General features: G+C 73.3%; 48 protein-coding genes (1 of these 48 running past the window's edge). 16 read left to right on the top strand and 32 right to left on the bottom strand.

Going from position 1 to position 57,335, the window contains the following annotated elements; genetic code table 11:
• Together ABZ562_RS22935 and ABZ562_RS22940 are read right to left on the bottom strand one after the other, a co-directional pair.
• The coding region (locus tag ABZ562_RS22935) for a serine/threonine-protein kinase (RefSeq protein ID WP_361482731.1) at positions 1-1,044 on the bottom strand (1,044 nt) is incomplete at its 3' end.
• Positions 1,045-1,241: 197 nt separating this feature from the next.
• A complete protein-coding gene (locus ABZ562_RS22940) occupies positions 1,242-2,075 on the bottom strand; it encodes a VOC family protein (protein ID WP_361482734.1) in 834 nt (277 codons plus the stop codon).
• A gap of 355 nt (positions 2,076-2,430) precedes the next feature.
• On the opposite strand from ABZ562_RS22940, the gene ABZ562_RS22945 reads away from it, so the two are divergent.
• Positions 2,431-3,078, top strand: coding sequence for a TetR family transcriptional regulator (locus tag ABZ562_RS22945; RefSeq protein WP_055557345.1), 648 nt, complete (start codon positions 2,431-2,433; stop codon positions 3,076-3,078).
• A gap of 190 nt (positions 3,079-3,268) precedes the next feature.
• Here the strand turns inward: ABZ562_RS22945 and ABZ562_RS22950 are convergent, their stop codons facing one another.
• A complete protein-coding gene (locus tag ABZ562_RS22950) occupies positions 3,269-3,754 on the bottom strand; it encodes a nitroreductase family deazaflavin-dependent oxidoreductase (protein ID WP_361482737.1) in 486 nt (161 codons plus the stop codon).
• A gap of 17 nt (positions 3,755-3,771) precedes the next feature.
• Positions 3,772-4,983, bottom strand: coding sequence for an acyl-CoA dehydrogenase family protein (locus ABZ562_RS22955; RefSeq protein WP_361482740.1), 1,212 nt, complete (start codon positions 4,981-4,983; stop codon positions 3,772-3,774).
• Positions 4,984-5,052: 69 nt separating this feature from the next.
• On the opposite strand from ABZ562_RS22955, the gene ABZ562_RS22960 reads away from it, so the two are divergent.
• Both ABZ562_RS22960 and ABZ562_RS22965 read left to right on the top strand, forming a co-directional pair.
• A complete protein-coding gene (locus ABZ562_RS22960; protein ID WP_361482743.1) occupies positions 5,053-6,222 on the top strand; it encodes an acetyl-CoA acetyltransferase in 1,170 nt (389 codons plus the stop codon).
• A 55-nt stretch (positions 6,223-6,277) separates the two neighbouring features.
• Positions 6,278-6,991, top strand: coding sequence for a pyridoxal 5'-phosphate synthase (locus tag ABZ562_RS22965; protein ID WP_361482746.1), 714 nt, complete (start codon positions 6,278-6,280; stop codon positions 6,989-6,991).
• Positions 6,992-7,053: 62 nt separating this feature from the next.
• On the opposite strand, the gene ABZ562_RS22970 is transcribed toward ABZ562_RS22965, so the two are convergent.
• The 7 genes from ABZ562_RS22970 to ABZ562_RS23000 form a co-directional block, all read right to left on the bottom strand.
• Positions 7,054-8,262 (bottom strand): cytochrome P450, encoded by a 1,209-nt coding sequence (locus ABZ562_RS22970; RefSeq protein WP_361482749.1) that lies wholly within the window; start codon positions 8,260-8,262, stop codon positions 7,054-7,056.
• 38 nt (positions 8,263-8,300) lie between these two features.
• The gene (locus tag ABZ562_RS22975; RefSeq protein ID WP_361483081.1) at positions 8,301-9,548 is read right to left on the bottom strand and encodes a cytochrome P450; all 1,248 of its coding nucleotides are present in this window, start codon (positions 9,546-9,548) and stop codon (positions 8,301-8,303) included.
• Positions 9,549-9,673: 125 nt separating this feature from the next.
• Positions 9,674-10,300 (bottom strand): ATP/GTP-binding protein, encoded by a 627-nt coding sequence (locus ABZ562_RS22980; protein WP_361482752.1) that lies wholly within the window; start codon positions 10,298-10,300, stop codon positions 9,674-9,676.
• Positions 10,281-10,682 carry a DUF742 domain-containing protein gene (locus ABZ562_RS22985; RefSeq protein WP_361482755.1) on the bottom strand — a complete coding sequence of 134 codons (402 nt, stop codon included), beginning with the start codon at positions 10,680-10,682 and terminating at the stop codon, positions 10,281-10,283. The genes ABZ562_RS22980 and ABZ562_RS22985 overlap by 20 nt, the downstream gene beginning before the upstream one ends.
• Entirely contained in the window at positions 10,679-11,095 is a 417-nt protein-coding gene (locus tag ABZ562_RS22990) for a roadblock/LC7 domain-containing protein (RefSeq protein WP_361482758.1), read from the bottom strand. The genes ABZ562_RS22985 and ABZ562_RS22990 overlap by 4 nt, the downstream gene beginning before the upstream one ends.
• Complete coding sequence (locus tag ABZ562_RS22995) at positions 11,092-12,780, bottom strand: ATP-binding protein (protein ID WP_361482761.1); 1,689 nt, start codon at positions 12,778-12,780, stop codon at positions 11,092-11,094. Before ABZ562_RS22995 ends, ABZ562_RS22990 begins: the two co-directional genes overlap by 4 nt.
• A gap of 179 nt (positions 12,781-12,959) precedes the next feature.
• Entirely contained in the window at positions 12,960-13,394 is a 435-nt protein-coding gene (locus ABZ562_RS23000; protein WP_361482763.1) for a Zn-ribbon domain-containing OB-fold protein, read from the bottom strand.
• Between the two features lie 199 nt (positions 13,395-13,593).
• Here ABZ562_RS23000 and ABZ562_RS23005 point away from each other — a divergent pair, with 199 nt between their 5' ends.
• The 4 genes from ABZ562_RS23005 (at position 13,594) to ABZ562_RS23020 (ending at position 18,793) form a co-directional block, all read left to right on the top strand.
• A complete protein-coding gene (locus ABZ562_RS23005) occupies positions 13,594-14,751 on the top strand; it encodes an NAD(P)/FAD-dependent oxidoreductase (protein WP_361482766.1) in 1,158 nt (385 codons plus the stop codon).
• 218 nt (positions 14,752-14,969) lie between these two features.
• Positions 14,970-17,213 (top strand): acetate--CoA ligase family protein, encoded by a 2,244-nt coding sequence (locus tag ABZ562_RS23010; RefSeq protein ID WP_361482769.1) that lies wholly within the window; start codon positions 14,970-14,972, stop codon positions 17,211-17,213.
• 73 nt (positions 17,214-17,286) lie between these two features.
• The gene (locus tag ABZ562_RS23015) at positions 17,287-18,105 is read left to right on the top strand and encodes an enoyl-CoA hydratase-related protein (protein ID WP_361482771.1); all 819 of its coding nucleotides are present in this window, start codon (positions 17,287-17,289) and stop codon (positions 18,103-18,105) included.
• A 64-nt stretch (positions 18,106-18,169) separates the two neighbouring features.
• The gene (locus ABZ562_RS23020; protein ID WP_361483084.1) at positions 18,170-18,793 is read left to right on the top strand and encodes a flavin reductase family protein; all 624 of its coding nucleotides are present in this window, start codon (positions 18,170-18,172) and stop codon (positions 18,791-18,793) included.
• Here ABZ562_RS23020 and ABZ562_RS23025 read toward each other — a convergent pair.
• Complete coding sequence (locus ABZ562_RS23025; RefSeq protein ID WP_361482773.1) at positions 18,768-20,090, bottom strand: MFS transporter; 1,323 nt, start codon at positions 20,088-20,090, stop codon at positions 18,768-18,770. The genes ABZ562_RS23020 and ABZ562_RS23025 overlap by 26 nt on opposite strands.
• Positions 20,091-20,187: 97 nt before the next feature.
• Here ABZ562_RS23025 and ABZ562_RS23030 point away from each other — a divergent pair, with 97 nt between their 5' ends.
• A complete protein-coding gene (locus ABZ562_RS23030) occupies positions 20,188-21,270 on the top strand; it encodes a helix-turn-helix domain-containing protein (protein ID WP_361482775.1) in 1,083 nt (360 codons plus the stop codon).
• Here the strand turns inward: ABZ562_RS23030 and ABZ562_RS23035 are convergent.
• The 4 genes from ABZ562_RS23035 to ABZ562_RS23050 are packed head-to-tail and all read right to left on the bottom strand — an operon-like array spanning position 21,192 to position 25,968.
• Positions 21,192-22,244: a Zn-dependent alcohol dehydrogenase gene (locus ABZ562_RS23035; protein WP_361482778.1), complete on the bottom strand. Its 1,053-nt coding sequence runs from the start codon at positions 22,242-22,244 to the stop codon at positions 21,192-21,194. The genes ABZ562_RS23030 and ABZ562_RS23035 overlap by 79 nt on opposite strands.
• 28 nt (positions 22,245-22,272) lie before the next feature.
• The gene (locus ABZ562_RS23040) at positions 22,273-23,736 is read right to left on the bottom strand and encodes an aldehyde dehydrogenase family protein (protein WP_361482781.1); all 1,464 of its coding nucleotides are present in this window, start codon (positions 23,734-23,736) and stop codon (positions 22,273-22,275) included.
• Positions 23,733-25,016 carry an acyl-CoA dehydrogenase family protein gene (locus ABZ562_RS23045; protein ID WP_361482784.1) on the bottom strand — a complete coding sequence of 428 codons (1,284 nt, stop codon included), beginning with the start codon at positions 25,014-25,016 and terminating at the stop codon, positions 23,733-23,735. The genes ABZ562_RS23040 and ABZ562_RS23045 overlap by 4 nt, the downstream gene beginning before the upstream one ends.
• A gap of 40 nt (positions 25,017-25,056) precedes the next feature.
• Positions 25,057-25,968, bottom strand: coding sequence for an SDR family oxidoreductase (locus tag ABZ562_RS23050; RefSeq protein WP_361482787.1), 912 nt, complete (start codon positions 25,966-25,968; stop codon positions 25,057-25,059).
• A gap of 98 nt (positions 25,969-26,066) precedes the next feature.
• Here ABZ562_RS23050 and ABZ562_RS23055 point away from each other — a divergent pair, with 98 nt between their 5' ends.
• Positions 26,067-26,993, top strand: coding sequence for a cyclase family protein (locus ABZ562_RS23055; RefSeq protein WP_361482790.1), 927 nt, complete (start codon positions 26,067-26,069; stop codon positions 26,991-26,993).
• A 284-nt stretch (positions 26,994-27,277) separates the two neighbouring features.
• Here the strand turns inward: ABZ562_RS23055 and ABZ562_RS23060 are convergent, their stop codons facing one another.
• The 3 genes from ABZ562_RS23060 to ABZ562_RS23070 form a co-directional block, all read right to left on the bottom strand.
• Complete coding sequence (locus ABZ562_RS23060; RefSeq protein ID WP_361482793.1) at positions 27,278-27,886, bottom strand: ATP-binding protein; 609 nt, start codon at positions 27,884-27,886, stop codon at positions 27,278-27,280.
• Positions 27,887-28,357: 471 nt separating this feature from the next.
• Positions 28,358-29,371, bottom strand: coding sequence for an acyl-CoA dehydrogenase family protein (locus tag ABZ562_RS23065; protein ID WP_361482796.1), 1,014 nt, complete (start codon positions 29,369-29,371; stop codon positions 28,358-28,360).
• A 9-nt stretch (positions 29,372-29,380) separates the two neighbouring features.
• Entirely contained in the window at positions 29,381-30,544 is a 1,164-nt protein-coding gene (locus tag ABZ562_RS23070) for an acyl-CoA dehydrogenase family protein (protein ID WP_361482799.1), read from the bottom strand.
• Positions 30,545-30,697: 153 nt separating this feature from the next.
• Between ABZ562_RS23070 and ABZ562_RS23075 the strand changes: the two genes are divergently transcribed.
• The gene (locus ABZ562_RS23075) at positions 30,698-32,266 is read left to right on the top strand and encodes an AMP-binding protein (RefSeq protein ID WP_361482802.1); all 1,569 of its coding nucleotides are present in this window, start codon (positions 30,698-30,700) and stop codon (positions 32,264-32,266) included.
• Position 32,267: 1 nt separating this feature from the next.
• On the opposite strand, the gene ABZ562_RS23080 is transcribed toward ABZ562_RS23075, so the two are convergent.
• Both ABZ562_RS23080 and ABZ562_RS23085 read right to left on the bottom strand, forming a co-directional pair.
• Positions 32,268-34,940, bottom strand: coding sequence for a protein kinase (locus tag ABZ562_RS23080; protein WP_361482805.1), 2,673 nt, complete (start codon positions 34,938-34,940; stop codon positions 32,268-32,270).
• 163 nt (positions 34,941-35,103) lie between these two features.
• Complete coding sequence (locus ABZ562_RS23085; RefSeq protein WP_361482808.1) at positions 35,104-37,170, bottom strand: serine/threonine-protein kinase; 2,067 nt, start codon at positions 37,168-37,170, stop codon at positions 35,104-35,106.
• Positions 37,171-37,383: 213 nt separating this feature from the next.
• Here ABZ562_RS23085 and ABZ562_RS23090 point away from each other — a divergent pair, with 213 nt between their 5' ends.
• Entirely contained in the window at positions 37,384-38,568 is a 1,185-nt protein-coding gene (locus tag ABZ562_RS23090; RefSeq protein WP_361482811.1) for a serine hydrolase domain-containing protein, read from the top strand.
• An 18-nt stretch (positions 38,569-38,586) separates the two neighbouring features.
• On the opposite strand, the gene ABZ562_RS23095 is transcribed toward ABZ562_RS23090, so the two are convergent.
• Positions 38,587-40,293: a glycerol-3-phosphate dehydrogenase/oxidase gene (locus ABZ562_RS23095; protein WP_361482814.1), complete on the bottom strand. Its 1,707-nt coding sequence runs from the start codon at positions 40,291-40,293 to the stop codon at positions 38,587-38,589.
• 233 nt (positions 40,294-40,526) lie between these two features.
• On the opposite strand from ABZ562_RS23095, the gene ABZ562_RS23100 reads away from it, so the two are divergent.
• On the top strand, positions 40,527-41,798 hold the full coding sequence (locus ABZ562_RS23100; protein WP_361482817.1) for a nucleotide sugar dehydrogenase: 1,272 nt from the start codon (positions 40,527-40,529) through the stop codon (positions 41,796-41,798).
• An 8-nt stretch (positions 41,799-41,806) separates the two neighbouring features.
• On the opposite strand, the gene ABZ562_RS23105 is transcribed toward ABZ562_RS23100, so the two are convergent.
• The gene (locus ABZ562_RS23105; RefSeq protein WP_361482820.1) at positions 41,807-43,975 is read right to left on the bottom strand and encodes a DUF6049 family protein; all 2,169 of its coding nucleotides are present in this window, start codon (positions 43,973-43,975) and stop codon (positions 41,807-41,809) included.
• A 112-nt stretch (positions 43,976-44,087) separates the two neighbouring features.
• Entirely contained in the window at positions 44,088-45,236 is a 1,149-nt protein-coding gene (locus ABZ562_RS23110) for a rod shape-determining protein (protein WP_361482823.1), read from the bottom strand.
• A gap of 322 nt (positions 45,237-45,558) precedes the next feature.
• Here ABZ562_RS23110 and ABZ562_RS23115 point away from each other — a divergent pair, with 322 nt between their 5' ends.
• Entirely contained in the window at positions 45,559-46,230 is a 672-nt protein-coding gene (locus tag ABZ562_RS23115) for a hypothetical protein (RefSeq protein WP_361482826.1), read from the top strand.
• Positions 46,231-46,294: 64 nt separating this feature from the next.
• Here ABZ562_RS23115 and ABZ562_RS23120 read toward each other — a convergent pair whose 3' ends face one another.
• The 4 genes from ABZ562_RS23120 to ABZ562_RS23135 all read right to left on the bottom strand — a co-directional run bounded on the left by ABZ562_RS23120 (position 46,295) and on the right by ABZ562_RS23135 (position 50,650).
• Positions 46,295-47,419, bottom strand: a complete 1,125-nt coding sequence (locus ABZ562_RS23120) for a GuaB3 family IMP dehydrogenase-related protein (protein ID WP_063736842.1) — start codon at positions 47,417-47,419, stop codon at positions 46,295-46,297.
• A gap of 83 nt (positions 47,420-47,502) precedes the next feature.
• A complete protein-coding gene (gene guaB, locus ABZ562_RS23125) occupies positions 47,503-49,005 on the bottom strand; it encodes an IMP dehydrogenase (protein ID WP_361482829.1) in 1,503 nt (500 codons plus the stop codon).
• A gap of 127 nt (positions 49,006-49,132) precedes the next feature.
• Positions 49,133-49,744 (bottom strand): sigma-70 family RNA polymerase sigma factor, encoded by a 612-nt coding sequence (locus tag ABZ562_RS23130; protein WP_361482831.1) that lies wholly within the window; start codon positions 49,742-49,744, stop codon positions 49,133-49,135.
• A 294-nt stretch (positions 49,745-50,038) separates the two neighbouring features.
• A complete protein-coding gene (locus ABZ562_RS23135; RefSeq protein WP_003948568.1) occupies positions 50,039-50,650 on the bottom strand; it encodes a response regulator transcription factor in 612 nt (203 codons plus the stop codon).
• Positions 50,651-51,047: 397 nt separating this feature from the next.
• Here ABZ562_RS23135 and ABZ562_RS23140 point away from each other — a divergent pair, with 397 nt between their 5' ends.
• The gene (locus ABZ562_RS23140) at positions 51,048-51,362 is read left to right on the top strand and encodes a WhiB family transcriptional regulator (RefSeq protein ID WP_055557379.1); all 315 of its coding nucleotides are present in this window, start codon (positions 51,048-51,050) and stop codon (positions 51,360-51,362) included.
• Between the two features lie 167 nt (positions 51,363-51,529).
• On the opposite strand, the gene ABZ562_RS23145 is transcribed toward ABZ562_RS23140, so the two are convergent.
• Positions 51,530-52,450 (bottom strand): LysR family transcriptional regulator, encoded by a 921-nt coding sequence (locus tag ABZ562_RS23145; protein ID WP_361482834.1) that lies wholly within the window; start codon positions 52,448-52,450, stop codon positions 51,530-51,532.
• Between the two features lie 135 nt (positions 52,451-52,585).
• Between ABZ562_RS23145 and ABZ562_RS23150 the strand changes: the two genes are divergently transcribed.
• Positions 52,586-53,359 (top strand): SDR family oxidoreductase, encoded by a 774-nt coding sequence (locus ABZ562_RS23150; protein ID WP_361482837.1) that lies wholly within the window; start codon positions 52,586-52,588, stop codon positions 53,357-53,359.
• Positions 53,360-53,444: 85 nt separating this feature from the next.
• On the opposite strand, the gene groL is transcribed toward ABZ562_RS23150, so the two are convergent.
• From groL to ABZ562_RS23165, 3 genes are all read right to left on the bottom strand, one after another.
• Positions 53,445-55,070, bottom strand: a complete 1,626-nt coding sequence (groL, locus tag ABZ562_RS23155; RefSeq protein WP_361482840.1) for a chaperonin GroEL — start codon at positions 55,068-55,070, stop codon at positions 53,445-53,447.
• 140 nt (positions 55,071-55,210) lie between these two features.
• Positions 55,211-55,519, bottom strand: coding sequence for a co-chaperone GroES (groES, locus tag ABZ562_RS23160; RefSeq protein ID WP_009715799.1), 309 nt, complete (start codon positions 55,517-55,519; stop codon positions 55,211-55,213).
• A 252-nt stretch (positions 55,520-55,771) separates the two neighbouring features.
• On the bottom strand, positions 55,772-56,671 hold the full coding sequence (locus ABZ562_RS23165) for a polysaccharide deacetylase family protein (protein WP_361482844.1): 900 nt from the start codon (positions 56,669-56,671) through the stop codon (positions 55,772-55,774).
• Positions 56,672-56,748: 77 nt separating this feature from the next.
• Here ABZ562_RS23165 and ABZ562_RS23170 point away from each other — a divergent pair, with 77 nt between their 5' ends.
• On the top strand, positions 56,749-57,335 hold the start of the coding sequence (locus tag ABZ562_RS23170) for a methyltransferase domain-containing protein (RefSeq protein ID WP_361482847.1). It continues 595 nt past the right edge of the window; the window shows 587 of its 1,182 coding nt (coding positions 1-587); the start codon lies at positions 56,749-56,751; its stop codon lies off the right edge, out of view.

Here is a 57,335-nt window from a genome sequence, read left to right on the forward strand (position 1 = left end):
GCGCCCGTCGGCCCCGGCCGGGGCGTACGACGGCGGTGCGGGCGGCCGCTCGGGCGGCAGCGGCGCGGAGGCCGGGCTTCCGCTCCCGCCGCTCCCGGAGGGGCGGGAGGAGCCGGACGCGGGCCGCGAGGAGCGGGCCACCTGGTTGCGCCCGCTGCGCTTGCGCTCGATGAGGGCGACCGCGCCGCCCGGCAGCCACGCCGAGGCCGTACCGCTGTCGTCGGCGTTGGAGGCGAACAGATGCGGGGCGAGCTGCGACTGCAGATCGGCCGGGGACGGCCGCCGGTCGGCCTCCATCTGCATGCACGACTCGATGAGCGGGCGCAGCTCGTCCGGCAGCCCGGTCAGGTCCGGCCCCTCGCGCAGCAGCATGAACACGGTCTCGACCGGGTTCGCGCCGTGGAAGGGGGCGTGCCCGGTGGCCGCGAAGGTCAGGGTGGAGCCGAGCGAGAAGATGTCGCTGGCGCCCGTCACGCTGCGCGAGTCACGCGCCTGCTCGGGCGACATGTAGGCGGGCGTGCCCACGGCGACGTTGGTCATCGTCAGCCGGGTGTTGGAGACGCCCGAGGCGATACCGAAGTCGATCACGCGCGGGCCGTCCTCGACGACCAGCACGTTCGACGGCTTCAGGTCCCGGTGCACCAGGCCCGCGCCGTGGATGGACTGCAGCGCCTCGGCGACCCCGGCCGCCAGCCAGCGCACCGCCTGGGCCGGCATCGGCCCGCACTCATTGACTATTTCCTCGAGCGACGGCGCGGGGACGTAGGCCGTGGCGAGCCAGGGCACCGCGGCGCGCGGATCGGCGTCCACGACCGCGGCCGTGTAGAAACCGCTGACCGCGCGGGCCGCCTCCACCTCGCGGGTGAAGCGGACGCGGAACAACTGGTCCTCGGCCAGCTCGGTCCGGACCGTCTTGATCGCGACCCGTCGGCCGGACGCCGAACGTGCCAGATAGACGAGCCCCATGCCGCCCGCGCCAAGCCGGCCCAGCACCTCGAAGGGACCGATCCGCCTCGGATCGTGCTGCGTCAGCTGCTCCACCACTTGCCTGCCACCTCCCCGTGGGGGCTTGAAAAAATACAGCCCCGTGCAGCGTCTCACCGACAAACCAACCGGCGGCACGCATCCTGCATTCTCTCTGGCGAAGGCGGCGGTTGCGAACCCGGGGGCAATTCGTCGTGTCATCGGGCGATACGGAGCCGGAGCCCGTCCGGTTCGACCGCCCGGCCGCCGGACCGCCCTCAGTCCCGCCCCGCCCTGTTCTCCCTTGCTCCTTCGGTCCCCCGCGAGGTGTCGATGACCGCGAATTGCGCGCCCTGATTGTCCGCAAGGACCGCGAAACGCCCGTACGGCGTATCTTCGGGCTCATTGAGAACCCGCCCGCCCAGCCGCTGGGCCGTACGCGACGCATGATCGCAGTCCGCCACCACAAAGTACGTCAGGAAGTGCGCGGGCAGTTCGGCCGGGTGCGGCTCGCCGAGCACGACCCGTCCGGCGACGGCGTGGCCGGGTCCGGCGGGCTCGCCGCGCGGTGACCACAGCAGGACGTCGGCGGGGCGCTTCGGCCCGGGTCCGGCGGATTCAGCGGGCCGCGCCTGGTATCCGAAGACCGTCCGGTAGAAGGCGTCCACCACCCGCGGCTCCCGGGTGTGGACCTCGGTCCAGCCGTAGCTGCCGGGTTCGCCCCGGCGGGCGAAGCCGCGGTGGGTGCCCGTCTGCCAGAGCCCGAAGACCGCGCCACCCGGGTCGGCGGCGGTCGCCATGACGCCGAGGTCGTCGATCCACCGGGGCGCGACGATCACCCGGCCGCCCGCCTCGCGGATCCGGGCGGTGGCCGCGGCGGCGTCCTCGGTGGCCAGGTAGACGTTCCAGACGGTGGGCATCCGGCCGTCGGACTTGGGCACCAGGGCCGCGACGTCCTCACCCCCGAGCCGGGCCCAGGTGTACGGGCGGTAGCCCGCGCCGCCCTCGGCGAAGGTCCAGCCGAACAGCTCGCCGTAGAAGCGGCGGCCCGCCGCGACGTCGGGCAGCATCGCGTCCGCCCAGCAGGGCACGCCTTCCACGCACTGGACCATGACCCGAGTCCTCCCGCGTCCTCCTGTTCGCGGCCTTTACCGCGTTTGCCACGCTAACGGGGGATCGTCCCGGATGCCCGCTCCGGAAGTCGAAATATTTGGCCAATCCTTGGTCCGCGGCGCCGGGCCCCGGGCCGGTCATCCACGCTTCTTATCCACAGCCTGTTGATAACACGGTTCACCCGCATGGCGGAGCGGCGAGAAGCGGCTTGACGGCGTACGAGAGGTCATCGGATGGGGCCGGAATCAGCCATTCCAGGCTGCCGAGGAGGACTCACAAACCCTCTCAACCCGCACGAACCCCATTTGCACGCAGTCGAATCGCGCTTCGATCACCCCTCGGTAAGCTGACGGCATGACAGGACAAGTACGCACCGTCGACGGTCGGGTGGCCGGTCGTCGCGGGCAGGCGACGCGGCAGAAGCTGCTCGACTGCCTCGGCGAGATGCTCAGCACATCCCCGTACCGAGACGTCAAAGTCATCGATGTCGCCCGTAAGGCAGGCACCTCACCGGCGACGTTCTACCAGTACTTCCCCGATGTGGAGGGCGCCGTCCTCGAGATCGCCGAGGAGATGGCGAAGGAGGGCGCGGGCCTGACCGAACTGGTCGCCGGGCGCTCCTGGGCCGGCAAGTCCGGCGCCACCGCGGCCGACGAGCTGGTCGACGGCTTCCTCTCGTTTTGGCGCAAACACGACGCCATTCTGCGCGTGGTCGACCTCGGCGCGGCCGAGGGGGACAAGCGGTTCTACAAGATCCGCATGAAGATCCTCAACTCCGTCACCAACTCCCTGACGGACGCGATCAAGGAGCTTCAGTCCAAGGGCCGGTACGACAAGGACGTCCAGCCCGCCGCCGTGGCGGGCTCGCTCGTCGCGATGCTGGCGGCCGTCTCCGCCCACCAGAAGGGGTTCCAGAGCTGGGGCGTCAAGCAGGGCGACCTGAAGCCGAGCCTGGCGCTGCTCGTGCATCTGGGGATCACCGGCCGCAAGCCGCCGAAATAGCGCCGCGGCGCTCACCACGGCGCCCGCGCGCCCGTACGCGCCCCCGCGCACATCCGCGCGCCGACGCCGGGCCGGGCCCGGTCGGCGGGCCAGCACGTCCTGTCATGTCACGGCGGGCCACTCGACACGAGTGGCCCGCCGCGGCCGTTTCGGGCGCGGGGCCCCGGTGGCTCCGCCCCCCTTGGCCGCCTCACGATTCCGGCCCGGACCACGGCTCCACCGGCTCCAGGCGGAACAGCCGGATCCGGCGCTCCACCCGCGCCTGATAGCTCGCGTACGGCGGCCAGAAGGCCACCACCGCCGACCAGGTCCGCTCCCGCTCCGGGCCCTCCAGCAGACGGGCCCGGACCCGGATGTCGCGGCCCCGCCAGCTGATCTCCGCGTCCGGGTGGCGCAGCAGATTGGCCGTCCAGGCGGGGTGGCCGGGGCGGCCGAAGTTGCTGCCGATCAGGATCCAGCCGCCGTCCTCCTCCGGCATGCAGGCCAGCGGCGTACGGCGGGGCAGCCCGGACTTCGCGCCGCGCGCCGTGAGGATCACGCTGGGCAGCATCCGCGCGCTCGGCAGCACCCGGCCGCGGGTCAGCCGGTGGACGGCCCGGTCGAGGGCCGGGACGACGCGCGGGGCGAGCCGCGCGAAGGCGCGCCCCGACGACACCTTCTGTACCAGCCGCGTCATCCGCGCCCCCGGCGGCATCAGACCGTCACCGCCGCGGCGGTGGCCGGTGCGAACAGCCCGTCCCGGTCGGCCGCCCGCGCCCGCAGCCGGTGGGCGGGGCCGAAAAGCAGCTCGTCGGAGGCGGCCCGCTTCAGGTACAGATGCGCGTCGTGCTCCCAGGTGATGCCGATGCCGCCGTGCAGCTGCACCGCCTCGCCCGCGGCCGCCCGCTGCGCGTCCAGCGCCGACGCGAGCGCCAGCGGGCCCGCGACCGGGGCCTCCGGCCCGTCCGCCGCCCACGCCGCGTAGTACGCCGCCGACCGGGCCGCCCGCACGGCGACGTACACATCGGCCAGCCGGTGCTTGACCGCCTGGAAGGAGCCGATCGGGCGGCCGAACTGCTCCCGCGTCGTGACGTGGTCGACCGTACGGGCCAGGGCCGCGTCCGCCGCGCCCACCGCCTCCGCCGCCAGGACGGCCGCCGCCGGGCCGCCCAGTCCGGCCAGCGCGCCCGCCACGTCCGCGCCGTCCTCGCCCAGCAGCTCGGCCGGGACGTCCCGCAGCTCGACTCGGGCCTGCGGCCGGGTCTCGTCCAGCGCGGTCAGCCGGGTGCGGACCAGCCCGGCCGCCCCCGCCCGCACGGCGAAGACCAGGGTGCGGCCGCGCGTATAGCCCCCGGCGCGGGCGGCGACCAGCAGCAGCTGGGCGCTGTGCCCGTCCAGCACCTGCTCCACCTGCCCGTACAGCCGCCAGCCGCCGTCCCGGACCCGGGCCTGGACACCGCCCGCGCGCCCGCCGCCCGCCCAGTCCGCCTCGTCGCGGCCGCCGGGCTCCCCGTCGAGCCCCAGCGCCCGGGACAGCGCCCGGCCCGGCACCGCGAGCGCCGCCGTCAGCTCGCCGCCCGCGATCCGCGGCAGCAGCCCGGCGCGCTGCGCGCCGGTCCCGAGGGCCGTGATCAGGGGCGCGGCGAGCACGGCGGTGGCCAGCAGCGGCGAGGGCAGCAGCGCCCGCCCGGTCTCCTCGCAGGCGAGCGCCAGCTCGACGGTCCCGCAGCCGACGCCGCCGTACGCCGTGGGCAGGGCGAGCCCCGGGAGGCCCAGCCGCCGCGCGAGTCGCCCCCACAGTGCCTCGTCGTATCCGGCGGCGGTGCGCACCGCCGCCTTGACCTCCACGCCGCCGCACCGCCCCCGCAGCAGCTCCCGCAGGGTGCGCCGGATCTCCTCCTGCTCCTCGCTGAGCGCGGCATCCATCGGACGACCCACCTCCCGTTCCTGACGCCCAGTCATACTAGCGCAGCAATCTGATGTACCGTCAGATTCATGACGCCTGCCCCTCGTAAGGTCGCCGTCGTCGGCGTCGCCCTCGCCGACTGCGGTCGCGTCGACGGCCCCACCCCGTACACCCTGCACGCCCAGGCCGCCCGCCGGGCGCTCGCCGACTCCGGCCTGGACCGCTCGGTGGTGGACGGCTTCGCCTCGGCGGGGCTCGGCACGCTGGCGCCCGTGGAGGTGGCCGAGTACCTGGGGCTGCGGCCCGGCTGGACCGACTCGACCGCCGTCGGCGGAGCCACCTGGGAGGTCATGGCGGCGCACGCGGCGGACGCCATCGCCGCCGGGCACGCCCGCGCCGTCCTCCTCGTCTACGGCTCGACCGCCCGCGCCGACATCCGGGCGGGGCGCCGGACCGCGAACCTCTCCTTCGGGGCGCGCGGCCCGCTGCAATTCGAGGTCGCGTACGGCCACACCCTCGTCGCCAAGTACGCGATGGCCGCGCGCCGCCATATGCACGAGTACGGCACCACCCTCGAACAGCTCGCGGACATCGCCGTGCAGGCGCGCGCCAACGCCGCGCACAATCCGGACGCGATGTTCCGGGAACCGATCACGGTCGAGGACGTGCTGAGCGGGCCGATGATCGCCGATCCCTTCACCAAGCTGCACTGCTGCATCCGCTCGGACGGCGGCTGCGCGGTGCTGCTGGCGGCCGAGGACCTTGTCGCGGACACGGCCAAGACCCCGGTGTGGGTGCTGGGCTCGGGCACCGCCGTCTCGCACTCCGCCCTGTCGGAGTGGGACGACTTCACCGTCTCGCCCGCGGCGGCCTCCGGGCGCGACGCCTTCGCGCGGGCGGGGGTGCGGCCGGAGGAGATCGATGTGGCTCAGCTGTACGACGCGTTCACCTATATGACGCTGGTGACCCTGGAGGACCTGGGTTTCTGCGCCAAGGGCGAGGGGGGCGCGTTCGCCTCCGGGGGGCGGCTGACGCTCGGCGGCGCGCTGCCGGTCAACACCGACGGCGGCGGCCTGTCCGCCTGCCACCCCGGAATGCGCGGGCTGTTCCTGCTGGTCGAGGCGGTACGGCAGCTGCGCGGCGAGGCGGGGACGCGGCAGGTGCGCAAGGCGGGCGGGCGGCTGCCGGAACTGGCCGTGGCCTCGGGGACCGGCGGCTGGTTCTGCTCCTCCGGCACGGTCGTGCTCGGCCGCGGCTGAGCCGGGGGCTCCTCCCCTTGCCCGCACCGGCGGCGGGTGATCGGATGGGGACCCCATGAGCGACGTACCTGATGACGCGGCCGACGACCGGGCCGAGACCCAGGCCTTCCGGGAACTGCTGCGCGGCTTGCGCGTCCCGCACGCGGCCGAGCTGCCCGTGTTCGACCCGGCGCGGGCTCCGGACGCGCCGCTCCCGCTGTTCCGGCGGTGGCTGCGCGAGGCCGCCGAAGCCGGCGAACCGGGCCCGCACACGATGATGCTCGCCACCGCCGGCGCGGACGGCCGCCCGTCCCTGCGCACCGTGATGCTGCACGACGCCGACGCCCGCGGCTGGCACTTCGGCACCCACCGCACCAGCCGCAAGGGCCGCGAGCTGGCCGAGCACCCGTACGCGTCGCTTGGCTTCCACTGGATGCTCCCCGGACGCCAGGTCCGGATCAGCGGGCGCGTCACGGAGGCCGGGCCCGAGGCGAGCGCGGCCGATCTGCGCGGCCGCTCCCCCGCCGCGCTGGCGGCGGCGCTGGCCGGGGCGGGACGGCAGAGCGCGGTGCTCGGTTCGTACGAGGAGCTGGAACGGGCCTTCGCGGACGCGCGACAGCGGGCCGGGCGCGAACCGGACGCCACCGCGCCCACCTGGACGCTGTACGTCCTGGAGCCGGACGAGGTGGAGTTCTACCAGGAGGAGGCGCGGCGCCGGCACGTCCGGCTCCGCTACCGCCGCGCCCCGGAGGAACGCGGCGGCTGGCGGCGCGAGTTGCTGTGGCCCTGAACGTCCCCCGGTCCTGAACGTCCCCCGGCCCTGAACACCCCCCGGCCGTGAACGCCCCCTGATCAGGCCAGCCGCACCGGCAGCGCCCGGTGGCCGTTGACGATGACCGACGGGGAGCGCTCCAGCGGCCCGTCCGGGTCGGCGAGCCGCAGGCAGGGGAAGCGGGCGAAGAGTTCCCGCAGCGCGATGGTGGTCTCCAGCCGGGCGAGCGCGGAGCCCGGGCAGCTGTGCGGGCCGTGGCCGAAGGAGGTGTGCCGGGGGCGGCGGGCGATGTCGAACCGGTCGGCGTCCGCGCCGTGCTGGGCGCGGTCGCGGCCCATGCCGCCGTAGGAGATGACCACGCCCTCCCCCTCGCGGATCAGCGTTCCGGCGACGTCGATGTCCTCGGTGGCGAAGCGGAAGAGGAAGTTCAGCGCCGGGGAGTCCAGCCGCAGGCTCTCCTCGACCACGTCGTCCCAGTCGTAGCGGCCGCTGTGGACGAGTTCGAGCTGTGCGGGGTCGCCCAGCAGCGACCGCACGGCGTTCACGATCACATGGACGCTGGTCTCGTGCCCGGCGGTGATCATGACCTGGATGGTGGCGATCAGCTCCTCGACGGCCTCCTGCGACGGGTCGTCGCCGAGTTCCGACAGCAGCGCGCTGGTGAGGTCGGCGCCGGGTTCGTCGCGCTTGAGGCGGACCAGCCGGGCGATGTAGTCGTACAGCCCCTGGAGGGTGGCGTGGACGGTCTCGGGGGCGGCGTTGTCGTCGAAGAAGCTGTCGTACAGCTTCCGCAGCGGCCGGTGCCACTCGACCGGCATGCCGAACAGCTCGCCGACCACGGTGATGGGCAGCGGGAACGCGAAGGTGTCCTTGAGGTCCACCACCCCGCCGGAGCCCTCCGCCGCGGCGGCCTCCGCCGTCCGGTCGAGCAGCTCGCGGGTGATCTCCTCGACGCGGCCGCGAAGGGCCTCCACCCGCTGCGGGGTGAACTCCCGGGCCACCGGGCGGCGCAGCCGCCGGTGCTCGGCGCCGTCCGTGCTGACCAGCGAGGGTCCCAGGTCGACCAGGCCGATCAGCGGCCAGTCCGCGGGGATCTCACCGCGCGTCCAGGGACCCCACTGGCCGATGTCCTTCACGAAGCGGCTGTCGCGCATCACCTCGCGCGCGGGCGCGTCATGGGTGACGGCCCAGGCGGACACCCCGCCCGGCAGCTCGACCCGGACCACGGGCCCGGCTGCGTAGAGGAGTTCGCTCTCCTCGGCGGAGCTGCGGATCGTCGGATCGAGCACGAGGGGTCGTTCCTCGGTCGGTCCCATCGTTTCCTCGGTCAGTCCCATCCGAAGCCTCCGGTGTATGAGTGGGCGGGCGTATAGGTGACGGGCAGCGAGGTCAGGCCGCGCAGCCAGGGCGAGGGGCGCCATCGCAGCTCGTCCGCGGGCACGGCCAGCTCCACGTCCGGAAGGTGCTCCAGCAGCGTCTCGACGGCGGTGTGGGCGACGACCTCGGCGATCCACTGCCCCGCGTACGGGCACCGGTGTTCGCCGTGGCTGTACGACATATAGGCGTTGTGGCCCTCCGGCCCGGCCGCCCCGGCCGCCTGCGGACGGATATAGGGGTCGGTGTTGGCCCCCGCGAGCCCGAGCAGCACCAGGTCCCCGGCCGGGACGCGGGTCGCGCCCAGCACGGTGTCCTGGGTGGTGAAACGGCCCGCGAAGATCTGCACCGGGGTGTGGTCGCGCAGCACCTGGTGCATGGCCTGGCGGACCGAGCGGCGGCCGCCGCCCATGTCGGCCGCGTAGTCGTGGTCGGTGAGCAGCAGCCACAGGGTCATGCCGATCCAGTCCGTACAGGGCTGGTGTCCGGCGAGGGTGAGGACCATCAGGTCCTCGACCACCTCCTGGTCGGTGAGACCGGCGTGGTCGGCGAGCATCCGGGAGGTGGCGTCCGGCCCGGGGTCCCGGCGTTTGCGGGCCACCAGCCGCTCCATGGTGTCGCGCACCTCGATCTGCCCGCGCAGGGCGTCGGGGCCGCCGTCGACCATGTCGTTGATCGCCTTCACCAGGGTGACGCCCTCGGAGTCGGACAGGCCGAGGACGCGGCTGAGGGCGAGCACCGGCAGCGGATGGGCGTAGTCGGCGATCAGATCGGCCCCGCTGCCCTCGCTCAGCTTCTCGATCAGACCCTGCGCGAACGACTGCGTCGCGTCCTGCATCTGATTGAGATCGACCGCTTCGAGGGCGGATCCGACCGCTCCGGCGCGCCTGCGGTGGTCGTCGCCCTCCCGGTACAGCAGCGATCCGTTGTCCTCGACCATCGGACGCAGCGGCCAGTCCGGCGGGATCTGCGGCCACAGCCGCCAGCGGGCCGAACCGCGCCCGAACACCTTGGTGTTCTCGGTGACGCGCAGCAGTTCGCGGTAGCCGAGGACCAGCCAGGCGGGGACGCCGCCGGGGAGCAGCACGGGGGCGACCGGGCCGTAGGTGTTCCGCAGTTCCCGGTACACCTCGGCGGGCGTGTCCTGGAAGCGCGGGCCGAACAGCTCGACGGCGTCCTCGTGGGACGCGGGCTGCTCGATGGGGGGCTGGGCGGACTCCGGCGGGGCGGGCTCCGGTGGGGCGGGTTCGCCGCGCGGGCCCGGCTCGTCCGGTGCGCCTGGTGCGCCGGGTGCGCCGGGTTCGTCGGATGGTGAGGTCGGCTGGGTCACGAAGCGGCCTCCTGGGCGGCGGACAGGGTGTGGAGATGGTCGAGCAGCGCCACCAGGACGTCCTTGCCCGAGGTGTGGGAGCGGGCGTCACAGGCGACCAGCGGTATCCCGTCCGCGAGGTCGAGCGCGCCGCGTATGGCGTCCAGGGTGTGGTCCGGGCTGTCGTCGAAGCGGTTGTGGGCGACGACGAACGGCATCCCCTTGCGCTCCAGGTGGTCGATGACGGGGAACGAGTCCGCCAGCCGCCGGGTGTCCACCAGGACCACCGCCCCCCAGGCGCCCAGGAACAGGTTGTCCCACAGGAACCGGAAGCGGGTCTGCCCGGGGGCGCCGAACAGATACGTCACGATCCGCTCGGTGACGCTGATCCGGCCGAAGTCGAAGGCGACCGTGGTGGCCGTCTTGCCCTCCACTCCGGCCACCTCGTCGATCCCCACGCCCTTCTCGGTCATCACCGCCTCGGTCGTCAGCGGGTCGATCTCGCTGACGGCCCGGACGAAGGTCGTCTTGCCGACGCCGAAGCCGCCGGAGATCACGATCTTCACCGCGTCGCGGGCCGTATCGCTCAACGGGGCCTCGACATCGGCCGTCTCGTCGACCGTCTCAGAGATTTTTGAGTGCAACGAGCACCTCTCGGACCAGGCCGGTATCGGGCAGCCGGGGCCGTGCCGGGGTGGCGGCCCCGGCGCCCCGCGGGGCCGGCCGCCCGGCGCCACCGGCCCCGCTGCTGGGATGGCGGACCGAGATCCGGCCCTCGGCGAGCAGATCGGACAGCAGGATCGCGACGACGCCCACGGGCATGCGCAACCGCGCGGAGACCTCCACCAGCGCCATCGGATGGCGGCACAGCCGCAGGATCTGAACCGCCTCCGGGGCCATGCCCGCGGCCGGTTCGGACTCGCTGACGACCAGTGACACCAGATCGAATTCCGTGTACGCGCGGCTACGTCCCCCTGTCGCGGCGAACAGCCGGTCCGGCTGCTCATGGACGTCCCAGCGCATCATGCCGTCGCGCCGCCCTCCTCCCCGGGCACGCGCTGCGGCGAGGTGATGTACGAGAGGAGCCCGTCGACCAGGACGGACATGCTGTTGCCGACGATCCCCGGGTCGGCGTCCTCCCGGGCGAGCACCGCGAGATGGGCGCCCTCGCCCGCCTCGACGGTCATCAGCACCGCACCGCCGACCGCGACCAGGGAGTGCTCCACGCTGCCGGTGCCGTCGCCGAACTTGGTCGACACCGTTCTGGCCAGGCTCTGGATCCCGGAGGCGATGGCGGCCAGCGTCTCCGCCTCGGACCGGCTCAGATCGGAGGACTGGGTGATCACCAGTCCGTCGTTGGACACCGCGAGCGCGTGCCGCGCCCCGGGAGTCTTCGCCAGCAGGGCGTCGAGCTTCCAGTCGAGATCGCTTGGGTTCATGAGGTCGTGCCTTCCGAGCGTGGTGTCGTGCGAGTGCGGTCCTGCTTGACGGCGGTGTGGAACGAACCGAACCGGTTCCCCGCCTCCGCGGGCTTCTTGCGTACGGGGGGTGGCGGCGCCGGTGGCTCGGCGCCCCGCTCGGTGCCGGTCTCGACCTGCTTGCGCCGGCGCCTCGGCAGCCCCTCGGGGGTGAGCGGATGGGCACCGGACCGCTCCTCGGACGGCTCTTCGGACCGCTCTCCGGACGGCTCTTCGGGCCGCGACCGTGACGGCGGCCTGCGGGAGGGGAGCGGGGGCGCGGCGGTGTGGTGGCCGACGGCGTCGTGGCCGGACGCCTCGTGGCCGGGCGCCTCGTGGCCCGGGGCGTCGTGGTCGGGGGCGTGGTGATCGGCGCGGGGCTCGGTGAGCAGCTGCTGCGGGATCAGCACGGTGACCGCCGTACCGCCGGTCGCGGACGACTGGTACCGCACGCGCAGCCCGAACTTACGGGCGATCATGCCCACCACCAGCAGACCCTGCCGGGTGCCGGACAGCTTCAGCATGCTCGACGGGTCGTCGGCGACCGCCTGCTGCGCACGGGCGAGCATGTCGGGCCGCATGGCGAGGCCGCTGTCCGCGATCTCGACGGCCAGCCCGCGCGGAACCTCCTGGACGTAGACGTTCACGAGGGTGGAGGGCGGCGAGAAGCTCACCGCGTTGTCGATCAGCTCGGCGAGGAGCGTGATCACCTTCTCGGCGGCGGCACCGACCACGGCCTGTTCGCTGGTGCAACGGATCTCGACCCGCTCCAGCCCCTCGATACGGGAGGTGGCGGCGCGCAGCACCCGCCAGATCACGATGGGCCTGGGCCAGTGCTTGCCGGACAGCGCGCCGGTGAGGACGGCGACGCGGTCGGCCATCCGGCCGGTCTGCGAGGTGGTGCTGTCGAGCTGGAAGAGGTCGTCGAGGGCGTCGGCCTCGTAGCGGTCCTGCATCTCCCGCAGCCGGGCGAGGTTGCCGGCGACCAGCGCCTGGAGACGCCCGGCGATGCTGCGGAACGCGGCCACCATCTCGGTGCGCTTCTGCCGCTCCCGGGACAGTTCCCCGCCCACGGTCCGCAGCAGGTCGCGCAGCGGGCCGGTGGCGGGCTGCCCGATACCGGCCAGCGCCTCCTCCACCGGGACCCGGCCGCGCAGCTGCTCGACGAGGGCGGGCAGCGCGGTGCCGACGGTGTGGCCGAGGTCCCGCTCGGCCGCGGCGGTCCGCTGGGCGGACGCGGCGGCCTGCTGTTCCGCGGCGGCGGCCCGTCGCTCGGAGGCGGCGGCCCGCTCCCTCAGCTCGCGGACCTCGGCTTCGGCGCGCTCGGCGGCCAGCCGGTTCGTTTCCGCGATGGCCCCGGCCTCGGCGGCCCGTGCCTCGGCCTGCGCCGCCCGGAACTCCAGCGCCCGTAAGGCCATCGCGGCGCGCGCGAGGGCCGCGCCGCGGTGGGCCGCCGCCGCGACCGCGGCGCTCACCAGCGCCCCGGCCACGACCGCGCACCCGATCACCGCGGGTCTCGCCGCGCCGGGCGCGGCTGCCGCCGTCGCCCACCCGGCGAGGCCGAGCACGGGGACCGTCACCAGGAGGCCGAGAACGGCCCTCCTGGCGGGTGAGTCCCACCGGTGGACACGCGACCGCTCGCGCTGATCGGGGTGTATCGGAGTCATCGATTCCTCGCGGCCGGGAGGTGAAGCAGGCAACAGCCGCCGGGCGCCTCGGGCATGGCTCGGAAGAGTAAGTCCTCGGTAAAAGGCGGAAGTTAGGCGGTCAGTCTAGGCACCTGGCCGAGTGATTGTTCAAGATTGATCATCAAATTATTTTGCTCGCAGATGAGAATTCGGCCTGATCATTCAGACAGCGGCCGGAAGACGGGGACGGCCGGGGCCCCGTCGGCGAGCGACCGGAAGGCGACGCGCAGCCGCATACCGGCGCGCAGCCCGTCCGCGGGGTGGTCGACGATCCGGGTCATCATCCGCGGCCCCTCGGCGAGATCCACGACGGCGGCGGTGTACGGAACCTGGGCGCCGAACGGCGGGAGGTCGTTGCGGTGCACCTCGGACCAGGCGTAGAGGGTGGCGGCGCCGCTCGCGTCCTCCCAGGCGACGTCCTCGCCCCAGCAATGCGGGCAGAACTCGCGGGGGTAGTGGTGGGCCCGGCCGCAGCCGGCGCAGCGGCGGATCAGCAGCCGCCCTTCGGCGGCGGCGTCCCAGTAGGGCCGGGTGAAGGCGTCGGGTTCGGGCAGGTCGAAGCGGGGCGCGGCGGAGGCGTCGGGGCCGCTCATGCGCACACTCCTTCCGGCCGCCGCACGGCGGCGCGCCGCTCTACACCTGACGGCATATCAGTTTCCGGCGGTGGGCCGGGGGCGCGCAAGGGGCGGTCCGCCGGTGGGACACCCGGCCCACCGCGCCCGTGACCGATCCGCAACCGATTCGGAATTCCTTTGACCGAAACCCGTCAAGCAGCGGACTACGCTCGCCACCATGGCCGACAGTCTCCCCGCGAGATCCCCCTCACCCGTCTATGTGATCGGCGGCGGGCCGGGCGGGCTCGCCACCGCCGCCGCGCTGGGCGCGCGCGGCATCCACGCCGTGATCCTGGAGAAGTCCGATACGGTCGCCGCCTCCTGGCGGGGCCACTACGACCGGCTGCGCCTGCACACCACCCGCCGCCTCTCCGCGCTGCCCGGGCTGCCGATCCCGCGCGCGTACGGGCGCTGGGTCGCCCGGGACGACGTGGTGCGCTATCTGGAGCGGTACGCGGAGCACCACCGGCTGGAGATCGCCACGGGCGTGGAGGTGACCCGGATCGACCGGGCCGGCGACGACACCGGCTGGGTGCTGCGGGCCGGCGGCGGGCGCGAACTGCGCTCGCCGGTGGCCGTGGTCGCGACCGGCTACAACCACACGCCGCGGCTGCCCGACTGGCCGGGCCTGGACACCTTCACCGGCGAGCTGCTGCACGCCCACCGCTACCGCAACGCCCGCCCGCACGAGGGCCGGGACGTGCTGGTGGTGGGGGTCGGCAACACGGGCGCGGAGATCGCGGTCGACCTGGTCGAGGGCGGCGCGGCGCGGGTGCGGCTGGCGATTCGCACCGTGCCGCACATTCTGCGCCGCTCGACGGCGGGCTGGCCCGCGCAGCGCACCGGCATCCTGGTGCGGCGGCTGCCGCGGGGCGCGGTGGACCGGGCGGCGCGGGTGATGTGCCGCCTGAGTATGCCGGATCTGTCCGCGCACGGACTGCCGTGGCCGGACACCGGGCTCTACACCCGGGTGCGGCAGGGCGCGATCCCGGTGCAGGACGTGGGACTGGTGGACGCGGTGCGGACGGGGCGGGTGGAGGTGGTCGCCGCGGTCGAGTCGCTGGATCAGGACAAGGTGGTGCTGGCCGACGGCTCGCGCATCGGCCCGGAGGTGGTGATCGCGGCGACCGGCTACCGGCGCGGGCTGGAGGACCTGGTCGGGCACTTGGGCGTACTGGACGACCGCGGGCATCCGCTCGCCCACGGCAGGCGGACCCTGCGCACCGCACCGGGTCTGTTCTTCACCGGCTATACGAACCCGATCAGCGGCATGCTGCGCGAACTGGCCCTGGACGCGAGGAAGATCGCCGGGACGGTGTCCCGCACGACGGCTTGATTTCGCCGCCCGCCCGGCGGCGTGAGCACGCCGCCGGGTGGGCACGCTCTTGTTGCCGTTGCGCCGTACCGCCGGTAACGGCACACCGTCACCCTGCGTGTTCTCCGTGCACCGAGCATTCCTGACAGTCCGTCAGCTCTGTAGCCTGACTACTCAGTAATGTGACTGGGCGTCAGTTACCTGGTTATTGGCCAACGAGCAGGAGTGGCGGATACCCAATGCTTGGATCGACTCACGGCACCCTCACCACCAACTCCCGTCACGCCCGCGCCGTCGCCTGCGGGCGGCCCCCCGGCCCCGCCGTGCACGTCCACAGCAGCGGCGCCTCGGCCCCCGACGACGCCGAGGACCTGGACGTCAGCGGCCGGCCGCTGCACTCCGACGTCCCCGACCTGGACCGCTTCTTCCGCCCCGAAGCGGTGGCCCTCATCGGCGCGTCCGACACCGAAGGCCGCCCGGGCACCGGCATCACCCGGCAGCTCCTCGCGTGGGCGACACGCGTCGGCGCCCGGCTGCACCCCGTCCATCCCTCCCGTCCGGCCGTCTTCGGCCTCCCCTGCGTCCCCTCCGTCGCCGAACTGCCCGAACCCGTCGACCTCGCCGTCCTCCTCGTCCGCGATCCCCTCCCGGTCATCGAGGAACTGGCCCAGGTCAAGGTCAAGTTCGCCGTCGTCTTCGCCTCCGGCTTCGCCGAGACCGGCGCCGAGGGCGCCGCCGCCCAGGCCCGGCTGACCGCCGCAGCCCGCCGCGCCGGGCTGCGGCTGCTGGGTCCCAACACCAACCTCAACGCCTTCGAGGAGTTCCGCGACGACCTCGAAGGGCCCGCCATCGCCCTCATCACCCAGTCAGGCCACCAGGGCCGCCCCCTCTACACCCTCCAGGAACTGGGCATCCGGCTCAGCCACTGGGCCCCCACCGGCAACGAGGCCGACCTGGAGAGCGCCGACTTCCTCTCGTACTTCACCACCCGCCCCGAGGTCGGCGCCATCGCCCTGTACGCGGAAGGGCTCAAGGACGGCCGCGGCTTCCTCCTCGCCGCCGACCGGGCCGCCCGCGCCAAGGTGCCCGTCGTCGCCGTCAAGGTCGGCCGCACCGAGACCGGCGCCCGCACCGCCGCCTCCCACACCGGCAAACTGACCGGCGCGGACACCGTCGTGGACGCCGCCATGCGCCAGTTCGGCGTGATCCGGGTGGACGGCTTGGACGAACTCCAGGACACCGCCGCGCTACTCGCCCGCGCCCGGCCCCCGCGCGCCGAGGGCGTCGTGGTGTATTCGATCTCCGGGGGCACCGGCGCCCACGTCGCCGACCTCGCCACCGCGGCCGGGCTCCCGATGCCCGTCCTCTCCGCCGAGAAGCAGGCCGAACTCCACCAGTGGATCCCCGCGGACCTCGGCGTCGCCAACCCGGTCGACAACGGCGGCCACCCCGTGGGCGACTGGCGCGGCCCGAAGATCATCGACGCGATCCTCGCCGACCCGGCCGTGGGCGTGCTGATCTGCCCCATCACCGGCCCGTTCCCCCCGATGAGCGACAAGCTCGCCCAGGACCTGGTGGACGCCGCGGAACGGACCGACAAACTCGTCTGCGTGGTGTGGGGCTCCCCCGTCGGCACCGAGGACGCCTACCGCACCACCCTCCTCGGCTCCTCCCGCGTCGCCACCTTCCGCACCGTCGGCAACTGCCTCACCGCCGTCCGCGCCTATCTGGGCCACCACCGCTTCACCGCCTCCTACCGCTCGCCCTTCGACGACGCCCCGCGCACCCCCTCCCCGTCGATGCGCAAGGCGAGCGGACTGCTGCGCCCCGGCCAGCGGCTGAGCGAACACGCCGCGAAACAGCTGCTGCGCGCCTACGGCATCCGGGTGCCGCGCGAACAGCTCGTCACCAGCGCCGCCGCGGCCGTCCGCGCCGCCGGACTCGTCGGCTACCCCGTCGTCATGAAGGCGTCCGCGCCCCAGCTCGCCCACAAGACCGAACTCGGCCTGGTCCGCCTCGGCCTGACCTCCGCCAGCCAGGTCCGCGACACCTACCGCGAACTCACCGACATCGCCCGCTACGAAGGCGTCGAACTCGACGGCGTCCTGGTGTGCCAGATGGTCGAGCGCGGCGTCGAAATGGTCGTCGGCGTCACCCACGACAGCCTCTTCGGGCCCACCGTGACCGTCGGCATCGGCGGCGTGCTCGTGGAGGTGCTGCGCGACACCGCCGTCCGCGTCCCCCCGTTCGGCGAGGACCAGGCCCGCGCCATGCTCGCCGAACTGCGCGGCCACGCCCTCCTCGACGGCGTGCGCGGCGCGCCCCCGTGCGATGTGGACGCCCTGGTCGAGGTCGTGCTGCGGGTGCAGCGCATGGCCCTGGAACTCGGCGACCAGCTCGCCGAACTCGACGTCAACCCCCTGATGGTGCTGCCCCGCGGCCAGGGCGCGGTGGCCCTCGACGCGCTGGCGGTCTGCCGCTGAGCGCCCGCACGCCGCTGACCGCCCGTACGCCGCCGAGCGCACGCGCCGCGCCCACAGCCTGAGGAGCCTTCCCATGACGTCTCCCTCCCCCGAAGAAGTGCTCGATTCCGTTGTACGGCACGCCACTGACAACGGGGTCGCCTGGATCACCCTCGACCGCCCCTCCGCCCTCAACGCCCTCACCCCCGACCAGCGCGAACGCCTGATTCTCCGGCTCGATCAGGCCTCCGCCGACCCGGCCGTGCGGGCCGTCGTGCTCACCGCCACCGGCAAGGGCTTCTGCGCGGGCGCCGATCTGCGCGGCACCCCGTCCGCCCCGGCCGAGCGGATCGCGGGCGACGTCGCCCGGCTGATCCGCGGCGGGGCGCAGCGGCTCATCACGGCCGTACTCGACTGCGAGAAGCCCGTCGTCGCCGCCGTCAACGGCACCGCCGCGGGGCTCGGCGCCCATCTCGCGCTCGCCTGCGATCTGGTCCTGGCCGCCGAATCGGCCACCTTCACCGAGGTCTTCGTGCGCCGCGGTCTCGTTCCCGACGGCGGCGGCGCCTACCTCCTCCCCCGGCTGATCGGCCCCCAGCGGGCGAAGGAGCTGCTGTTCTTCGGCGACGCGCTGCCCGCCGCCGAGGCCGAACGGCTGGGGCTGGTCAACCGCGTCGTCCCGGACGGCGAACTGGCCAAGACCGCCCGCGCCTGGGCCGAACGCCTGGCAGCGGGCCCCACCCGCGCCCTCGCGGCCACCAAGGCGCTGGTCAACGCCTCGCTGGAGTCCGGCCGTGCGGCCGCCTTCGCCGCCGAGGCGGCCGCCCAGGAGACCAACATGACCACGGCCGACGCGAACGAGGGCGTCCGCGCCTTCGTCGAACGCCGCGCGCCGGTCTACCGGGGCCGCTGAGCCGGCCGCCGGAAGAGAGAAGGAACGACGAGGAGATGCGAAAACCATGATGGGACACGCCGGAATGGCCGCCACCGCCGTCCGCTATCTGCGCTCGGCCGGTTCGCCCACCACCGCCGGGCCACCGCCGCCGCCCCAGCCCGGCGCGCGCCGCGCGCTGCGCGCCGTACAGGAGGATGAGCGCCCGCCCCTGGCCCCGGCGGAATTCCGCCGGGTCCTGGGCCACTTCGCGAGCGGCGTCACCGTGATCGCGACCACCGACGAGGCGGGTCCGACGGGTTTCGCGTGCCAGTCGTTCACGTCGCTGTCCCTCGACCCGCCGCTGATCGCCTTCATGGTGGCCCGTACGTCCACGACCTGGCCCCGCATCGCCCGCAGCGGCGTCTTCTGCGTCAGCGTCCTGGGCGCGGCGCAGGCCGAGTTGTGCCGGTCGTTCGCGGTCAGCTCCGCGGACCGGCCGGACAAGTTCGCCGGTGTCCCCTACACCCCGTGCCCCGTCACCGGCTCCCCCCGGCTCACGGGCGCCCCGGCCTGGATCGACTGCACCGTCCACACGGTCCACACCGGTGGCGACCATCTGGTGGTGGTGGGCCGGGTGTGCGCCCTGGACACCGACGAACAGGCGGCGGCCGCCGGCCCCCTGCTCTTCCACCGCGGCTCGTTCACAGGGCTGGCGCCGGGGCGGTAGCGGCACCGCGCCGGATCATCAGCGCCATCAGCGCCGCCACCGCGCACAGCCCGCCCGCGCCGTACCAGACCAGGTCGTACGACCCGAAGGCGTCCCGCGCCATGCCCCCGGCGAATGCCACGAGCCCCGCGCCCACCTGGTGCGACGCCAGCACCCACCCGAACACGATGGCGCTGTCCTCCCCGTACCACTCCCGGCACAGCGCGATCGTCGGCGGCACGGTGGCCACCCAGTCGAGTCCGTAGAAGACGATGAAGAAGATCATCGGCGGACGCACCGCGTCGTCCAGGAGCAGCGGCAGGACCATCAGGGACAGCCCGCGCAGCGCGTAGTACACGGCCAGCAGCCGCCGCGCGTCGAACCGGTCGGTGAACCAGCCGGAGCCGATCGTCCCCACGATGTCGAAGACGCCGATCACCGCGAGCAGGCCCGCGGCCGCCGTCACCGGCATGCCGTGGTCGTGCGCCGCGGGCACGAAGTGGGTCTTGACCAGGCCGTTGGTCGAGGCGCCGCAGACCGCGAACGTCCCGGCGAGGAGCCAGAACGTACCGGTCCGCGAGGCCGAGACGAGGGCCGTCACCGCGCGCCGTGCGGCGCCCCGCCGCGGGGCGGGCCTGGGTGCGGGCGGGCCGTCGGCCCCGTACGCGGTGAGCCCGACGTCGGACGGGTAATCGCGCAGGAGCAGCACCACGCACGGCACGATGGCGAGGGCGGCGACCGTGACGACCATGGCGGCGGGCCGCCAGTCGTGCTGCCGCTCCACGATCCAGGAGAGCAGCGGCAGGAAGACGAGCTGGCCGGACGCCCCGCCCGCGGTGAGGACGCCGGTGACCAGGCCGCGCCGCGCGACGAACCACCGGTTGGTGATGGTCGCGGCGAAGGCGAGCGCCATGGCCCCGCTGCCGAGGCCGACGAGCACGCCCCAGCACAGGATCAGCTGCCAGGGGGACGTCATGAAGACCGTCAGGCCGCCACCGACGGCGATGACCGTCAGCGCGGCGGCGACGACCTGACGGACGCCGAAGCGGTCCATCAGGGCGGCGGCGAACGGCGCGGTGAGCAGGTACAGCGCGAGGTTGACGGAAACGGCGAAGCCGATGGTGCCGCGCGACCAGCCGAACTCCTCGTGCAGCGGGTCGATCAGCAGTCCGGGCAGGGAGGCGAATCCGGCCGCCATGGTGATCGTCATGAAGGCGACGGCGGCGACCAGCCAGGCCCGGTGCGGGCGGCGTACGCGGGCCCGGCCCGGCTTCTCGTTCCGTCCGGGGGCCTGGGGACGTTCGGTTGTCTGCGTCACCGGACCAGCATCGGGCGGCGCCTTCCCGCGAACGAGTGGCCCGTGGGACAGCATTCGCTAGGATCGGGCCACACCGCCGCGACAGGAGGCCGGAGCCATGAGCGAGCCCGGGATGACCGGAAAGCTCCACCGCGTCGTCGTGCTCGCCCTGCCCGGCGTGATCCCCTTCGAACTGGGCATCCCCTACCGGATCTTCGGCAAGGCCCGCTCCGCCGCCGGGCGGCCGCTGTACGAGGTGCTGACCTGCACCCCCGTGCCCGGCCCCGTGACCACCGACGCCGACTTCCCGATCATGGTCGAGCGGGGCCCGGAAGCCCTGGCCGAGGCGGCCACCATCGTGGTTCCGGCCTCGCACGGGCTCGGGCCGGTCCAGAAGGAGGGCCGGCTGACCGCACCGCTCGCCGCCGCCCTCGCCCACGCCCGCCCCGGCGTCCGCTGGGTGTCCATCTGCACCGGCTCGTACGTGCTCGCCGCCGCCGGACTGCTCGACGGCCGCCCCGCCACCACCCACTGGAGCAGCACCGACCACTTCCAGCGGCTCTTCCCGGCCGTCGCGGTCGATCCGGATGTGCTGTTCGTGGACGACGGCGACGTCCTCACCTCCGCCGGGGTCGCCTCCGGCATCGACCTGTGTCTGCACCTCGTGCGGCGCGACCACGGCACCGCCATCGCCAACGAGGTCGCCCGCAGCAGCCTGGTGCCGCCGCACCGCGACGGCGGCCAGGCCCAGTACATCCGGCGCCCGGTGCCCGCGCCGCAGCAGGCCACCACCACCACGGCCCGCGCCTGGGCGCTGGGCCGCCTCGACCGTCCCCTCACCCTGCGCGACCTGGCCGCGCAGGAGTCGATGAGCGTCCGCACCTTCACCCGCCGCTTCCGCGAGGAGGTCGGTGTCAGCCCCGGCCAGTGGCTGACGCGGCAGCGGGTGGAGCGGGCCAGGCAGCTGCTGGAGGACACGGACCTGTCGGTGGACCAGGTGGCGCGGGACGCGGGCTTCGGCACGCCCGCCTCGATGCGGCAGCATCTGCAGGCCGCGCTCGGCGTCTCCCCCACCGCCTACCGGCGCACCTTCCGGGCCTCCGCCTCGGCGGACGGGCCCGATCAGAAGGTGAGGACGGCCCGCGCGACCCGCCCGCCGCGGGCGTCGTCCACGGCCGCGGCGAAGTCCTCCACCGGGTAGACGCCGGTGACCAGTTCGTCCAGCAGCAGCCGGCCCTGCCGGTACAGCTCCGCGTACAGGGCGATGTCGCGCTGCGGGCGCGCGGAGCCGTAGCGGCAGCCCAGGATGGACTTGTCCAGATAGAGGGAGGAGACCCGGAAGGACGCCTCGGCGTCCGCGGGCGGGACCCCGAGCAGCACCGCCTGACCGTGCCGGTCGAGGAGGTCGACGGCCTGCCGGATGAGCCGGGTGGAGCCGACGCATTCGAAGGCGTGGTCGGCGCCGGTGGGCAGGATCTCCCGTACGGCCTCGGGCGAGCCGGCGAAGTGCGTGGCGCCGAAGCGCCGGGCCAGCGGCTCCTTGGCCGGGTTGTTGTCGACGGCGACGACGGTGGTCGCCCCGGCGATCCGGGCCCCCTGCAGGACGTTGAGCCCGATGCCGCCGGTGCCGATGACGACGACCGACTCGCCGCGGTCCACCCGCGCCCGGTTGAAGACGGCGCCGACGCCGGTGAGGACGCCGCAGCCGATGAGGGCGGCCGAGGTGAGCGGGATCTCGTCCGGGATCTTCACCGCCTGGACGGCCGTGACCAGGGTGCGCTGCGCGAACGCCGAATTGGAGGCGAAGTTGAACAGCCGCTCACCGTTTCCGCGGTGGAACGGGCGGCCCGGCCTGCCGATCGCGGCGCGGCACATGGTGGGGCGGCCACGGTCGCAGTCGGCGCAGGTACCGCAGTTGGCGAGGGTGGAGAGGGCGACGTGATCACCCGGGGCGACGTGGGTGACGCCGGGCCCCACCGACTCGACCACGCCCGCGCCCTCGTGGCCGAGCACCACCGGCACCGGAAACGGAATGGTGCCGTCGATGACGGACAGATCGCTGTGGCACAGCCCGGCGGCGGCCACGGCCACCAGCACCTCGCCCGGGCCCGGGCCGCGCACCTCCAGGTCGTCGACCACCCGGGGCGCCTTGCCGTCGAAAACTACGCCTCTCACGCCTGATCTCCCCCACCTGTTGGGACCCTCAGGAGGCCCAGACCACCGACTGGAGTTCGCTGTACGCGTGCAGTCCGAACGAGCCGCCGTCGCGGCCGACACCGCTGTGCTTGAAGCCCCCGAACGGCGTCTCGGGGTGGCGCTGAACCGTGTTGATGCCGACGTTTCCGCTGCGCAGCCGGGCGGCCAGCGCCCAGGCGCGGCCCGCGTCGGCGCTGAAGACGTAGTCGTAGAGGCCGTACGAGGTGCCGTTGGCGATCCGCACCGCCTCGTCCTCGTCGTCGAAGGGCAGGGCCACGACGACCGGGCCGAACAGTTCCTCGCGGGCCACGGTCATGCCGGGGTCGGCGTCGGCTATGAGGGTCGGCGCGACGTAGAACCCGGGCCCCAGGGCCGGGCGTTCACCGCCGGTGACGATGCGGGCGCCCTGCTCACGGGCCCCGGCGAGGTATGCCTCGACCCGATCGCGCTGGGCCGCGGAGATCAGCGGACCCACGATCGTGGAGTTATCCACAGGGTCCCCCACGGTCAGTGACTTTGCGTAATCTGTGAGTGCGGCGACCACCCGCTCGTACAGCGATCGATGGACGAGCACCCGAGTCGGCGCCGTGCAGATCTGCCCGCTGTGGAAGGAGAAGGTCGAACCGACCGCCCCGACCGCCGACGCGATCACTCGCTTGTCGGCGTCCCCAAGGACGATGGCCGCACCCTTGCCCCCCAGTTCCATCAGGGTGCGCTTCATCGAGTGGCCTGCGGATTCGGCGATCTTCTTCCCCACGGCGGTGGATCCGGTGAAGCTGACCATGTCGACACCGGGGTGCGCGACCAGCGCCTCGCCCGCGGCCGCGCGCGAGCCGGTGACGACATTGAAGACACCGTCCGGGAGCCCGGCCTCGGTCAGCAGCGGGCCGAGTTCGAGACAGGCCAGCGGGTCCTGCGGGGCCGGTTTGGCGACGACCGTATTGCCCATGGCGAGCGCCGGGGCGACCTTGCCCGCGAGATTGGCGAGGGGAAAGTTGTAGGAGGTGATACAGGCGACGACACCCACCGGACGGCGGACCGCCGCCGCGCCGATCAGCCCGCCGGGCGCCAGCGGGCTGGCGGCGACCGGCAGCGGGGCGAGCGGGACGGTGTCCGGTTCCATGGCGCCGCGCGCGTAGCGGCGGAAGCGGTCGGCCGCGGGGGGCACTTGGAGGGCCGCGGTCACCCGCAGGGTCGCGCCCGTCTCCGCCTGGACGAGGGGCACCAGGCCGGGGGCGCGCTCGGCGAGCAGGTCGGCCGCGCGGTCGAGTACGGCGGCGCGCTCCCGGGGGGCGGTGCGCGACCAGCCGTCGTACGCGGCCCGCGCGGCCCGCACCGCGGCGTCCACATCGGCATCGTCGGCCTCGGGCGCCCGGCCGACGGTCTCCTCGGTGGCCGGGTTGACGACCGCGTAGTGCCCGGCCCCGGGCGCCCGCCAGGAGCCGCCGATCCAATGCCCGTACGGTGTCATCGATCCTCCTTGGGGAGGTGGAGTACGCGCTCGGCGATGATGTTGCGCTGGATCTCGTCCGAGCCGCCGTAGATGGTGTCGGCGCGGGAGAAGAGGAAGAGGCGCTGCGCGGCGTCGAGTTCATACGGCCGGTCCTCGGTCCAGCGCACCGGTCCGAGCGCGGCGGCGGCGCCCCGCACGCGCACGGCCAGCTCGCCGAGCCGCCGGTGCCAGCCGCCCCACAGCAGCTTGGCCACACTGGGCGCCCCGGCATCGTGCGCCGTGGGGCGATGGGGCGCGGGCCGATCGGGAGCGGGAGGGGAGGGGGTGGGGGTGGGGCCCCCGGAGGGGGGATTCCCCGCGCCGCCCAGGGTGCGCAGGGCGTTCCAGCGCATGACCTTCAGCTCGGCCCACTGCTGTATCAGCTGGTCGCGCAGTACGGGGTCGCGGGCGGCGCCGGTCTCCCGGGCCTGTCGGATGACGCGGTCGAGTTCCTGGGCGAAGCCGATCTGCTGGACCAGGGTGGAGACTCCGCGTTCCACGGCGAGCAGGCTCATGGCCACGCTCCAGCCCCGGCCCGGGCCGCCGACGAGGTGGTCGGGGCGGGCGAGGGCCCCGTCGAAGAACACCTCGTTGAACTCCGCGGTGCCGGTGAGCTGCCGGATGGGCCGGACCTCGACGCGTCCCGGCTGGTCCATGGGCACCAGCAGGAAGGACAGCCCGTGGTGGCGCTCTGATCCCTCCTCGGTGCGGGCCAGGACGAAGCACCAGTCGGCTTCGCGGGCGTGGGAGGTCCAGATCTTCTGGCCGGTGACGCGGTAGGTTCCGTCGCCCGGGTCGCGGACGGCGCGGGTGCGCACTCCGGCGAGGTCGGAGCCCGCGTCGGGTTCGCTGTAGCCCTGGCACCACAGCTCCTCGCCGCGGGCGATGGGGGGCAGGAAGCGGGCGCGTTGGGCCTGGTCGCCGTGTGCGAGCAGGGTGGGGGCGAGCAGGTTCTCGCCGATGTGCCCGAGTCGGCCGGGGGCTCCGGCGCGGGCGTATTCCTCGGCCCAGACGACCTGCTGGGTCAGGGTGGCGGGCCGGTTTCCGTAGGTCCCGTGGGTGCGGTCCCAGCCGAGCCCGATCCAGCCGCCGCCGCCCAGTTCACGTTCCCAGGCGCGTTGCGCGGCGTCGGTGGCGGCAGCGGTGGTGGGGGTGGCCGTGTCGGTGGGGCGGGTGAACCGGCCGGTCAGGTGGGTGTCGAGCCAGGCGCGTGCCTCGTCGCGGAAGTGTGCGTCCCCGGGCCCGAAGGCGAAGTCCACGGCCTCTCCCCTTCCTCACATCGCACGGTGGGCGTGCGGGTCACGCGTTGGGGCGCTGGTGGGTGGCGGCGGCCTGGGCCATGGCTTGGAGTTGGGCCAGCAGCGGCATGGGGTCGGTGCCGACCGTGCCGGGCAGGAAGTCGGCGATCTTCTCCGGGGTCCAGGCGCCCTCGGCGTATCCGGCGCGCAGTTCCCTCGGCTGGGCCCAGACCGCGATCTTGGGGCCCGCGATCGTATAGACCTGTCCGGTGATCTTCTCCTCGCGGGCCCGTTCGCTCAGCAGATAGACGACCAGGGCCGCGACGTCCTCCGGTTCGCCGATCTCCTTCAGTTCCATCGGCACATTGGCGGACATGCGAGTACGGGCGACCGGGGCGACGCAGTTGGCGGTGACGCCGTATTTGTGCAGGCCCAGGGCCGCGCTGCGGACCAGCGAGATGATGCCGCCCTTGGCCGAGGCGTAGTTGGCCTGGGCGACGCTGCCCTGGTGGTTGCCGCTGGTGAAGCCGATCAGGGTGCCGGAGCGCTGCCGCCGCATCACCGCGGACGCGGCGCGGAAGACGGTGAAGGTGCCCTTGAGGTGGGTGGCGACGACCGGGTCCCACTCCTCCTCGCTCATGTTGAAGAGCATCCGTTCGCGGAGGATTCCGGCCACGCACACCACGCCGTCGAGCCGCCCGAACCGTTCGACGGCGGTGTCCACGATCCGCTGGCCGCCGGCCATGGTGGAGACGTCGTCGGCGACCGCGACCGCCTCTCCGCCCGCCGCCGCGATCTCCTTGACCGCCGCTTCGGCGATCTCGCTGGTGGGTTCGCCGCCCTCGATCGAGACCCCGTAGTCGTTGACGACGACCTTCGCGCCCTCGGCCGCGCAGGCGAGGGCCACGGCTCGTCCGATGCCGCGCCCGGCGCCGGTGACGGCGATGACCTTGCCGTCCAAGAAGTTGCCCACGTCGCGTCCCCTCCCGCAGTTTCTGACGGACCGTTAGATTTTTGAGCAGACCCGCCCCGAGTACAAGCCCTGGAACGGAACCGACCGAAGGAGGCACCATGTCGCTGCCACCCGAGTTCCACGACATCGCCCAGCGCGTCAACAACTGGGGACGGTGGGGCGCCGACGACGAGATCGGCACGCTCAACCTGATCACCGACGCGGTGGTCCGGGACGCGGCGGCGGCCGTGCGCACCGGGCGCCGCGTCCCGCTCGCGGTTCCGCTGCGGCAGGACGGCATCCAGACCGGGATGATCCCGGGGCGGATCAATCCGCTGCACACCATGGTCGCCGTGAACGCCGAGGTGTTCGGCCCGGGTACGGTCGCCACCAGCGACGACGCCGTGACGATGGGACTGCAGGCCGGTACCCACTGGGACGGGCTGGCCCATGTCTCGCACTCCGGCAGGCTCTACAACGGCCGCCCCGCCACGTCCGTCACCGCCCATGACCGCGCGGCCTTCAGCGGCATCCACACGGCGCGGCACATCGTCTCGCGCGGAGTGCTGCTCGACGTCGCGCGCGCCCGGGGCGCGGACCGGCTACCCGAGGGGCACGCCGTCACCCCCGAAGACCTCGCCGCCGCCGAGGAGCTGGCCCAGGTCGCGGTACGGCCCGGCGACATCGCGCTCGTACGGACCGGGCAGATCCAGCGGTATCTCGCGGGCGAGAGGGAGGCGTACGCGTATCCGTCGCCGGGTCTGTCGCTCCGTACGCCCGAGTGGTTCCACGCCCGTGACGTGGCCGCGGTCGCCAACGACACGCTCACCTTCGAGATCTTCCCGCCGGAGATCGACGACCTGTGGCTGCCCGTCCACGCCCTCGACCTGGTCGAGATGGGCATGCCGCAGGGCCAGAACTGGAATCTGGAGGAGCTGTCGGCGGCCTGCGCCGAGGAGGGGCGCTACGCCTTCCTGCTGTCGGCCACGCCCGAGCCGTTCACCGGCGGGACCGGCGCCCCGGTCGCGCCCGTGGCGATCCTCTGAGGCCGGTGCCGCGACGAGCGCGAAGACGCGAAGGACGCGGTGAACCCGGAGAGCGCGAGGGGACGGGCGGGTGGGGCCTATCGGGCGGCGGTGCGCTCATGCACACCCCGAGCACGGCATCGCGCACCGCCACCCGGCTCCGGCGTCGAGCCCTGATCAGACGCCGGGCCGCGACCCGCACTCGCCGAGGTACGGCCCCGCGAACACACGGTTCACAGGGACCACATGGCCCTCGGCGTCCCCTCGCGACGAATCGCTGATCCTAGAGTGATCACTCGGCCACGTCACGTCAACACCTGGTCTGGACTTTGTGGGGTCCGCCCCAGATGTGATGACGCGCGGGAGGCACCACGCCCCGTCAGAAGCGCCTCGTCACGCCCCCTGTGATCGCCGTCTTCGACGCGCTCCGCGCCGTCCGCGCACTCTTCCCGCCGACCGCGGTCGATTTCACACCAGATGCGCTTGCCCGCACCCTCGGGCTGCCAGCCCCAGCGGTCCGCGAGCCCGTCGACCAGCTCCAGCCCGCGGCCGTTGGTGGACTCCTCGTCGGCGCGGCGCTGACGCGGCGCGCGGGCGCTGGCGTCGGCGACCTCGACCCGGACCGTGCCCAGTTCGGACCCCTTGCCGGCGGAGGGCTCCACGGAACCGTCGCTACCGCCGCTCCCGCCGCCGGTGCCGGTCTGCGCGGGGAAGCGCATCCGCAGCACCGCGGGACAGCCGGTGTGCACCACGGCGTTGGTGACGAGCTCGGAGATGAGCAGGATCAACGTCTCGGCAAGCGGCTCGTCGGCCCCGATACCGGACCCGGCGAGCCGCGAACGCGCCCACCGGCGGGCACGACTCACCTCCGCGGGATCGGGGCGGACCTCCATCTGCATCTGAAGCACCTGCACCGCTCACACCATCCGAACCGGCGGACACATCGCCTCATACCTCCAAGAGATCACGGAACGTGACTCTCTCCCGGCTGTGGCCGGGAGGTACCCCCGTGCGAGAGAGCATGGTTGACGTACAGTCACCCCAACAAGCGCTTCGGTCATATTCCAGCGCCAAGGAGTATGCGTGGGGCATACTGTGCGACGCACGCTCCGATGACTCGAACAGCGAGGCATGACCGGAGGGCGCCCCGTGCGAGCGGGGCACATCGGCGTGCCCGGAGTCGCCCCACGGGCCACGCCGGGTTCGTTGTACCCCAAAACCGCTCGCACCCCACGGAGAGTACCCGAGCCGGAGCCCGACTCCCCCCTGTGACGAGTCACGCCCAGGAAACAACCCGATATCAACGCTCGGTCACCTCAAAGCCTCCGGGCATCTCCCCAGAGAATGCGACATCCCAACAATTCAGGCGTATCCATGGAGCCCGGTTACAAACCTGTTTCAGCGGTCAACAGGAGCCCGGCGGCCAGTTCCTCCTCGGCCCCGGCCGCCGTCTGCCACTGCCCGGCGCGCACCCAGGCCCGCTTGAGGTGCAGATGGACATCCGCTTCCCAGGTGAAACCCATCCCTCCGTGCACCTGAAGACAATCGCGGGCATTACGGACGGCCGCCTGGTCGGCGAGCAGTTTGGCGGCGGCGATGTCACCCGCGTCTTCTGTGACCGCGGCGGCGTACACCACACTTCTGGCTGATTCGGCGCGTACGAGCATCCCCGCGCACAGATGCTGTACGGCCTGGAAGGCGCCGATCGGGCGGCCGAACTGCGTGCGCGCCGCGGCGTGGTCCACCGCCATCCGGACCGTACGGGAGGCGCTGCCGAGCTGTTGGGCGGCGGTCAGCAGGGCCGCCTCGCGGCGCAGCCGCCGGGCGGCGGCCGCGCCGACGGCCCCGGACGCCCCCGGGGGCAGGGCCGGTGGGTGCGCACGGTGCAGCGGGGTGGCGGGGTCGACGGAGCGTATCGGCCGGGCCGCGTCCGCGAGCGCGGCCGCCGCAACCACCCGGGCGTCCTCGCCGCTCAGCACCAGCACGGCGTCGGCCGAGGTCAGATGCTCCACCAGCGGGTCCGCCGCGGCCCCGGCGCCGAGGTCCAGCGCGGTGACCACGGCCGCCCCTTCGGCGGCGCCCGCGGCACCGGCCGCCGCCAGGCCCGCCGCGAGCTGGGTGGCGACCAGCGGCCCCGGGAGCAGCGCCCGGCCCGCCTCCTCCATGGCCAGCACCGCCTCCGGCAGTCCGAGCCCGACCCCGCCCGCCGACTCGGGCAGCCGCAGCGCGAAGAACCCGGCGGTGCCCAGTTCCCGCCACAGGGCACGGTCCAGCGTCACGGCGCCGCTTTCGGGGCCGTCCACAGCCGTCCGTAACCGGGCGCGGGGGAAGCGCCGTTCCAGCAGCTCGCGCATGCCGTCCCGCAGCGCCCGCTGGTCGTCGTCGAGCTGGAAGTCCATGCCCTTGGGTCACCGCCCCTTCGGCAGGCCGAGGATGCGCTCGGCGACGATGTTCCGCTGGATCTGTGAGGTTCCGGCCGCGATGGTGTACGAGAGCGACGACAGCCGGTCCGCGACCCACTCGTGCCCGGCATCCAGCGCGTCCGGGCCCAGCACGTCGGCGGCGGCGTCGTACAGCTCCTGCCGCACCTCCGAGAAGCGGAGCTTGAAGACCGAGCCGCCGACGCCCGGCACCCCGCCGGTGCGCTGCGCCTCGCTGACGTTCCACTGGGTGAGCCGCCACAGCGCCGCGCAGTCGGCGGCGAGCCGCCCGAGCCGCCGCCGCAGTACGGGGTCGTCCCAGCGGCCGTTGGCCTTGGCGCGACGGGCCAGGGCCTCCAGCACCCGCCGGCAGGCGACGACCTCGCCGACGAAGGCCGTGCCGCGCTCGAAGGAGAGCGTCACCATGGTCACTCGCCAGCCGTCGTTCTCGGCCCCGACCCGGTGGTCTACGGGCACCCGCACCTCGTCCAGGAAGACCTCGGCGAACTCGGCGGTCCCGGCGAGGGTGCGCAGCGGCCGCACCGTCACGCCGGGCGCGTCCATGGGCAGCGCGAGCCAGGTGATGCCCCAGTGCTTCGGCGTGTCGGGGTTTATCGGCGTGGTGCGCACCAGGAGTTCGCACCAGTCGGCGATCTCGGCGTGCGAGGTCCAGATCTTGCTGCCGCTGACGACGTAGTGGTCGCCGTCCCGTACGGCCCGGGTGCGCAAGGAGGCCAGGTCGGATCCGGCGTCGGGTTCGGAGAAGCCCTGGCACCAGACCTGGTCGCCGCGGAGGATCGGCGGCAGCCAGCGGGCCCGCTGGGCGGGGGTGCCCTCGGCGGCGATGGTGGGGCCCGCGTGCAGCAGGCCGACGAAGTTGGCGCCGACGTAGGGCGCGCCCGCGCGTTCGGTCTCCTCCAGGAAGATCAGGTGCTGGGTGGGGGTGGCGCCACGGCCTCCGGCGTCCTCGGGCCAGTGCAGTCCGGCGTATCCGGCGTCGTACAGCCTGCGCTGCCAGCCGCAGTCGTAGGCGCGGCGGGCGGGCCAGTCGGCGGGGTCTGGGCGGTCGGGCAGGGTGGGGAGGACGTCCGCGAGCCAGGCGCGCAGTCCGTGCCGGAAGTCCTCCTCGTCCTCCGTGAAGGCGAGATCCATCGGCGGCCGTCCTCCCTTTTCTGATGTCTCGTCAGATCAGGCGGCAGGGGAAGGCTAATCCGCACCCTCTGGACCGACAAGACGGACGGCCTTACGCTTCCCGCATTATCTGACTACCCGTCAGGTCTACGGATTCGGCCACGGGAGGCCGGGATGACCGACACCGCACACGCCCTCGGCGCGTCGGCGACGCTGTGGGAACTGCTGGAGCGGCGCGCCGCGCTCACCCCGGACGCCCCCGCGCTGATCCAGGCCGCCGCCAGCGGGCGGCACGACCGGCGGCTGACCTTCCGCGCCCTGCGCACCCGCGCGGAGCGCACGGCGGCGGGGCTGTACGCGAGGGGGGTGGGCCCCGGCAGCCGGGTCGCCTGGCAGCTGCCCACCCGGCTGGAGACGGTCGTGCTGACCCTGGCGCTGGCCCGGCTGGGCGCCGTACAGACCCCGCTCATCCCGTACTACCGCGACCGCGAGGTGGGGTACGCGCTCCGCGCCTCGGGCGCGCGGTTCTTCGCCGTCCCCGGGACGTGGCGCGGCTTCGACCACACGGCGATGGCGCACCGGCTGGCCGCGCGGCTGCCGCAGTCGCCGCTGGTCTTCGAGGCGTACGACACGCTCCCGGTCGCCGACCCCAAGGCGCCGCCGCATCTGCCGCCGCCGCCCACCGACGGGACGGCCGTCCGCTGGATCTACTGGACCTCGGGCACCACCTCCGACCCCAAGGGCGTGCTGCACACCGACCGCAGCCTCATCGCCGCCGGTTCCTGTCTCGCCCACGCGCTGCGGCTCACCGCGGACGACATCGGGTCGATGGCCTTCCCGTACGCGCATGTCGCCGGGCCCGACTACACGGTGATGCTGCTGCTGTACGGCTTCCCCGCCGTGCTGCTGGAGCACTTCGCGCTGCCGGAGTCGCTGTCCGCGTACCGGCGGCACGGGGTGACGGTCGCGGGCGGCAGCACCGCCTTCTACTCCATGTTCCTGGCGGAGCAGCGCAAGGACCCCGCGCGCCCGCTCATTCCGACGCTGCGGCTACTGGCCGGTGGCGGCGCGCCCAAGCCGCCCGAGCTGTACTACGAGGTGGTACGGGAGCTGGGCTGCCAACTCACCCACGGCTACGGGATGACCGAGGTTCCCATGATCACGATGGGGTCGCCGGACGACACCGCCGAGCTGCTGGCGACGACGGAGGGGCGCCCGCCCGCGGAGATGGAGATCCGCGTCGTGGACGGGGAGGTGCGGCTGCGCGGTGAGGCGGTGTGCGCCGGATATCTGGACGCGGCGCAGACCCGGGAGGCGTTCGACGCCGACGGCTTCTTCCGCACCGGCGACCTCGGCCATCTGACGGAAAGCGGTCATCTCGTGCTCACGGGGCGCGCCAAGGACATCATCATCCGTAAGGGCGAGAACATTTCCGCGAAGGAGATCGAGCAGTTGCTGTACCGGCATCCGGATGTGGGGGATGTGGCGGTGATCGGGCTGCCGGACGCGGATCGGGGGGAGGTGGTGTGCGCCGTGGTGGAGCAGCCGGCGGGGGCCGCGCCGCTGACCGTGGAGGGGGTCGGGTCCTATCTGCGCGGAGTGGGTCTTTCGGTGCACAAGGTGCCGGAGAGGGTGGAGGTGGTGGACGCGCTGCCACGGAACGACACGCTGCGGAAGGTGCTGAAGTACCGGCTGCGGGAGCGGTTCGGGGGCGCCGCGGCGGCGCCTCCGCCCGGGCGCTGAGTCAGCCCGTCGTGCTGTACGTGGCCGTCGCCTGCTCGAAGTGGCGGTTCACCGTGCGGCGCTCGTCGGCGGGACCGATCGCCAGGACCACGTGGTAGCGGCCGCCGATCAGCATCGCCAGGTTGCGCGCGTACACGTTGCGGCCGCTGCTGTCCCGCCAGCTGAACTGGCCCTCGGCCATCGCCGTCTTCCCCACGTCGATCCGCTTCAGCCCCGAGGACGACGCCCACGCCGAGTCGCGGAAGGCGGCCAGTTCGGCCTCCCGGTTCTGCTGGTACGCCATCGGGTCGCCGCCGAACTCGGACACCTTGTCCCGCCCCGCCACGATCACCAGCTCGATGTCGCCGCCGATGTAGCGGATCTGGCCGCGCGCGTTCTCGCCGCGCCGGGTCCAGCCCTCGTGGACGGCGACGGAGAAGCCCTTGGGGTCCTTGCGGACCGCGAAGCCCTTCGCGAGACCGGCCGGTTCGGTGGACTGGGGCTCGTCGGAGCCCGGGTCCGCCGAGCCGTCGTCCTCGCTGCCCTCACCGGACGGTGACGCCGGGTCGTGGGCGCTGGTGGGGGCCGGGCTCCCCGCGCCGGCCGACCCCGTACGGCCCTGGCCGGCGGTGTCGTCGGTGCGCGGCATGAACATCATCGCGTACAGCACCGCCGCCGCCAGGCCCAGCAGGATCAGCAGGAGCAGCAGCCGCCCCAGCCTGCGCGGCTTGCGGCCCGTGGCCGGCTCCCGCCGTGGGGCCTCCCGCCGCGGGGCCGGGCCCGCTTCGCGCGCCGCCTGCTTCGCCCGCTTGTGCCGCCCGTGCGCGGCCGCCGCCCGGTCCGGGCGGCCCCGGCCCTTGCGCACCAGCCAGCCCCGGCGGCGCACGATCGGCAGCCGCTTCGGGTCGGACGCGCCGCCCGGCCCGATCGACGGCACGGTGACCGTGCTGCTGCCGACGTCCGGCTCCGGCGCCGATCTGATGAGCGACCGCAGCCAGCCGCGCAGCTCCTCGAAGTCGGGCCGCTCGGTGGGGTCCTGGCGCATCAGCGACTCGACCACGGGGCGCAGCGGACCGCACTCCTCCGCGTACGCCGGTGCCTCCGCGCACACCATCTGCACCAGCTCTGCGGCGTTCTCCTCCGGGTACGGGGCGTGGCCCTGGACGGCGCGGAAGAGCAGCACGCCCAGCGCCCACAGGTCGGCGGCGGGGCCGACGGGCGGGGCCAGCCGCCAGTTCTCGTGGACGGGTCCGGCCTGCTCGGGCGCCCAGCGCTCGGTGACGGCGCCGACCACGACGATCCGCGCCTGCCGGGCCCGTTCGGCGGCGAGCGCGGTGGTGGGGCCGCGCGGCGGGCCGCCGTCGGTCGTGCCGCCGCCGTCCCAGGAACCGCCGCCGTCCTCACCGCTCGGCTGCCGGGGCACGGTGGCGCCTTCCGGCGAGGGGGAACCAGAAACGGAACCTGAACCAGAAACGGAACCTGAAACGGAACCTGAAACGGAACGGGAAGCGGAATCGGGCCAGGGCGCGCCGCCCGTGAGCGGGCCCGGCTCCTGGGCGGTGTACCGGGGGGCGTCGACGCCGGCCCGTGCGGCGGCCGCGCGGGCTCCCGCCGCGTACGCGGCGATGGCCTTCGCCCGGGCGGCGCGCGCGGCCGCGCCCTGCGCGTCGTCCGGGGCGCCCGGTGGGTCGTCCCCCGCGCCCTGCGCCGGAATGTGACCGGAGCCGCCGGCGGCCCATTCGGCTTCCGGTCCTGCCGGCTCCGGATATCCGTGCGCCCCGGGACCCTGGGCGCCGCCGACCGCGCCGCGCGGGGCGGGGAAGCCGCCCGAGGCGCCCTGGTCGCGGTAGACCGGTCCGTGCGTGCCGGGACGCGGCTCCGGCCACCCCTCCGGGCGCTCCCCGCCGGGCCGCCGGCCGGGCGCGGCGCTCTCGTAGCCGTGCGGAAGGGCCGGGGTGGGCGCGCCGACGATGGGAGTGCCCGCGGGCGGCGTGGGGGTGTACCCGTCGTCCGCGGCGCGCGCGTCCGGCGGCGACGCGGGGCCGGAGACGGGGCCGGGAGCGGCGGGGCCGGAAGCCGGACCGGCCGTGTCCTCGTCCGGCGGCCTCGGCACCGGATCGTAGCCGCACAGCGCCTCCTCCGCCGCGCCCGCCGCCAGGCCCGTCAGCATCGCGCGGCCGTCGTCGCACAACAGCACCGTGCGGGTGGTGATGTTGCGGTGCGTCCAGCCGTGGGCGTGCAGCGCGCGGAGCGCCGTCAGCACGTCGTTGGCGACCTCGGCGGCGCGGTGCGGGGACAGGTTCCGCTCGGTGAGCAGCGCGGCGAGCGGGCGCCCGGCGACGAGTTCGCTGACGATCCACAGGCTTCCGGCCTCCGCGAAGACGTGGAAGACCTGGCCGAGCCTGGGGTGGTCGGGGACCTGCGCCGCCGCGGTCGCCGCGTCCAGGGCGCGCCGTACGGCGGGGTCGCCGCCGCCCCGGGCCGTACCGGACGCCCCGTTCGGCCCTGCGCCGGGGTGGCCGTCGTCGTCGACGACCTCGGCGTCGACGACCTCCGGAAGCGGTATCTGCCGCAGATGGACCTGCTGGCCGCTGTAGGTGTCGAAGGCGCGGGTCTCGACGAACTCGTACTCGTCGGCGGGCGGCGGGGGCAGGCGATAGCGGCCGGCCAGTACCCGGCCCGCGTACTCGTCCACGACGCCTCCCCTGGCGCACGATCAGGCGCGATCAACGTCCCTGTATGCGATCAGCACAGTGCTAGGCCGTCAATTGTGGTCGTTTTGGCGGGTTCATGCGACTGCGCACGGTCTACGGGCACTCACGATACGGGCCCGCGCGACGCTTCGCCGACAGGAGTGCTCAGTCCGTGATGTCGAACGTTTTGAACGCGGTGTCGCGCAGCGTCCTGCACTCCTTGTCGTCCCACTTGCTCGCCTCGCAAGTGATCATGATGGAGAAGCCGTGGCTGCCGTCCGCCTTGAAGCCGCGGTTGAGCACCCGTACGTGCTTGCCGTCCTGGTCACGCTCGAACTCCCAGTCCGCGACGCTCGGGTAGCCCCGCCAGGAGACCGTCTTGATGCCGAGGCTCTTGTAGCCGGACATGCTGCTCCGCGCGGCGGCCTCCCCCTTGCGCCACTCGGCCGCCGCGTCCGGCTTCGGGGAGGAGGTGAAGTCGATCTGGATACGCGGGATGCTGGAGCCGCCGTAGTACTTTCGGCTGCCGCTGTAGCTCCCGTTGTGCACCGACCATCCCTTGGGCATCGCCATGGTGAACGGGAAGTCGGAGCTCTTGACGGTCTCGTAGCCGCCGGGCAGGGAGCCGCCCTTGCCCTCCCCCTTGCCGCCGCTCCCGCCGTCGTCGCCGCTGCCGCCCTTGCCCTCGCCCTTGCCGCCGTCGTCGTCCGTGTCGCCGCCCTTGGACGTGTCCGAGCCGGCCTGCTCCGTCGAGCCGCCGGACGTCTTGCCGTCCGGGGACTGGGTGTTCGCCCCGCCGGACGCGCCGGCGTCCTTGCCGTCCTGCCGGTCGCCCGACGCCCCGGCCGAGGCCGACGCCTTGGCGCCGCCCGTGCCCTTGGCCTTGTCGTCGTCACCGGCGCCGTTGAAGGCGACGGCGAGCACGGTGGCCACGATGGCGACCACGACGACCGCGATGATGATCAGCGTCCGCTTGGAGACCACATCGGTGATCGGGGCGCGGGGCGGCACCGGGCGGTACGGGCCGGAGGCGTCCTCGGGCTTGCCCGAACCGGAGGAGGAAGCGGAGGCCGGGGCGGAAGCCGAACCAGCGGCCGGCTCCCCCTTCTTCGTGAGGTCGGCCTTCTTCGAGGACTGCGCGCCCGCCGCGGCCGCCGCGGACTTCGGCGCCTTCGCGGAATCGGCCTTCTTCGACGTCTCCGGCTTCTTCGCCGGGTCCGCCTTCTGCTCGGTCTTCGCGTTCCGTACGGACTTCAGCGCACCCCGGGCGCGCTCCGCGACCGCCGCGGACTTGGCCTCCGCGGCCGCCTCGTCCTCGGCGGAGGGGGCGGGCGGCAGGCTCATCGTGCGGGTCGCGTCGGCGGGGGCCTTCTTCGACGCGGTGTCCTCCGGCGTGCTCAGGGCGTGCTCCAGCAGCGCCCGCGCCCCCGCGTCGTCCAGCCGCTGGTCGGGGTCCTTGACCAGCAGACCGTAGATGACCTCTTCCAGCGGGCCCGCGTTCTTCGGCGGCTCGACCGGCTCGGTCATGACCGCGGTGAGGGTCGCTATGGCCGTGCTCTTGTCGTACGGCGGTACGCCCTCGACCGCCGCGTACAGCAGGCCGCCCAGCGACCACAGGTCGGACGGCGGGCCGGGCTTGTGGCCGCGGGCCCGCTCCGGGGAGATGTAGGAGGGCGCGCCGACGAGCATGCCGGTGGAGGTGACGGACGGGTCGCCCTCGACCTGGGCGATGCCGAAGTCGGTGAGGACGACGCGGCCGTCGGGTTCCGAGATCAGCACGTTGGACGGCTTCACGTCGCGGTGCAGGATGCCCGCCTGGTGGGCCGCGCGCAGCACGTCGAGGACGGCGAGGCCGACCTCGGCGGCGCGCCGGGGGGTGAGCGGCCCGTCGTCCCGGACGACGTCGGCGAGCGAGCGGCCCTCGATCAGCTCCATGACGATCCAGGGGCGGTCGTCCTCGTCGACCACGTCATAGACGGTGACGGCGCCGTTGCTGCGGATCCGGGCGATCGCCTTCGCCTCGCGCAGTGTGCGGGTGATGAGCCGTCTCTTCTCGTCCTCCTCGACGCTGGACGGGAAGCGCAGCTCCTTGACCGCGACCGTACGGCCGAGGGTCTGGTCGCTGGCGCGCCAGACGGTGCCCATGCCGCCCTGACCGAGAATCTCCCCCAGCCGGTATCGCCCGGCGAGGAGGCGCCCAGTCGAACCCTGCGTCTTCTCAGCCTCCGACATGCGACCCCTCTGCGAATCAACCCACCCTGAACCCACCCTGGGAGAGCGTCCATTGTCTCTCATCCGCGACCCCGGGAAAGCCCGGGGTCCGGGCGGTGGAGCGGGCACGGTGCGGCGGCCGTCCGGTGCACCTGCGAACATCGGGGGGTCCGCAGGGAACGAAAGGCCCGTGTCATGCCCATCTCCGCCATACGATGGCACAGGCGAGGCCGTATGCCGACCGTCGTGGCGCTGGTCGCGGCCATGGGCGTCGTCCTGGCGGGCTGTACGGCGGACGCGGACGCCCGCGCGAGCGTGGCCGGCGGGGGCCGGAAGGCCGCCGAGCGGGAGGAGCGCGGCGCCGTACGGACGGCCCTGCGGCGCCTGGTGACCGACGGCACGGCGCCCGGGGCCGCGGCGCTCGTCCGGGACGGGGGCGGGGCCCGGTTCACCGCGGCGGGGGTGGCGGACACCCGGAGCGGGCGGCGCGTCGAGCGGGACGATCGCTTCCGGGCGGGCAGCGTCACCAAGACCGTCATCGCGGCGCTGACGCTGCGGCTGGCCGGCGAGGGCAGGCTCGGCCTGGGCGACACCGTCGAGCAGCATCTGCCGGGGCTGGTGCGCGGCCAGGGCAACAATGGCCGAAAAATCACCGTCGGTCAGCTCCTCACCCACACCAGCGGGCTGTTCGACTACACCGCCGACCCGGTGCTGGCGGGTCAACTGTCGGCGACCGAGGGCACGGACGGCACGAATGGCGCGGAGGGCACGGACGGCACCGGCCGTACGGAGGCGCACAGCCCCGCCTCCCTGGTGCGGGCCGCCCTCACCCACCGCCCCGCCTTCGCGCCCGGGGCGAAGTGGCATTACTCCAACACCAACTACGTCCTGCTGGGCATGATCGTCGAGCGGGTCACCGGACGCTCGTACGCCGCCGGGGCCGAGCGCCGGATACTCGATCCGCTCGCCCTGCGCGCCACCTCGTTCCCCGGCGTCCGCACCACCCTCCCGGCTCCGCACGGCCGCGCGTACGACTCCCGGGGCGGCCGCTGGCGCGATGTCACCGACCTCGACCCGTCGTCCGCCGGAGCCGCGGGCGAGATGATCTCCACGCTGGGCGATCTGTCCCGGCTGCTCGGCGCTCTGTTGCGCGGCCAGGTGGTGCCGAAGGCCCAGCTGCGGCGGATGGAGGACACCTCGGCGTCCGGCGGCCGGTACGGGATGGGCCTGTTCCCGGTGCGGCTGCCGTGCGGGACGACGGTCTGGGGGCACAACGGCGAGGTCAGCGGCTCGTACGCGCTGGCCGTGGCCACCCGCGACGGCCGCCGCACCCTGGTCTACCGCCTCAACAGCGCCGGGCCGCCCGCCCCGAAGGCCGAGACCGCCCTGCTCACGGCGGTGTTCTGCCCGAAGCGATAGCCCACCGGGGCTCGCCGCCTACAGCGGCACGATGTCCGGGGCGCCGAGCCGGGCCGCGTCCGCCGTCAGGTCGTCCGGCTGCCGCTGCGATTCGCGCTCCGCCTCCACCCGCTTCTCGTAGTGCTCGACCTCCTTGTCGATCTGCTCCGGCCCCCAGCCCAGCACCGGCGCCATCAGCTCGGCCGCCTCGCGGGCGCCGCGGGTGCCCCGGTCGAAGGTCTCGATGGAGATGCGGGTGCGCCGGGTGAGGACGTCGTCCAGGTGGCGGGCGCCCTCGTGGGAGGCGGCGTAGACGACCTCGGCGCGCAGATAGTCGTCGGCGGCGGTGAGCGGTTCGCCGAGCGACGGATCGGCGGCGATCAGCTCCAGCACCTCCTCGGTCAGCGCGCCGTACCGGTTCAGCAGGTGTTCGACGCGGGCGACGTGCAGCCCGGTGCGGCGGGCCATGCGCGCCCGCGCGTTCCACAGCGCCTGGTAGCCGACGGCGCCGACCAGCGGCACGTCCTCGGTGACGCAGGGCCCGACCCGCTGGTCGAGGCCGTGCACCGCCTCGTCCACGGCGTCCTTGGCCATGACCCGGTACGTCGTGTACTTGCCGCCCGCGACCACCACCAGGCCCGGCACCGGATGGGCGACCGTGTGCTCGCGCGAGAGCTTGCTGGTCGCGTCCGACTCCCCGGCCAGCAGCGGGCGCAAGCCCGCGTAGACGCCCTCGACGTCGTCGCGGGTCAGCGGCACCGCGAGGACCTCGTTGACGTGCTCCAGCAGGTAGTCGATGTCGGCGCTGGAGGCGGCCGGGTGCGCCTTGTCCAGGTCCCAGCCGGTGTCGGTGGTGCCGATGATCCAGTGCCTCCCCCACGGGATCACGAACAGCACGCTCTTCTCGGTGCGCAGGATCAGCCCGGTCGTGGAGTGGATGCGGTCCCTGGGCACCACGAGGTGGATGCCCTTGGACGCGCGGACGTGGAACTGGCCGCGCTCCCCGATCAGCGCCTGTGTCTCGTCCGTCCACACCCCGCTGGCGTTCACCACCTGGCGGGCCCGGACCTCGAACTCGCCCCCCTGCTCCAGATCATGCACCCGGGCACCGACAACGCGCGCTCCCTCGCGCAGGAACCCGACCACCCTGGCCCGGTTGGCGACCTGCGCGCCGTACCGGGCGGCGGTGCGCACCAGGGAGGTGACGAAGCGGGCGTCGTCCACCTGGGCGTCGTAGTACTGGAGCGCTCCGATCAGGGCGTCCTTGCGGAGGCAGGGGGCGACGCGCAGGGCACGGGTGCGCGTCAGGTGGCGGTGGACGGGCAGCCCGCGGCCGTGCCCGGAGGAGATCGACATCGCGTCGTAGAGCGCGACGCCCGCCCCGGCGTACGCCCGCTCCCAGCCCCGGTGCTTGAGCGGGTAGAGGAACGGGACGGGCTTGACCAGGTGCGGGGCGATCCGCTCCAGCAGCAGTCCGCGCTCCTTCAAGGCCTCTCTGACGAGGGCGAAGTCGAGCATCTCCAGGTAGCGCAGGCCGCCGTGGACCAGCTTGCTGGAGCGGCTGGAGGTGCCGGAGGCCCAGTCCCTGGACTCGATCAGTCCGGTCTCCAGGCCGCGGGTCGCGGCGTCGAGCGCGGTGCCCGCGCCGACCACGCCGCCGCCCACGACCAGCACGTCCAGCTCACGGTCCGCCATCCGGGCCAGCGCCTCGCCGCGCTCGGCCGGTCCCAGTGCCGGTGTCTTCACCGCTGCCTCCCGTTGTGATCGACGTCACGACGCTCGCGTGATGATTTTCCTGGCTTTCTCCCTGCCGTGCCATGCCGGGGACGGGCCCTTGGCGGGCCGCCGCGCGGGCCGTCCCCCGCTGGTGACCGCAACACCGCGTCGCCACCCTCCGTCAATACTGAATACGAGTCATATTTCCGCTTAGTCTGCCTTTGCGCCATCCGGAATCGCCTCGGGAAGGACGGCACGAAGTCATGCCCGCAGATCTCGCCGTCATCGGACTCGGCCATCTCGGCCTCCCGCTCGCCCAGGCCGCCACCGCCGCCGGTGTCCGTACGGTCGGCTACGACCCGGACTCCCGGGCCGCCGACGAGCTGCGGGCCGGGCGGCTGCCCACCGGGGCGGGCGACGGCTCGCTGACCGCCGCCGAGCTGCGCCGGATGATCTCCGGCGGCTTCCGGACCACCACCGACCCGGCCGATCTGGGCCGGGTCCGCACCGCCGTGATCTGCTCGCCCACCCCGCTCGGCGAGGACCGCCGGCTGGATCTGTCCGCGGTCGGCGAGGCGGCGCGCACGCTGGCGGGGTGGCTTCGCCCGCACACCACTGTTCTGCTGGAATCCACCGTGTACCCCGGCACCACCGAGGAATTCCTGCGTCCACTTCTTGAGGAGGGGTCCGGGCTGCGGGCCGGGCGCGACTTCCACCTCGCCTACTCCCCCGGCCGCCTCGACCCCGGAAACCGCGCCTACGGCTACGCCAACACCCCCAAGGTCATCGGCGGCCTCACCGCCGCCTGCACCGAGGCGGCCGCCGCGTTCTACGGACGCCTCACTGAGAAGGTCGTCCGCGCCCGCGGGCCGCGCGAGGCCGAGACGGTGAAGGTCCTGGAGACCAACTACCGGCACGTCAACATCGCCCTGGTCAACGAGATGGCCGCGTTCTGCCACGACAACGGCGTCGACCTGTGGGACGTGGTGCGCTGCGCCGAGACCAAGCCGTTCGGCTTCCAGTCCTTCCGCCCGGGCCCCGGCGTCGGCGGCCACGGCGCGCCGATCGAATGCGACCGGATGACCCACCCGCAGCGCGGGCTCGGCCTTCCGCTGCGCATGGTCGAGCTGGCGCAGCAGGTCAACGGGCGGATGCCGGGCTACGTCACCCGGCGCTGCGCGGCGCTCCTCAACGAGCACGGCAAGTCGGCGCGCGGCGCCCACGTCCTGCTGCTCGGCGTCAGCTACAAGCCGGACGTGGCGGACGAGGAGGGCTCCCCGGCGCGCGAGATCGCCGCCCGGCTGATGGAGCTGGGCGCCCAGGTGGGCTACCACGATCCGTATGTGCCGGGCTGGCGGGTGCTCGGCCGCCCGGTGCCGCGCGCGGACGCGCCGTACGAGGCGGCGGCCGAGGCCGACCTGACCGTCCTGCTCCAGCACCACCGCACCTACGACCTGCAGGGCCTGGCCGCCAAGGCCCAGCTGCTGCTGGACACCCGCGGCGCGAGCCCGGCGGGCACCGCCCACCGCCTCTGAGGGGCTCTTCACCTCCGGGCGCCCCGCCGCCGCGCGCTGCGCAGCCGCAGGGTCGCCGCCAGCACCATCAGCCCCACCCCGCCCGCGACGAACGCGACCGCGCCCGACGGCACCGAGCGCACCTCGGCGGTGAACGTCATCGGCGCTCCCCACGGCCGCCCGTCGGCGCGGGTGTAGAGCTGGGCGGTGAGCCGCACCGGCCCGTTCGCGTGGGCGCTCACCCGGACCCGTACCGTACGGCTCACCGCGCGCGACGCCCGTACGTCCACGGCGCGGTCGACCGCGCGGGCCCGCTCCGGGCGGCTGGAGAGCACCCGCAGCTCGACCCCGGTGAGGTCCTGCTGCAGCCCGTTGGCGACCGTGACCGGGATGGTCGCCGAGCCCCCGGTCACCACCACCCTCGACTTGGGCACCAGCCGCACCGAGGCGATCGACGCGGTCAGATAGCGGGCCACGCCCTCCTGGTACGCGCGCGCCCCCGCCGCGTCGCCCCGCCACCCCGTCGAGACCGACCGGGCCAGCGCCGCCCGCACCGACGCCACCGTGGCCCGCGCGTCGGACAGCACCATGGCCAGCGCGCGCAGCCGCCGCCGGTCCCGGGCCACCGCCGCCAGCCGCTCCGGCGGCAGCTCGGTGGCGCGCAGCCCGGCCGGATGGCCGCCGTCCCGCAACTCCCCCGCCTCCGGCGCCCGCAGGCCGTCCCCGAACCGCGACGGCTCCAGCCAGCCCGCCTCCTGACCCGCGGCCAGCGCCGAGAGCAGCGCCCGCCCGACCCCGACCGGCATCCGGCGCGGCGGTACGAGCACCAGATCGCGCGCCGCGTACGGCAGCTCCCGTACCGCCGTCAGGGTCTCGGCCAGCAGCCGCTGCCGCAGCGCGAGCCGGGCGGGCGCCCCGGCGGCGCCCCCGGCCGGGTGGCTGCGGAACAGCAGGGAGGCGAGGGTCGCGTCGTACGTCAGCGCGGTGCCACCGCCGTCGAGCGCCACCGCCCCGTCGTCCGTGGCGCCCCCGGCGACGAGCGCCGCGCCGTAGGGGTCGGGGCCCTCGCCGGAGGCGAGCATCGTGTCCAGGCCGAGCCGCCGCGCGTACCCGGCGGTCCCGGCGTCCAGCATGCCGCCCGCGGGCCAGGCCACCCCCGTGCGGGCGCGGACGCCCAGCGCCCGGTTCACCACGGCGGTGCCGGTGGCGGACGCGCGGCGCAGCAGCGTGGCCAGCGCCGGGTCGCCGCGGCGGGCGAGCGAGGCCAGATCGGGGTCCGCGTACGGCAGGGCGATGACGTCCCGGCCGCGCACCGCCTTGCGCAGCGCGGCCAGCCACCCGGCCGCCGCCTTGCCGCCCCGGCCAGGACCGGCCTCCTGCGGATCGCTGCTGCCGGGGGTGCGGGCCACCCGGTAGCCGCGCGTCATGGCCTGCGCCTGGACGATCAGATCGGGGTCGACGGCCCAGGTCACCGGCTCGTCCTCGCCCAGTTCGACCAGCCGCCGCAGCCGCCCGCCGGGGCCGAACGCGGCGGTCAGCGCGTCGTCGCGGAAGACCGGCAGCACGCTGCCGTCGCCGGTGCGCCGGGTCAGCGCCTCCATGTGGGGGACGTCGGTGAGGGGCCACAGGACGCTGGTGCGCAGCCGCTCCAGGCCGGTGCCGTCGGGGTAGGCGGGCAGATATCCGCGGGTCAGGCCGAGCACCCGGCCGTCCGCGGCGGTCGCGGTCACGGTGAGCGGATACGCGCCCGCGCCGTCCAGCCCGAGGCCGGAGACGGGCACGGCCAGGTCGAAGCGGCGCCCGGCGTGGGCGCCGAGCCGGGCGAGGCGGGCGGTGTGGGCGGCGACCTCGGCGCCGTCGGCGCGGGTCAGGATGGTGCGCGCGGCGTGGTCGGCGAGGGCGCCGCGGGTGTCGGCGGACCCGGCCGCGCCGATGCGCACGCCGATGTGGGCGCCGGTGACGCGGTGCCCGGAGGTGTTGGTGACGGTGCCGCTGATCCTGAGATCGCCGTCGTGGCGGACCACGGTGGGGCTCAGCGACCGCAGTTCGACGGTGAGCGGGTACGGGCGCGGAGCGCGCACGGGCGTGGCGGGGGCGGCGGCGAGCGCGGCCGGGGCGGCGGTGGCGGGCCCGCCGGGCAGGAGCAGCGCGACCGCCACGGCGATCGTCCACCCGTACGCCCGTGCTCCCGCCGTCACCTCGCCGCCGTACCTCCCGCCTGACGAACCGGTCCGGTCCGGTCACCAGCCCACCACGGCGGCTGCCGGGCCGCACGCGGGGGCGGCCCGATGGGGTGGGGTGCGGCGGTCGTCAGACCCGCACGGTGTCCGAGCGGCGGGGGCTGGCGTCCATCGCGGCCCGCAGCGAAGCGAAGTCCTCGACGCAGCGGCCGGTGCCGACGGCGACGCAGTCCAGCGGGTCGTCGGCGACCAGCACCGGGATGTCCAGCTCACGGCCGAGCCGTACGTCCAGGCCGCTCAGCAGCGCGCCGCCGCCGGTGAGCACGATGCCGCGGTCCATGATGTCGCCCGCCAGCTCCGGCGGGGTCTCGTCCAGCGTGGACCGGACGGCGGCGACGATGCTGTCCACCGGCTCGGCGAGCGCGTGCCGCACCTCGTCCGCGGTGAGTTCGAGGACCCTGGGCAGCCCGGTGGCCTGGTCCCGGCCGCGGATGGTGCAGCGGTCGGGCGGCTGCAGGGCCTGGGTGTCCTCGTTGTCACCGCTGTCGGGCACCTCGACATTGCGCTCCGTCAGCCGGGCGAACGCTCCGCCGCGCGGCGCCGACCAGGAGCCGGTCGGCGAGGCGGACCCGATCGACACCTTGATCTCCTCGGCGGTCCGCTCGCCGATGGCCAGCGCGTACTGCTTCTTGACGTACGTGCTGATCGCGACGTCCATCGCGTCGCCCGCCGTGCGCACCGAGCGCGCGGTGACGATGCCGCCCAGCGAGACGACGGCGACCTCCGTCGTACCGCCGCCGATGTCGACGACCATCGAACCGGTGGGCTCGCCCACCGGCAGGCCCGCGCCGATCGCCGCCGCGATCGGCTCCTCGACCAGATGCACCTGCCGCGCCCCGGCCTGGGTCGCGGCCTCCATCACCGCGCGACGCTCGACACCGGTGATGCCGGACGGCACACAGACGACGACGCGCGGGCGGGCCAGCCGCCGACTGCCCATCACCTTCTTGATGAAGTACCGCAGCATGCGCTCGGCGACCTCGAAATCGGCGATGACCCCATCGCGGAGCGGTCGAACGGCGACAATGTTCGTCGGGGTCCGCCCCATGGTCTCCTTTGCCGCCGAACCCACCGACAGCACACTGCCGTCGGCCGTGTTGACCGCCACGACCGACGGTTCGTTGAGCACGATGCCCTTGCCCCGCAGGTACACCAGCGTATTCGCGGTGCCGAGGTCGATGCCCATGTCTCGCCCAGTGAACGACTTGTTCTGCGCCATAAGTTGACATTATTGCTTATGCCGGATTCTGTCCTGCCACCGCGGATATTGCTCCACCGCGCGCAACTCCCCGCCCCGCTGGTGCGACTGGCCCGTATCGCGGGTGCCCGGCGCGTCACCGAATAGCGGATCAATGTCCGCCTTTACCGGGACACCATGTCTCCGTCCGGTCCCAGGCGTGTCACGGACCCCAGACGTGACTTGTCTGATTGTCATGCACTCCTGTTACTTTATGGCTCGAATCTTTCGCGTTCCCCGCCGTCGCCGCATTTCGGCCACGGCTGTCCCCGAACGCGAATCACCTTCATCCCCGGGGGATTTCATGAGCCAGAACTGGCAGCAGCCGCAGCAGCCAGGCGGTTACCCGCAGCAGCAGGGTGGTTACCCGCAGCAGCCCGCCCCGCCGCAGCCCGGCTACGGCTACCCGCAGGCGCAGGCGCAGCACCCGCAGCCCGGTGCGCCCCAGCCGCAGTTCGGCGGCGGATTCCCGCCGCCCGCGCCGCAGGTGGGCCGCCAGGGCAACCCGCTCGCCGCGGTCGGTGCCGCCCTCGTGGCCGCTGTCGTCGGTGCGCTGGCGTACGCGTTCCTGCTGAGCTCGCTCGCGGACACCGACTCGAATCCGCCGGAGGTCCGGAAGTTCGCCTACGCCGGTGTCGCCCTCGGCGCGCTCGTCGGCCTGGTGGTCGCCAAGCTCGGCGGCCGCAACGTCGCGCTGTGGGTGGTCGGCGCGGTTCTGGCGCTCGTCGCCATCTTCCTCGGCGAGCTGTACGGCTACGCGATGATCCTCAACGACGCGACCGCCAACTACGTGGACAAGATCGGTGGCGCCGCCGCGGCCTCCGCCGACATCCCGTCAGCGAACGAGATCTTCTTCGACCACTTCGGCGACCTGTTCGACACCTGGAAGAAGGACGCCGACGCGATCACCTGGATCTTCATGATCCTCTCCCCGATCGCCGCCGCCGGCACCGCCTTCCGGGTCAGCAACCGCTGACGCAGCATGGGGAAGGCCCCGACCGCGATGCGGCCGGGGCCTTCCCCATGTCCTGCGCGTGCGCTCAGCGCTTGTCGTTCGACGGGGCCACCGTCACCTCGACGCGCTGGAATTCCTTCAGCTCCGAGTAGCCGGTCGTCGCCATCGCCCGGCGCAGCGCGCCGAAGAAGTTCATCGAACCGTCCGGGGTGTGCGAGGGGCCGAGCAGGACCTCCTCGGTGGTGCCGACCACGCCCAGGTTCATGCGCTTGCCGCGCGGCACCTCGTCGTGCACGGCCTCCATGCCCCAGTGGTGGCCACGGCCCGGCGAGTCGGTGGCCCGGGCCAGCGGCGAACCGATCATCACCGAGTCGGCACCGCACGCGATCGCCTTCGGCAGATCGCCGCTCCAGCCGACCCCGCCATCGGCGATCACATGCACATAGCGGCCGCCGGACTCGTCCATGTAGTCCCGGCGGGCGGCGGCGACATCGGCCACCGCCGTGGCCATCGGCACCTGGATGCCCAGCACATTGCGGGTGGTGTGGGCGGCGCCGCCGCCGAACCCGACGAGCACCCCGGCCGCGCCGGTGCGCATCAGGTGCAGCGCGGCGGTGTACGTGGCGCAGCCGCCCACGATGACCGGGACGTCCAGCTCGTAGATGAACTGCTTGAGGTTCAGCGGCTCGGCGGCGCCCGAGACGTGCTCGGCCGAGACGGTGGTGCCCCGGATGACGAAGATGTCGACCCCGGCGTCCACCACGGCCTTGGAGAACTGCGCGGTGCGCTGCGGCGACAGGGCGGCGGCGGTGACCACGCCCGAGTCGCGCACCTCCTTCAGCCGCTGCCCGATCAGCTCTTCCTTGATCGGCTCGGCGTAGATCTCCTGCAGGCGACGGGTCGCGGTGCGCTCGTCCAGCTCGGCGATCTCGGCGAGCAGCGGCTCGGGGTCCTCGTACCGGGTCCACAGGCCCTCGAGGTTGAGCACCCCGAGGCCGCCCAGCTCGCCGATGCGGATCGCGGTCTGCGGGGAGACCACCGAGTCCATCGGGGCGGCCAGGAACGGCAGCTCGAAGCGGTAGGCGTCGATCTGCCAGGCGATCGAGACCTCCTTCGGGTCCCGGGTGCGACGACTCGGCACGACGGCGATGTCGTCGAACGCGTACGCCCTGCGGCCGCGCTTGCCGCGCCCGATCTCGATCTCAGTCACGTGGGGTGCCTTTCGCTGGCTTGTTCTGCCGTACCAGTATCGCCATCCCCCGCGCGCGGCCCGTCGCGCGGGGGTCGCGCAGGTTAACGCCCGGAGTAGTTCGGCGCCTCGGAGACCATCTGGACGTCGTGCGGGTGGCTCTCCTTGAGGCCCGCGGAGGTGATCCGCACGAAGCGGCCCTTCTCCTTCAGCTCCGCCACGGACGCCGAACCGACATAGCCCATGGAGGCGCGCAGGCCGCCGACCAGCTGATGGGCGACCGAGGCCAGCGGGCCGCGGTAGGGCACCTGGCCCTCGATGCCCTCGGGGACGAGCTTGTCCTCGGAGAGCACGTTGTCCTGGAAGTAGCGGTCCTTGGAGAACGAGCGGGCCTGGCCGCGGGTCTGCATCGCGCCCAGCGAGCCCATGCCCCGGTAGGACTTGAACTGCTTGCCGTTGATGAAGACCATCTCGCCCGGCGACTCCTCGCACCCGGCGAGCAGGCTGCCCAGCATCACCGTGTCCGCGCCGGCCGCGATCGCCTTGGCGATGTCACCGGAGAACTGCAGGCCGCCGTCGCCGATCAGCGGCACATCGGCCGCGTGGCACGCGCGGGCCGCCTCGTAGATCGCGGTCACCTGCGGGACACCGATGCCCGCGACCACCCGGGTGGTGCAGATGGAGCCCGGGCCGACGCCGACCTTCACCCCGTCCACGCCCGCGTCGATCAGCGCCTGGGCGCCGTCGCGGGTGGCGACATTGCCGCCGACCACGTCGACCGAGACATTGGACTTCACCTTGGCGATCATGTCGAGGATGCCCCGGCTGTGCCCATGGGCGCTGTCGACCACCAGGAAGTCGGCCCCGGCCTCGACCAGCGCCTGCGCCCGGTCGAACGCCTCGTCGCCGACGCCGACGGCCGCGCCGACGACCAGCCGGCCCTCGCCGTCCTTCGCCGCGTTCGGATACTGCTCGGCCTTCACGAAGTCCTTGACCGTGATCAGGCCCTTGAGCACACCCGCGTCGTCGACCAGCGGCAGCTTCTCGATCTTGTGGCGGCGCAGCAGCTGCATCGCGTCGTCACCGGAGATGCCGACCTTGCCGGTGACCAGCGGCATCGGGGTCATGACCTCACGGACCTGACGGCCCCGGTCCACCTCGAAGGCCATGTCCCGGTTGGTGACGATGCCCAGCAGCTTGCCCGCGGCATCGGTGACCGGAACGCCGCTGATGCGGAACTTCGCGCACAGCGCGTCCGCCTCGTGCAGTGTGGCGTCCGGCCGGACCGTGATCGGGTCGGTGACCATGCCGGACTCGGACCGCTTCACCAGGTCGACCTGGTTCGCCTGGTCCTCGATGGACAGATTGCGGTGCAGCACGCCCACGCCGCCCTGGCGGGCCATGGCGATGGCCATCCGGGCCTCGGTGACCTTGTCCATGGCGGCCGACAGCAGCGGTACGTTCACCCGCACGTTCCGGGAGACCCTGGACGAGGTGTCGACCGCGTTCGGCAGCACCTCGGAGGCGCCCGGCAGCAGCAGCACGTCGTCGTACGTCAGCCCGAGCATCGCGAACTTCTCAGGCACTCCGTCGACGTTGTCAGTCATGACACCCTTCCAAATGGTCTTGCCCCAGCGCGGACTCCCATGCTAACGGCCATCCCCGGTGTCACATTCCGCCCTGTGGACAACCGACGAATACCGCTGGTGACGCCGCCTGGAGCGACCGCTCGCGCTACTGTTCGGCCAGCGCGCGCAGCCGGCTCAGCGCCCGGTGCTGTGCGACCCGCACCGCGCCCGGCGACATGCCGAGCATCTGCCCGGTCTCCTCCGCCGTAAGCCCGACCGCCACGCGCAGCAGCACCAGCTCGCGCTGATTCTCCGGAAGGTTCGCCAGCAGCTTCTTGGCCCATTCCGCGTCGCTGCTCAGCAGCGCCCGCTCCTCGGGGCCCAGCGAATCGTCCGGCTGCTCCGGCATCTCGTCCGAGGGCACCGCCGTGGAACCGGGGTGGCGCATGGCCGCCCGCTGCAGATCGGCGACCTTGTGGGAGGCGATGGCCACCACGAACGCCTCGAAGGGTTTGCCGGTGTCGCGGTAGCGCGGCAGCGCGCACAGCACCGCGAGGCAGACCTCCTGCGCCAGGTCGTCCACGAAATGACGAGCGTCGCCCGGCAGTCGGGACAGCCGGGTGCGGCAATAGCGCAGGGCCAGCGGATGGACATGGGCCAGCAGATCGTGGGTGGCCTGCTCGTCCCCTTCGACCGCGCGCCCGACGAGGGCACCGATCGCCCCTTGCGTCCCCGGGCTGCCCGCCTTGGGGGACCCTGGACTCTCGTCGTCGCGCATCCGTCCATGGTGCCTTGGGCCCGGCGGCTCCGTGGCATCACGTCCATAGTTGTGCGCTGAAGCGTTATGAGCAGGTGCGCCGGTAGTCGTCACGTCCTGCGCTCTCCCCTCACGCCCGGCCGACTCGTCCCCGAGGAACTCCACACCTTCAAGGATGCGGCATCGCGCGGGGAACCGGTACAAGCCGCCGTCACGGCCGGTGCCACGCACGCTCCCGCCCCGCCCGCCACTTGGCGGGCGGGGGTAGCGCCCCCGCTGCGCAGCATGTCGATACGGACCGATCGACAGGCCCGCCTAGCGGACCAGGCCCCAGCGGAATCCGAGGGCCACCGCATGGGCCCGGTCGGACGCGCCGAGCTTCTTGAACAGCCGGCGGGCGTGCGTCTTGACCGTGTCCTCGGAGAGGAACAGCTCACGGCCGATCTCCGCGTTGGACCGGCCGTGGCTCATGCCCTCCAGCACCTGGATCTCCCGCGCCGTGAGCGTGGGCGCGGCGCCCATCTCTGCGGAGCGCAGCCGGCGCGGGGCCAGCCGCCAGGTCGGGTCGGCGAGAGCCTGTGTCACGGTCGCGCGCAGCTCGGCGCGCGAGGCGTCCTTGTGCAGATAGCCGCGGGCGCCGGCGGCCACGGCCAGCGCGACCCCGTCGAGGTCCTCGGCGACCGTGAGCATGATGATCCGGGCGCCGGGGTCGGCGGAGAGCAGCCGGCGCACGGTCTCGACTCCGCCGAGGCCGGGCATGCGCACGTCCATCAGAATCAGATCCGAGCGGTCGGCGCCCCATCGGCGGAGGACTTCCTCGCCGTTGGCCGCCGTCGTCACCCGCTCGACGCCGGGCACCGTCGCCACCGCGCGGCGCAGCGCTTCTCGGGCGAGCGGGGAGTCGTCGCAGACGAGGACGGATGTCATGGCCGCCCTCCGCAGATGATGCGCGTCACCTTGAGCCTCCAGGCTGGTACATATCGTCACCTGAGCGATTGACAGCCCCGGATATGTGTCCGAGAGCTTTACCCATCAACCGCCTCCGCACTCTCAACGACGGTCACCCGAAAGAGTTACGGGGTTCGGCGGCCACCTTCGACACTCTACGTGAGCCCTCGGACACGGAGGCGCTTCCCCACGCAGGTCGCGCCCTGTCACGCCTCCCCCAAAGGTCATCCCCTTCGGTGGCATTTGGCGACCTTGCTTCCAATTTGCCGGTCTGTGTGGCTAGATTCGCAATGAGTCATATTTACATCTACTTACACAGTAGGTGTACGACCCGGGACACAGCGTCCGCAGCCGATCGCTTCGAGGAGACAAGGCAATGGCAGATTTCTCCCGTCTTCCCGGTCCGAACGCCGATCTGTGGGACTGGCAGCTCCTGGCCGCGTGCCGTGGTGTCGACAGCTCGCTCTTCTTCCACCCCGAAGGGGAGCGCGGCGCCGCCCGCAGCGCGCGCGAGATGTCGGCGAAAGAGGTGTGCATGCGCTGCCCGGTACGGGCGCAGTGCGCGGCTCACGCCCTGGCGGTACGCGAGCCGTACGGGGTATGGGGAGGACTGACCGAGGACGAGCGCGAGGAGCTGATGGGGCGGGCCCGCCATCGCACGGTGGCCTCCTCGGGAGCCCCGGGGTCCTGACCGGGATCCGGGCCCTCATCCGTCCTGAAGAAACGTTCCATCAGCAACCATCGCCCCACCACCGCCGGCCGTTCCCACCGACGATCGGCGGGTTTTCGCACGTCAGCGGCGGGGTTTCGCACGTCAGCGGCGGGGTTTTCGCACGTCAGCGGCGGGGTTTTCGTACGTCAGCGGCGTGCCGCCAGCTCCAGCCGGTCCAGGGTCGCCGCCACCGCGGGCACCCGCGCCAGGTCCGGCAGCGTCAGCGCCACCACCTCGCGCCGCACCTCGGGCGTGACCTCCAGCGTGGCCGTCCCCTTGGCCGTCACGCACTCCACCGCCAGCTCCGGCAGCACCGCGACCCCGAGCCCGGCCCCCACCAGCCCGACCACCGCCGGGTAGTCGTCCGTCGCGAAGTCGATCCGCGGGGTGAATCCCTCGGCCTGGCACACCTCCACCAGATGGCGGCGGCACCGCGGGCAGCCCGCGATCCACGGCTCCTCGGCCAGCTCCCCGATGCCCACCGTCCCGGCCCCGGCCAGCCGGTGGTCGTGCGGGACCATGACCACCAGCCGGTCCCGCAGCAGCGGCCGCACCACCAGGTCGTCCCATCCCGCCGCCGGGTCCGCGTCCGTACCCGCCGCGGGCCCCGCGTAGGGGTACCGGAAGGCGAGCGCGATCTCGCAGTCGCCGCCGCGCAGCATCTCCACCGACCGCGGCGGCTCGGCCTCCACCAGGGAGACCCGCGTCCCCGGATGGGCGGCGCGCATCCCGGCGAGCGCGCTCGGCACCAGCGTGGAGCTGCCGCTGGGGAACGACACCAGCCGCACCCGCCCGGCCCGCAGCCCGGCGAGCGCGGCGACCTCCTCCTCCGCGGCGGTCAGCCCGGCCAGGATGCCCGCCGCGTGCCGGACCAGCGCCTCGCCGGCCTCGGTCAGCCGCATCTCCCGTCCGGTACGGATCAGCAGCGGCGTCCCCGTGGACTGCTCCAGGGCCTTCATCTGCTGGCTGACGGCGGGCTGGGTGCAGCCCAGCTCGCGGGCGGCGGCGGAGAAGGAACCGGTGGTGGCCACCGCGCGCAGCACTTTCAGATGACGGGCCTCGATCATGCCTCGAGCATAAGGGGCACTTGGGTGCGGACCGGAATATCGCGCCGGTGCTTTGACGGCGTACGCGCGGGAGCGGGCCGCCCGGGGCCGCGGCGCCCGGCCACGTGGTGATCGTCCGGCCGATAACGTGCGCGTATGACGACTGCATTGATTACCGGAACCACGGCGGGCATCGGCTCCGCCTTCGCGAGCCGGCTCGCGGCGGACGGGCACAACCTGGTGCTGGTCTCCCGCGACGAGAAGCGGCTGCGGGACCAGGCCGCCGACCTCCACGACCGGCACGGGGTCGAGGCGGAGGTCCTGCGGGCCGACCTGTCCGAGGACGCCGGTATCGCCGCGGTCGAGGAGCGCTTGGGGGACCGTACACATCCGGTCGATCTGCTCGTCAACAACGCCGGGTTCGGCAACAAGGGCCGCTATCTGGAGGCGCCGCTCGCCGATGAGCTGCGGATGCTGAAGCTGCACTGCGAGGCGGTGCTGCGGCTGACCAGCGCCGCCGCCGGGACGATGCGGGCGCGGGGGCGCGGCGGGGTGATCAACGTGGCCTCGGTGGCCGCCTTCTTCCCGCGCGGGACGTACGGGGCGAGCAAGGCGTGGGTCGTGCAGTTCACGCAGGGCGCGGCGAAGGACCTGGCGCGGTCGGGGGTGCGGCTGATGGCGCTGTGCCCGGGGCTGGTGCGCACGGAGTTCCACGCCCGGGCGGGGATCAAGCCGGAGAAGGCGCCGGACTGGATGTGGCTGGACGCGGACCGGCTGGTCGCGGCGGCCCTGAGGGACTTCGCGCGGGGGAAGTCGCTGTCGATTCCGGACCCCCGGTACAAGGCGTTGACCGGGCTGGCGAAGCTGGTGCCGAGGGCGGCGGTGGCGGGCGTGTCCTCGAAGGTGGGCCGGGCCCCGGTCAAGGGGTGAGCGGGCCGGTGCCGCGCGCGGGACGCGCGAAGGCGCGGCCACCCCGTGCGGGGTGGCCGCGCCTTCGCGTGGCGCTCGGCTCGCGTCAGTGCGCGTGGCCGTGACCGTGGCCGCCGGCCTCGGCCTCTTCCTCGGCCGGCTTCTCGACCACCAGGGTCTCGGTGGTGAGCAGCAGCGAGGCGATGGACGCGGCGTTCTCCAGCGCGGAGCGGGTGACCTTGACCGGGTCGATGACGCCGGCCTTCACCAGGTCGCCGTACTCCTCGGTCGCGGCGTTGTAGCCGTGGCCCTTCTCCAGCTCGGCGACCTTCGAGGTGATGACGTAGCCCTCGAGGCCCGCGTTCTCCGCGATCCAGCGCAGCGGCTCGACGACGGCGCGGCGGACGACGGCGACACCGGTGGCCTCGTCGCCCTCCTTGCCCAGGCTGCCCTCGAGCACCTTGGCGGCGTGGACCAGCGCGGAGCCACCACCGGAGACGATGCCCTCCTCGACCGCGGCGCGGGTCGCGGAGATGGCGTCCTCCAGACGGTGCTTCTTCTCCTTGAGCTCGACCTCGGTGGCCGCGCCCACGCGGATCACGCACACGCCGCCGGCCAGCTTCGCGAGGCGCTCCTGCAGCTTCTCGCGGTCCCAGTCGGAGTCCGTGGCCTCGATCTCGGCCTTGATCTGGGCGATGCGGCCGGCCACGTCGTCGGCGTTGCCGCCGCCGTCGACGATGGTGGTGTCGTCCTTGGTGACGGTCACGCGGCGGGCGGTGCCCAGCACGTCCAGACCGGCCTGGTCGAGCTTGAGGCCGACCTCCTCGGCGATGACGGTGGCACCGGTGAGGGTGGCCATGTCGCCGAGCATCGCCTTGCGGCGGTCACCGAAGCCGGGGGCCTTCACGGCGACGGCGTTGAAGGTGCCGCGGATCTTGTTGACGACGAGGGTGGACAGGGCCTCGCCCTCCACGTCCTCGGCGATGATCAGCAGCGGCTTGCTGGCGCCGGCCTGGATGACCTTCTCCAGCAGCGGCAGCAGGTCCTGGATGGAGGAGATCTTGCCCTGGTGGATCAGGATGTACGGGTCGTCGAGGACGGCCTCCATACGCTCCTGGTCGGTCACCATGTACGGCGAGAGGTAGCCCTTGTCGAAGGCCATGCCCTCGGTGAAGTCCAGCTCCAGGCCGAAGGTGTTGGACTCCTCGACGGTGATGACACCGTCCTTGCCGACCTTGTCCATCGCCTCGGCGATCAGCTCGCCGACCTGCTTGTCCTGGGCGGACAGCGCGGCCACGGCGGCGATGTCGGACTTGGAGTCGATCGGGCTGGCGGTGGCCAGCAGGTCGTCGGAGACGGCCTTGACCGCGGCGTCGATGCCCTTCTTCAGGGCGGCCGGGGAGGCGCCGGCGGCCACGTTGCGCAGGCCCTCGCGGACCAGCGCCTGGGCCAGCACGGTGGCGGTGGTGGTGCCGTCACCCGCGATGTCGTTGGTCTTGGTCGCCACCTCCTTGACGAGCTGGGCGCCCAGGTTCTCGTACGGGTCCTCGACCTCGACCTCGCGGGCGATCGTGACACCGTCGTTGGTGATGGTCGGAGCACCGAACTTCTTGTCGATGACGACGTTGCGGCCGCGGGGACCGATCGTCACCTTGACGGTGTCCGCAAGCTTGTTCACGCCGCGCTCAAGGGCGCGACGGGCGTCCTCGTCGAACTTCAGGATCTTCGCCATGGTTGCGTATGTCCTCTCATTGCGATCCTCGGCCGCCGTAACGAGGCAGCCGCCGTCGCGTCAAAAAAACGAACCGCGCCCCGACCCCGGGTATCTGTGACACGGGCACCGGGGCGCGGCTCAAGGCAAGACTTCGGTGATTACTTCTCGACGATCGCGAGGACGTCGCGAGCCGAGAGGACGAGGTACTCCTCGCCGCTGTACTTCACCTCGGTGCCGCCGTACTTGCTGTAGAGCACGACGTCGCCGACGGAAACGTCGAGCGGAAGCCGCTTGCCGTCCTCGAACCGACCCGGGCCGACGGCCAGGACGACGCCCTCCTGGGGCTTCTCCTTGGCGGTGTCCGGGATGACCAGGCCAGAGGCCGTGGTCTGCTCGGCCTCGACGGCCTGGACCACGATGCGGTCCTCAAGCGGCTTGATGGCAACCTTGGAGCTGGCGGTCGTCACGATCCGACCTCCCCCTTCGGAGATCTCACGGGGTTAACTGTCTGAGGTGGCGACCAGGTGGATCCGTCGTCGCGGGTGCCGGACCTGCCCGTCGCTGTGTGGCTGGCACTCCGCAGTGCCGAGTGCCAGCCCTGACATTATGACGCGGTTAGCACTCCGTCAACCAGAGTGCCAAGCGAGGCGGCGACGGACCGCACGGATGTCCGGACGCGGCCGCCCCCACGAGCGGTCCTCGGACGCGGTCGGATGTCGTCAGATGTAGTCCTCCAGCCGCGCCAGGGTGAATCCCTGCGCCTGGACCTCCCGCACCAGCTCGGTGATCATGTCGGTCATGGTGTGCCCGTGCAGCTGCTCGGGGCCGCGGAAGTGCGCGAGCACGATGTCCCCAGGGCGCAGCCCGCTACCGGAGCGGTAGACCAGCCCCTGCGGCTCCATCTCGGCGCGCCACAGCACCGCCTTGTTCAGGCCGCACTCCGCCGCCGCCCGCAGCGTGTTCCGGTCGTAGTCCCCGTACGGCGGACGGAAGAGGCGGGGCTGGAGCCCGAGGCGTTCGCCGAGGACCTCCTGCTGGCCGCAGATCTCGTGGAGCTGCGTCTGGTAGTCCTTGCCCGCCAGGCTGGGGTGGGTGAGCGTGTGGTTACCGATCCGGTTGCCGAGTTCGCGCAGCGCGCGGAAGTAGTCGTAGTGGTCGCCGATCACCTCGTCCTCCAGGAACTGGGTGAACGGCAGACCGAGGTCCCGGGCCTGGTCGATGAAGGCCGGGTCCTTCTCGATCCCGTCGTCGAGCGTCAGGAAGACCACTCGATCGGTCGTCTCCACCCGGCGGATGACCGTCGCCAGCCCCGGCGCCGGCGGCCACACGGGCGCGAGCGCGGGTTTGACGGCGGGCGGGGGCGGCGGGTCCAGCGGGCGGTCGAGCCCCCAGCGGCGGTAGCCGTCCGGCGGCGGGTGCGGACCCTCGCGCCCGCTCCCGGGCGGTGGCGCTCCGGAGGCCCGGGACGCGGAGGACGGGGAGGCCGAGGCCGACCGCGTGAGACCGGCCGCCTTCCCCGTCCCGGAGCGCGGCTCGGGGCCCGTGCCCCCGCAGCCGGTGAGCAGGGCCGCCGCGGCGGCGAGAACCAGACACCCGGATACACCAGTCTTGAGCATCATCACAAAAGTGATCTTCGGTTCCACGGCACGCGCCCGCGCGCCGAAGGGGTGCGAATGCCCTCCCCGGAGCGGGGAGAATGGGCCATGTGGACGTTGACGCCTTCGACTCACTGCTCGGCGACGAGGGGCAGGCGCTGCTCTCCGCGCTACGGGACTACGACCCGGCGCGGGAGCTGGCCACCGCGACCCGGCTGCGCCGCGACCATCCGGCCGCCCTGGTCTCGGCGGCCCTGACCCAGGCACGGCTGCGGCAGCGGGCCGTGCCCAAGTTCGGGGCCGAGGACGCCCACCGGATGTACTTCACGCCGCACGGCGTCGAGCAGTCCACCCGTACCTCCGTCGCCGCCTACCGCGCCGACCGGCTGACCGGGTTCGGGGTGCGCACCGTGGCCGATCTGTGCTGCGGCATCGGCGGTGACGCGATCGCGATGGCGCGGGCCGGGCTCAGCGTCCTGGCCGTCGACCGCGATCCGCTGACCTGTGCGGTCGCCCGGGCCAACGCCGACGCGCTGGGCCTGTCGCAGCTGATCGAGGTGCGCTGCGCCGATGTCACCGAGGTCGACACCTCGCGTCACGACGCGGTCTTCGTGGACCCCGCCCGGCGCGGCGGCCGGGGCCGGGTCTTCGACCCCGAGGCGTACTCCCCGCCGCTGTCCTGGGCCAT

The organism is Streptomyces sp. NPDC019937 (assembly GCF_040631655.1).
Classification (GTDB): Bacteria; Actinomycetota; Actinomycetes; order Streptomycetales; family Streptomycetaceae; genus Streptomyces.

Bases quoted from the DNA above. Each gene is read 5' to 3' on its own strand.
- ABZ562_RS22950 (WP_361482737.1), bottom strand. From the start codon at position 3,754: ATGACGCGGCTGGTACAGAAGGTGTCGTCGGGGCGCGCCTTCGCGCGG.
- ABZ562_RS23070 (WP_361482799.1), bottom strand. From the start codon at position 30,544: ATGGATCTCGCCTTCACGGAGGACGAGGAGGACTTCCGGCACGGACTG.
- ABZ562_RS22955 (WP_361482740.1), bottom strand. From the start codon at position 4,983: ATGGATGCCGCGCTCAGCGAGGAGCAGGAGGAGATCCGGCGCACCCTG.
- ABZ562_RS23150 (WP_361482837.1), top strand. From the start codon at position 52,586: ATGACGACTGCATTGATTACCGGAACCACGGCGGGCATCGGCTCCGCC.
- ABZ562_RS23055 (WP_361482790.1), top strand. From the start codon at position 26,067: ATGTCGCTGCCACCCGAGTTCCACGACATCGCCCAGCGCGTCAACAAC.
- ABZ562_RS23015 (WP_361482771.1), top strand. From the start codon at position 17,287: ATGACGTCTCCCTCCCCCGAAGAAGTGCTCGATTCCGTTGTACGGCAC.
- ABZ562_RS23020 (WP_361483084.1), top strand. From the start codon at position 18,170: ATGGCCGCCACCGCCGTCCGCTATCTGCGCTCGGCCGGTTCGCCCACC.
- ABZ562_RS23030 (WP_361482775.1), top strand. From the start codon at position 20,188: ATGAGCGAGCCCGGGATGACCGGAAAGCTCCACCGCGTCGTCGTGCTC.
- ABZ562_RS23090 (WP_361482811.1), top strand. From the start codon at position 37,384: ATGCCGACCGTCGTGGCGCTGGTCGCGGCCATGGGCGTCGTCCTGGCG.
- ABZ562_RS23100 (WP_361482817.1), top strand. From the start codon at position 40,527: ATGCCCGCAGATCTCGCCGTCATCGGACTCGGCCATCTCGGCCTCCCG.
- ABZ562_RS22960 (WP_361482743.1), top strand. From the start codon at position 5,053: ATGACGCCTGCCCCTCGTAAGGTCGCCGTCGTCGGCGTCGCCCTCGCC.
- ABZ562_RS22940 (WP_361482734.1), bottom strand. From the start codon at position 2,075: ATGGTCCAGTGCGTGGAAGGCGTGCCCTGCTGGGCGGACGCGATGCTG.
- ABZ562_RS22990 (WP_361482758.1), bottom strand. From the start codon at position 11,095: ATGAACCCAAGCGATCTCGACTGGAAGCTCGACGCCCTGCTGGCGAAG.
- ABZ562_RS23065 (WP_361482796.1), bottom strand. From the start codon at position 29,371: ATGGACTTCCAGCTCGACGACGACCAGCGGGCGCTGCGGGACGGCATG.
- ABZ562_RS23000 (WP_361482763.1), bottom strand. From the start codon at position 13,394: ATGAGCGGCCCCGACGCCTCCGCCGCGCCCCGCTTCGACCTGCCCGAA.
- ABZ562_RS23040 (WP_361482781.1), bottom strand. From the start codon at position 23,736: ATGACACCGTACGGGCATTGGATCGGCGGCTCCTGGCGGGCGCCCGGG.
- ABZ562_RS23115 (WP_361482826.1), top strand. From the start codon at position 45,559: ATGAGCCAGAACTGGCAGCAGCCGCAGCAGCCAGGCGGTTACCCGCAG.
- ABZ562_RS22965 (WP_361482746.1), top strand. From the start codon at position 6,278: ATGAGCGACGTACCTGATGACGCGGCCGACGACCGGGCCGAGACCCAG.
- groL (WP_361482840.1), bottom strand. From the start codon at position 55,070: ATGGCGAAGATCCTGAAGTTCGACGAGGACGCCCGTCGCGCCCTTGAG.
- ABZ562_RS23075 (WP_361482802.1), top strand. From the start codon at position 30,698: ATGACCGACACCGCACACGCCCTCGGCGCGTCGGCGACGCTGTGGGAA.
- ABZ562_RS23140 (WP_055557379.1), top strand. From the start codon at position 51,048: ATGGCAGATTTCTCCCGTCTTCCCGGTCCGAACGCCGATCTGTGGGAC.
- ABZ562_RS22945 (WP_055557345.1), top strand. From the start codon at position 2,431: ATGACAGGACAAGTACGCACCGTCGACGGTCGGGTGGCCGGTCGTCGC.
- ABZ562_RS23130 (WP_361482831.1), bottom strand. From the start codon at position 49,744: ATGCGCGACGACGAGAGTCCAGGGTCCCCCAAGGCGGGCAGCCCGGGG.
- ABZ562_RS22995 (WP_361482761.1), bottom strand. From the start codon at position 12,780: ATGACTCCGATACACCCCGATCAGCGCGAGCGGTCGCGTGTCCACCGG.
- ABZ562_RS23145 (WP_361482834.1), bottom strand. From the start codon at position 52,450: ATGATCGAGGCCCGTCATCTGAAAGTGCTGCGCGCGGTGGCCACCACC.
- ABZ562_RS22985 (WP_361482755.1), bottom strand. From the start codon at position 10,682: ATGATGCGCTGGGACGTCCATGAGCAGCCGGACCGGCTGTTCGCCGCG.
- ABZ562_RS23005 (WP_361482766.1), top strand. From the start codon at position 13,594: ATGGCCGACAGTCTCCCCGCGAGATCCCCCTCACCCGTCTATGTGATC.
- ABZ562_RS23010 (WP_361482769.1), top strand. From the start codon at position 14,970: ATGCTTGGATCGACTCACGGCACCCTCACCACCAACTCCCGTCACGCC.
- ABZ562_RS23165 (WP_361482844.1), bottom strand. From the start codon at position 56,671: ATGATGCTCAAGACTGGTGTATCCGGGTGTCTGGTTCTCGCCGCCGCG.
- ABZ562_RS23110 (WP_361482823.1), bottom strand. From the start codon at position 45,236: ATGGCGCAGAACAAGTCGTTCACTGGGCGAGACATGGGCATCGACCTC.
- guaB (WP_361482829.1), bottom strand. From the start codon at position 49,005: ATGACTGACAACGTCGACGGAGTGCCTGAGAAGTTCGCGATGCTCGGG.
- ABZ562_RS23135 (WP_003948568.1), bottom strand. From the start codon at position 50,650: ATGACATCCGTCCTCGTCTGCGACGACTCCCCGCTCGCCCGAGAAGCG.
- ABZ562_RS23085 (WP_361482808.1), bottom strand. From the start codon at position 37,170: ATGTCGGAGGCTGAGAAGACGCAGGGTTCGACTGGGCGCCTCCTCGCC.